The 57180-nt window shown below is 69.7% G+C and carries 54 protein-coding genes (1 of these 54 only partly in view); 21 read left to right on the forward strand and 33 right to left on the reverse strand.

Annotated elements, in window-relative coordinates; all coding sequences use genetic code 11:
* Nucleotides 1-312 precede the first annotated feature (312 nt).
* From ACYVOK_RS34505 to ACYVOK_RS34525, 5 genes are all read right to left on the reverse strand, one after another.
* A complete protein-coding gene (locus ACYVOK_RS34505; protein ID WP_460666808.1) occupies nt 313-1257 on the reverse strand; it encodes a S1C family serine protease in 945 nt (314 codons plus the stop codon).
* Between the two features lie 51 nt (nt 1258-1308).
* The gene (locus ACYVOK_RS34510) at nt 1309-2247 is read right to left on the reverse strand and encodes a VWA domain-containing protein (protein WP_460666809.1); all 939 of its coding nucleotides are present in this window, start codon (nt 2245-2247) and stop codon (nt 1309-1311) included.
* Entirely contained in the window at nt 2244-3188 is a 945-nt protein-coding gene (locus ACYVOK_RS34515) for a DUF58 domain-containing protein (protein WP_460666810.1), read from the reverse strand. The genes ACYVOK_RS34510 and ACYVOK_RS34515 overlap by 4 nt, the downstream gene beginning before the upstream one ends.
* On the reverse strand, nt 3185-4219 hold the full coding sequence (locus ACYVOK_RS34520; protein WP_460666811.1) for an AAA family ATPase: 1035 nt from the start codon (nt 4217-4219) through the stop codon (nt 3185-3187). Before ACYVOK_RS34520 ends, ACYVOK_RS34515 begins: the two co-directional genes overlap by 4 nt.
* Before the next feature lie 104 nt (nt 4220-4323).
* Nucleotides 4324-4656, reverse strand: a complete 333-nt coding sequence (locus ACYVOK_RS34525; RefSeq protein ID WP_460666812.1) for a hypothetical protein — start codon at nt 4654-4656, stop codon at nt 4324-4326.
* A gap of 126 nt (nt 4657-4782) precedes the next feature.
* Here ACYVOK_RS34525 and ACYVOK_RS34530 point away from each other — a divergent pair, with 126 nt between their 5' ends.
* Nucleotides 4783-5475, forward strand: a complete 693-nt coding sequence (locus ACYVOK_RS34530; RefSeq protein WP_460666813.1) for a response regulator transcription factor — start codon at nt 4783-4785, stop codon at nt 5473-5475.
* Nucleotides 5472-6755, forward strand: coding sequence for a sensor histidine kinase (locus ACYVOK_RS34535; protein ID WP_460666814.1), 1284 nt, complete (start codon nt 5472-5474; stop codon nt 6753-6755). The genes ACYVOK_RS34530 and ACYVOK_RS34535 overlap by 4 nt, the downstream gene beginning before the upstream one ends.
* Here ACYVOK_RS34535 and ACYVOK_RS34540 read toward each other — a convergent pair.
* From ACYVOK_RS34540 to ACYVOK_RS34575, 8 genes are all read right to left on the reverse strand, one after another.
* Nucleotides 6752-7186, reverse strand: a complete 435-nt coding sequence (locus ACYVOK_RS34540) for a hypothetical protein (RefSeq protein WP_460666815.1) — start codon at nt 7184-7186, stop codon at nt 6752-6754. The two genes, ACYVOK_RS34535 and ACYVOK_RS34540, sit on opposite strands and share 4 nt — an antisense overlap.
* A 361-nt stretch (nt 7187-7547) precedes the next feature.
* Nucleotides 7548-7949, reverse strand: coding sequence for a DUF3592 domain-containing protein (locus tag ACYVOK_RS34545; RefSeq protein WP_460666816.1), 402 nt, complete (start codon nt 7947-7949; stop codon nt 7548-7550).
* Nucleotides 7950-8114: 165 nt separating this feature from the next.
* On the reverse strand, nt 8115-9545 hold the full coding sequence (gene xylB, locus ACYVOK_RS34550) for a xylulokinase (protein WP_460666817.1): 1431 nt from the start codon (nt 9543-9545) through the stop codon (nt 8115-8117).
* 137 nt (nt 9546-9682) lie between these two features.
* Nucleotides 9683-10717 carry an NAD(P)-dependent alcohol dehydrogenase gene (locus ACYVOK_RS34555; protein ID WP_460666818.1) on the reverse strand — a complete coding sequence of 345 codons (1035 nt, stop codon included), beginning with the start codon at nt 10715-10717 and terminating at the stop codon, nt 9683-9685.
* Entirely contained in the window at nt 10717-12189 is a 1473-nt protein-coding gene (locus ACYVOK_RS34560; protein WP_460666819.1) for a mannitol dehydrogenase family protein, read from the reverse strand. Before ACYVOK_RS34560 ends, ACYVOK_RS34555 begins: the two co-directional genes overlap by 1 nt.
* On the reverse strand, nt 12186-13028 hold the full coding sequence (locus ACYVOK_RS34565) for a carbohydrate ABC transporter permease (protein ID WP_460666820.1): 843 nt from the start codon (nt 13026-13028) through the stop codon (nt 12186-12188). Before ACYVOK_RS34565 ends, ACYVOK_RS34560 begins: the two co-directional genes overlap by 4 nt.
* Nucleotides 13025-13909 (reverse strand): carbohydrate ABC transporter permease, encoded by an 885-nt coding sequence (locus ACYVOK_RS34570; protein WP_460666821.1) that lies wholly within the window; start codon nt 13907-13909, stop codon nt 13025-13027. Before ACYVOK_RS34570 ends, ACYVOK_RS34565 begins: the two co-directional genes overlap by 4 nt.
* An 83-nt stretch (nt 13910-13992) precedes the next feature.
* The gene (locus ACYVOK_RS34575) at nt 13993-15357 is read right to left on the reverse strand and encodes an ABC transporter substrate-binding protein (RefSeq protein ID WP_460666822.1); all 1365 of its coding nucleotides are present in this window, start codon (nt 15355-15357) and stop codon (nt 13993-13995) included.
* A 159-nt stretch (nt 15358-15516) separates the two neighbouring features.
* Between ACYVOK_RS34575 and ACYVOK_RS34580 the strand changes: the two genes are divergently transcribed.
* Nucleotides 15517-16485 (forward strand): sugar-binding transcriptional regulator, encoded by a 969-nt coding sequence (locus ACYVOK_RS34580; RefSeq protein ID WP_460666823.1) that lies wholly within the window; start codon nt 15517-15519, stop codon nt 16483-16485.
* Nucleotides 16478-17263 (forward strand): phosphotransferase, encoded by a 786-nt coding sequence (locus tag ACYVOK_RS34585; RefSeq protein WP_460666824.1) that lies wholly within the window; start codon nt 16478-16480, stop codon nt 17261-17263. Before ACYVOK_RS34580 ends, ACYVOK_RS34585 begins: the two co-directional genes overlap by 8 nt.
* Here the strand turns inward: ACYVOK_RS34585 and ACYVOK_RS34590 are convergent.
* Nucleotides 17223-17504, reverse strand: a complete 282-nt coding sequence (locus tag ACYVOK_RS34590) for a hypothetical protein (protein WP_460666825.1) — start codon at nt 17502-17504, stop codon at nt 17223-17225. The genes ACYVOK_RS34585 and ACYVOK_RS34590 overlap by 41 nt on opposite strands.
* A gap of 80 nt (nt 17505-17584) precedes the next feature.
* Between ACYVOK_RS34590 and ACYVOK_RS34595 the strand changes: the two genes are divergently transcribed.
* Together ACYVOK_RS34595 and ACYVOK_RS34600 are read left to right on the forward strand one after the other, a co-directional pair.
* Nucleotides 17585-18184, forward strand: a complete 600-nt coding sequence (locus tag ACYVOK_RS34595; RefSeq protein ID WP_460666826.1) for a uridine kinase family protein — start codon at nt 17585-17587, stop codon at nt 18182-18184.
* 125 nt (nt 18185-18309) lie between these two features.
* Complete coding sequence (locus ACYVOK_RS34600; protein WP_460666827.1) at nt 18310-18969, forward strand: hypothetical protein; 660 nt, start codon at nt 18310-18312, stop codon at nt 18967-18969.
* Nucleotides 18970-18971: 2 nt separating this feature from the next.
* Here the strand turns inward: ACYVOK_RS34600 and ACYVOK_RS34605 are convergent, their stop codons facing one another.
* The 6 genes from ACYVOK_RS34605 to ACYVOK_RS34630 form a co-directional block, all read right to left on the reverse strand.
* Nucleotides 18972-20246 (reverse strand): thymidine phosphorylase, encoded by a 1275-nt coding sequence (locus ACYVOK_RS34605; RefSeq protein ID WP_460666828.1) that lies wholly within the window; start codon nt 20244-20246, stop codon nt 18972-18974.
* Nucleotides 20243-20704, reverse strand: coding sequence for a cytidine deaminase (locus ACYVOK_RS34610; RefSeq protein ID WP_460666829.1), 462 nt, complete (start codon nt 20702-20704; stop codon nt 20243-20245). Before ACYVOK_RS34610 ends, ACYVOK_RS34605 begins: the two co-directional genes overlap by 4 nt.
* Nucleotides 20705-20708: 4 nt before the next feature.
* Nucleotides 20709-21971 (reverse strand): ABC transporter permease, encoded by a 1263-nt coding sequence (locus tag ACYVOK_RS34615; protein WP_460666830.1) that lies wholly within the window; start codon nt 21969-21971, stop codon nt 20709-20711.
* Nucleotides 21968-23077 (reverse strand): ABC transporter permease, encoded by a 1110-nt coding sequence (locus ACYVOK_RS34620; RefSeq protein ID WP_460666831.1) that lies wholly within the window; start codon nt 23075-23077, stop codon nt 21968-21970. The genes ACYVOK_RS34615 and ACYVOK_RS34620 overlap by 4 nt, the downstream gene beginning before the upstream one ends.
* Nucleotides 23077-24588 carry an ABC transporter ATP-binding protein gene (locus ACYVOK_RS34625; protein WP_460666832.1) on the reverse strand — a complete coding sequence of 504 codons (1512 nt, stop codon included), beginning with the start codon at nt 24586-24588 and terminating at the stop codon, nt 23077-23079. The genes ACYVOK_RS34620 and ACYVOK_RS34625 overlap by 1 nt, the downstream gene beginning before the upstream one ends.
* Nucleotides 24589-24705: 117 nt before the next feature.
* Nucleotides 24706-25761: a BMP family lipoprotein gene (locus ACYVOK_RS34630; RefSeq protein ID WP_460666833.1), complete on the reverse strand. Its 1056-nt coding sequence runs from the start codon at nt 25759-25761 to the stop codon at nt 24706-24708.
* A gap of 221 nt (nt 25762-25982) precedes the next feature.
* On the opposite strand from ACYVOK_RS34630, the gene ACYVOK_RS34635 reads away from it, so the two are divergent.
* The 3 genes from ACYVOK_RS34635 to ACYVOK_RS34645 are packed head-to-tail and all read left to right on the forward strand — an operon-like array spanning nt 25983 to nt 27858.
* A complete protein-coding gene (locus tag ACYVOK_RS34635) occupies nt 25983-27164 on the forward strand; it encodes an amidohydrolase (RefSeq protein WP_460666834.1) in 1182 nt (393 codons plus the stop codon).
* A 32-nt stretch (nt 27165-27196) separates the two neighbouring features.
* A complete protein-coding gene (locus ACYVOK_RS34640) occupies nt 27197-27481 on the forward strand; it encodes a hypothetical protein (RefSeq protein ID WP_460666835.1) in 285 nt (94 codons plus the stop codon).
* On the forward strand, nt 27478-27858 hold the full coding sequence (locus ACYVOK_RS34645) for a hypothetical protein (RefSeq protein WP_460666836.1): 381 nt from the start codon (nt 27478-27480) through the stop codon (nt 27856-27858). Before ACYVOK_RS34640 ends, ACYVOK_RS34645 begins: the two co-directional genes overlap by 4 nt.
* Here ACYVOK_RS34645 and ACYVOK_RS34650 read toward each other — a convergent pair.
* Nucleotides 27855-29435 carry an acyl-CoA mutase large subunit family protein gene (locus ACYVOK_RS34650; protein WP_460666837.1) on the reverse strand — a complete coding sequence of 527 codons (1581 nt, stop codon included), beginning with the start codon at nt 29433-29435 and terminating at the stop codon, nt 27855-27857. The genes ACYVOK_RS34645 and ACYVOK_RS34650 overlap by 4 nt on opposite strands.
* 167 nt (nt 29436-29602) lie before the next feature.
* Between ACYVOK_RS34650 and ACYVOK_RS34655 the strand changes: the two genes are divergently transcribed.
* On the forward strand, nt 29603-30970 hold the full coding sequence (locus ACYVOK_RS34655) for a hypothetical protein (RefSeq protein WP_460666838.1): 1368 nt from the start codon (nt 29603-29605) through the stop codon (nt 30968-30970).
* A gap of 25 nt (nt 30971-30995) precedes the next feature.
* On the opposite strand, the gene ACYVOK_RS34660 is transcribed toward ACYVOK_RS34655, so the two are convergent.
* Nucleotides 30996-31964, reverse strand: a complete 969-nt coding sequence (locus tag ACYVOK_RS34660; protein ID WP_460666839.1) for an NAD(P)H-dependent flavin oxidoreductase — start codon at nt 31962-31964, stop codon at nt 30996-30998.
* A gap of 213 nt (nt 31965-32177) precedes the next feature.
* Between ACYVOK_RS34660 and ACYVOK_RS34665 the strand changes: the two genes are divergently transcribed.
* The 3 genes from ACYVOK_RS34665 to ACYVOK_RS34675 all read left to right on the forward strand — a co-directional run bounded on the left by ACYVOK_RS34665 (nt 32178) and on the right by ACYVOK_RS34675 (nt 37547).
* Nucleotides 32178-33302, forward strand: coding sequence for a glycosyltransferase family 4 protein (locus ACYVOK_RS34665; RefSeq protein ID WP_460666840.1), 1125 nt, complete (start codon nt 32178-32180; stop codon nt 33300-33302).
* On the forward strand, nt 33299-34405 hold the full coding sequence (locus ACYVOK_RS34670) for a glycosyltransferase (protein ID WP_460666841.1): 1107 nt from the start codon (nt 33299-33301) through the stop codon (nt 34403-34405). Before ACYVOK_RS34665 ends, ACYVOK_RS34670 begins: the two co-directional genes overlap by 4 nt.
* Nucleotides 34406-34505: 100 nt before the next feature.
* Nucleotides 34506-37547, forward strand: a complete 3042-nt coding sequence (locus ACYVOK_RS34675) for a choice-of-anchor D domain-containing protein (protein ID WP_460666842.1) — start codon at nt 34506-34508, stop codon at nt 37545-37547.
* Between the two features lie 43 nt (nt 37548-37590).
* On the opposite strand, the gene ACYVOK_RS34680 is transcribed toward ACYVOK_RS34675, so the two are convergent.
* Complete coding sequence (locus ACYVOK_RS34680) at nt 37591-38406, reverse strand: MBL fold metallo-hydrolase (RefSeq protein ID WP_460666843.1); 816 nt, start codon at nt 38404-38406, stop codon at nt 37591-37593.
* 334 nt (nt 38407-38740) lie between these two features.
* Here ACYVOK_RS34680 and sdhC point away from each other — a divergent pair, with 334 nt between their 5' ends.
* Genes sdhC through ACYVOK_RS34700 form a run of 4 tightly spaced genes read left to right on the forward strand, consistent with a single transcriptional unit; the run spans nt 38741 to nt 42037 of the window.
* A complete protein-coding gene (gene sdhC / locus ACYVOK_RS34685) occupies nt 38741-39118 on the forward strand; it encodes a succinate dehydrogenase, cytochrome b556 subunit (protein ID WP_131352855.1) in 378 nt (125 codons plus the stop codon).
* Between the two features lies 1 nt (nt 39119).
* On the forward strand, nt 39120-39578 hold the full coding sequence (locus tag ACYVOK_RS34690) for a succinate dehydrogenase hydrophobic membrane anchor subunit (RefSeq protein WP_460666844.1): 459 nt from the start codon (nt 39120-39122) through the stop codon (nt 39576-39578).
* A 12-nt stretch (nt 39579-39590) separates the two neighbouring features.
* A complete protein-coding gene (gene sdhA / locus ACYVOK_RS34695; protein ID WP_460666845.1) occupies nt 39591-41333 on the forward strand; it encodes a succinate dehydrogenase flavoprotein subunit in 1743 nt (580 codons plus the stop codon).
* Nucleotides 41333-42037 (forward strand): succinate dehydrogenase iron-sulfur subunit, encoded by a 705-nt coding sequence (locus ACYVOK_RS34700; RefSeq protein WP_460666846.1) that lies wholly within the window; start codon nt 41333-41335, stop codon nt 42035-42037. Before sdhA ends, ACYVOK_RS34700 begins: the two co-directional genes overlap by 1 nt.
* Nucleotides 42038-42114: 77 nt before the next feature.
* Here the strand turns inward: ACYVOK_RS34700 and ACYVOK_RS34705 are convergent, their stop codons facing one another.
* From ACYVOK_RS34705 to ACYVOK_RS34715, 3 genes are all read right to left on the reverse strand, one after another.
* Nucleotides 42115-42576 (reverse strand): hypothetical protein, encoded by a 462-nt coding sequence (locus ACYVOK_RS34705; RefSeq protein ID WP_460666847.1) that lies wholly within the window; start codon nt 42574-42576, stop codon nt 42115-42117.
* Between the two features lie 33 nt (nt 42577-42609).
* On the reverse strand, nt 42610-43041 hold the full coding sequence (locus tag ACYVOK_RS34710) for a DUF2000 family protein (protein WP_460666848.1): 432 nt from the start codon (nt 43039-43041) through the stop codon (nt 42610-42612).
* 685 nt (nt 43042-43726) lie between these two features.
* On the reverse strand, nt 43727-44662 hold the full coding sequence (locus tag ACYVOK_RS34715) for a M55 family metallopeptidase (protein ID WP_460666849.1): 936 nt from the start codon (nt 44660-44662) through the stop codon (nt 43727-43729).
* 24 nt (nt 44663-44686) lie between these two features.
* On the opposite strand from ACYVOK_RS34715, the gene ACYVOK_RS34720 reads away from it, so the two are divergent.
* Nucleotides 44687-45478, forward strand: coding sequence for a helix-turn-helix transcriptional regulator (locus tag ACYVOK_RS34720; protein WP_460666850.1), 792 nt, complete (start codon nt 44687-44689; stop codon nt 45476-45478).
* Here ACYVOK_RS34720 and ACYVOK_RS34725 read toward each other — a convergent pair.
* From ACYVOK_RS34725 to ACYVOK_RS34755, 7 genes are all read right to left on the reverse strand, one after another.
* A complete protein-coding gene (locus tag ACYVOK_RS34725) occupies nt 45468-45692 on the reverse strand; it encodes an SCO4848 family membrane protein (RefSeq protein WP_460666851.1) in 225 nt (74 codons plus the stop codon). The two genes, ACYVOK_RS34720 and ACYVOK_RS34725, sit on opposite strands and share 11 nt — an antisense overlap.
* A gap of 195 nt (nt 45693-45887) precedes the next feature.
* Nucleotides 45888-48644 carry a helix-turn-helix transcriptional regulator gene (locus ACYVOK_RS34730; RefSeq protein WP_460666852.1) on the reverse strand — a complete coding sequence of 919 codons (2757 nt, stop codon included), beginning with the start codon at nt 48642-48644 and terminating at the stop codon, nt 45888-45890.
* Between the two features lie 321 nt (nt 48645-48965).
* Nucleotides 48966-49685: a FadR/GntR family transcriptional regulator gene (locus ACYVOK_RS34735; protein ID WP_460666853.1), complete on the reverse strand. Its 720-nt coding sequence runs from the start codon at nt 49683-49685 to the stop codon at nt 48966-48968.
* Nucleotides 49686-49694: 9 nt separating this feature from the next.
* The gene (locus tag ACYVOK_RS34740; RefSeq protein ID WP_460666854.1) at nt 49695-50471 is read right to left on the reverse strand and encodes a 3-oxoacyl-ACP reductase; all 777 of its coding nucleotides are present in this window, start codon (nt 50469-50471) and stop codon (nt 49695-49697) included.
* Nucleotides 50472-51824 carry an aldehyde dehydrogenase family protein gene (locus tag ACYVOK_RS34745; protein ID WP_460666855.1) on the reverse strand — a complete coding sequence of 451 codons (1353 nt, stop codon included), beginning with the start codon at nt 51822-51824 and terminating at the stop codon, nt 50472-50474.
* Nucleotides 51821-52564 carry a gamma-glutamyl-gamma-aminobutyrate hydrolase family protein gene (locus tag ACYVOK_RS34750; RefSeq protein ID WP_460666856.1) on the reverse strand — a complete coding sequence of 248 codons (744 nt, stop codon included), beginning with the start codon at nt 52562-52564 and terminating at the stop codon, nt 51821-51823. Before ACYVOK_RS34750 ends, ACYVOK_RS34745 begins: the two co-directional genes overlap by 4 nt.
* Nucleotides 52545-53909, reverse strand: a complete 1365-nt coding sequence (locus ACYVOK_RS34755) for a glutamine synthetase family protein (RefSeq protein ID WP_460666857.1) — start codon at nt 53907-53909, stop codon at nt 52545-52547. The genes ACYVOK_RS34750 and ACYVOK_RS34755 overlap by 20 nt, the downstream gene beginning before the upstream one ends.
* Nucleotides 53910-54066: 157 nt before the next feature.
* On the opposite strand from ACYVOK_RS34755, the gene eat reads away from it, so the two are divergent.
* The 3 genes from eat to ACYVOK_RS34770 all read left to right on the forward strand — a co-directional run.
* The gene (gene eat, locus ACYVOK_RS34760; protein WP_460666858.1) at nt 54067-55506 is read left to right on the forward strand and encodes an ethanolamine permease; all 1440 of its coding nucleotides are present in this window, start codon (nt 54067-54069) and stop codon (nt 55504-55506) included.
* 130 nt (nt 55507-55636) lie between these two features.
* Entirely contained in the window at nt 55637-56578 is a 942-nt protein-coding gene (locus ACYVOK_RS34765; RefSeq protein ID WP_460666859.1) for a zinc metalloprotease, read from the forward strand.
* A gap of 77 nt (nt 56579-56655) precedes the next feature.
* Nucleotides 56656-57180, forward strand: the 5' end (the start) of a protein-coding gene (locus tag ACYVOK_RS34770; RefSeq protein WP_460666860.1) for a D-alanyl-D-alanine carboxypeptidase family protein. Its footprint extends 609 nt past the window's final position; only the first 525 of its 1134 coding nucleotides appear in the window; the start codon lies at nt 56656-56658; its stop codon lies off the right edge, out of view.

Genomic DNA, 57180 nt, shown 5'->3' on the forward strand with positions numbered 1-57180 from the left:
GGTGCGGTGGGTGGGTGGTGCGGTGGGTGGGTGGTGCGGTGGGTGGGTGGTGCGGTGGGTGGGTGGTGCGGTGGGTGGGTGGTGCGGTGGGTGGGTGGGAGTTGGAGGTTGGTCGACGAGCCCCCACGACGGCCTCCACGCCGTCCACCGGCCTCCCCACCCTCCGCCGCAGGAGGCGGTCCATCGGCCTCCCCTACCCGCACCGCCGCAGGCGGTCGGTTCGCCGGTCCGCCGGCCTCCCACACTCACCGCCGCAGGCGGTCGGTTCGCCGGGGGCGACCCGCCGCCGGAGGCGGTCAGTTCGGCCGGGGGTCAGTTGATGAGGCCTTCGACGATTGTTTTCATGCGGTCTACGGGGATGGCGAAGCCGATGCCGATGTTGCCGGAGCGGGAGGTGGTGCCGAGGGTGGCGATCGCGGTGTTGACGCCGACCACCTGACCGGCGGTGTTGACGAGCGGGCCGCCCGAGTTGCCCGGGTTGATCGCGGCGTCGGTCTGGATCGCCGACTGACGGTTGCCGTTGTCACCGAACCGCGCCTGCCGGTCGACCGCGCTGACGATCCCCGCGGTCACCGTTCCTTCCAGGCCGAGCGGTGAGCCGACGGCCAGCACCGGGTCGCCGACCCGCAACTGTGCGGACCGGCCGAGCGTGAGCGCGCGCAGTCCCTCGGCGTCGGCGGCCGAGACCTGGAGTACGGCGAGGTCGTTGTCCTCGTCCGACCCGATGACCTCGGCGTCGACCCGCCGGCCGTTCGACAGGACCAGCGACACATCGCTCGCTCCTTCCACCACGTGTGCGTTGGTGACCACGTGCCCCTGCTGGTCGATCGCGAACCCGGACCCGGTCGCCCGGCCGGCCCGCACCGACACCACACCGGGCAGCACACTCGCCGCCGCCGCGGTGATGGAGCCCTGGGCGGCCGCGGGTGGTGCGGCCGCCTGGGGCAGTTCGACCGCCGCGGACTCGGGATCACGCGATCCCGTGACCGCGCCGGCCAGCCCGCCGGCCACGATCGACAGCGCGACGCTGGCGACCAGGATCCGCCCGCGACGTGCCGCCGTACTTCCGGCGGAGACGGGAGGGGGGTCCGTCACCCCGGCCTGAGGTGCCGCGGCCGGAGAGGGGGGAGCCGACCCAGCGGAAGCCGGGGTGACGGAGAACGGGCCCTGCGGCGCCGGTGCGGGCACCGGCTGCGCAGGGGGTGGACCGGGCGCGTAGTGCGGCCCGCGGAACGGGTGACCGAGATGAGGGCTCATCAAAGGCTCCTTCACGGCTCGAGGGAGGCGTTCACGGCTGGCGCTCACGACTCAGGGGAGGCGCGAGAACCAGAGCAGCGAGGCCAGCGCGGCCAGCAACGCCGCGACCAGGGCGATTCCCGCCACCAGGTTGGTGATCTCGCGTGGTTCGGTGGTCCAGCCGATCGACGACTGGAGGTCGGAGTAGACGTTTCGCAGTTCCTCGTCGCTCTCGGCGGAGTACGCGGAACCGCTGGTCGCGTCGGCGAGGCGTTCCAGCGCCTCGGTGTCGGCGGGGACCGGGATGGTCCGTCCGTCGATGTCCACGGTGCCGTCCGGTGTCCCGAAGGCAATGGTCGACACCGGTACGGCGGCCTGCGTCGCGGCCTCGACCGCTTCGTCGATCGGGCGGCCGGAGGTGTTCGCGCCATCGGACAGCAGCACGATCCGGGCCGGCGGCGGGTCCTCGGGATCGATCGAGCGAACCGCCTGCAGGCTGGTCAGGACGGCGTCGCCGATCGCCGTGCTGTCGGTCATCGAGAGGCTGTTGATCGCGTCGATCGTGGCCTGGTGATTGGTGCTCGGCGGTGCGACCACGGTCGCGGTCCGGGCGAACGAGACCAGGCCGACGTTGAACTGGTCCGGCAACTCCTGGACGAACTCGACCGCGGCGCTCTTGGCCACGTCGAACCGATTCGGCGCGACGTCGGTGGCCGCCATCGAGTTGGAGATGTCCATCGCCACCACGACGGTGGCGCGTTCACGGGGCACCCGGATGTCGGCGACCGGCCGGGCGATCGCGATCGTCAGCACGGTCAGTGCGGCCAGGAACGCGACGGCCGGCGCGTGCCGGCGCCAGCCGGGCCGGGTCGGTGCGACCTTCTCCAGCATCGGCAGGGTCGCGAACCGGACGGCGTACTTGCTGCGGCGGCGCTGGGCGACCAGGTAGGCGGCGATCAGCGCCGCCACCAGCACCAGCAGCCAGAGCCACAGGGGTTGCTCGAATCTCATCGGATACCGGTCCTTCCCATCGGGTTCCGGCGGATGCTCGCTCGCCGGCGGGCGGTGGCGAAGGCGGCCACGTCGCGGACCCAGTCGGTGTCGGTCCGCAGGACGAGGTGCGCCGCGCCGGCGGCCCGGAGGTCGCGAGCGGTCTGTTCACGTTTGGCTGTCATCGCGTCGGCGTACCGCCGGCGCAGTCTCTTGCTGCTGGTCTGCACCTCGCGCCGCCGGCCCGTCTCCGGGTCGACCAGCGTGAGCAGGCCGACCTCGGGGAGTTCGAGTTCGCGCGGGTCCAGCACCTCGACGGCGATCACCTCGTGCCGGGCGGCCAGCCGGCGCAACGGGTCCGCCCAGGTGTCGTCGTGGAAGTCGGAGACGACCACGCGCAGCCCGGGGCGCGGGTGCTCGCGGTTGAACCGGGTGACGGCCGCGCCGAGCGGGACGGCCGGGTGCTCGCCGGGAGTTGCCCTAGGCAACGACAACAGCGTTCTGAGGGTACGGCGGAGTGCCGCGGCCCCACCGACGTCGGGGACCCGGGACAGGTGGTCCCCGACGGCGATGCGGACGCCGAGCCGGTTGCCGGGCCGGTCGGCGAGCAGGCCGACCGCCCCGACCACGGCGATCGCGAGGTCCCGCTTCTCACTGAGCGCGGTGCCGAAGTCCATGCTGGCCGATGCGTCGAGCAACGCCCAGGTCTCCAGCTCCCGCTCGGCCAGCGGGGCACGGACGTGCGGCTCGAGCGAACGGGCGGTGACGTTCCAGTCCATCCGGCGGACGTCGTCCTGGCCGGCCTGGTACGGACGCGCCTCGTTCGGCTCGCTGCCCGGACCGCTCCGCAGCCCGGTGATCTCACCGTGCAGGAACCCTTCCAGCTTCCGCTTCACCGAAAGCTCCAGCGTCCGCAAAGCGCGCTCCCGCCCCTTGATCAGGTCGGGACCCGTGTCGGTCATGCCGCCGACCCCTGGGCATCGTCCGCCGGGACGACGTGTGGCTGCTCGACGGTGTGCAGGATGCGGGAGACGACGGAACGAGGGTCGACTCCGTCGGCGAGGGCGTCGAAGGTGAGGACCAGACGATGCGCCATGACGTCGAGTGCGACGTCGTACACGTCGGCCGGCAGGACGTAGTCCCGCCCGCGCAGCAACGCCAGCGCCCGTCCGGCGGCGACCAGACCCAGCGTCGCCCGGGGACTGACACCGAACTCCAGCACGCCTTGCAGATCGTCGATGCCGTACTGCTGCGGAACCCGGGTCGCATGCACCAGGCGTACGACGTACTCCGCGACCGCGTTGTGGACGAACACGTCATCCGTTGCCGCCTGCAACTGAGCGACCTGCTCCGGCGTGAGCACGCCGTTCGCGTGCGGCCGGTGCGAGCTCATCCGCTGCAGGATGGTGAGCTCCTCGAGCGGGCTGGGGTAGTCCACGGTGATCTTCAGCAGGAACCGGTCCCGCTGCGCCTCGGGCAGTGCGTACACGCCGTCGGACTCGATCGGGTTCTGGGTCGCGAGGACCAGGAACGGGTCCGGCAGCCGGTAGCTGGTGCCGCCGATGCTCACCTGGTGCTCGGCCATTGCCTCGAGCAACGCCGACTGCACCTTCGCCGGTGCCCGGTTGATCTCGTCGGCGAGGACCAGGTTCGCGAACACCGGGCCGAGTTCGGTGTCGAACCCCTCCGCCGACGGCCGCCAGATCCGGGTGCCCATGATGTCGCCGGGGACCAGGTCCGGGGTGAACTGCAGCCGCGCGAACCGACCGCCGATCACCTCGGCCAGCGTCCGCACCGCGAGCGTCTTCGCGACGCCGGGCACACCCTCCAGCAGGCAGTGACCGCGGGCCAGCAGGCCGACCAGCATCCGCTCCACCAGATGGTCCTGGCCGACGACGACCCGCTTCACCTCGAACAACGCATGCTCGAGCAAGGCCGACGAAACCCCGACCTCACCCCGCCGAGCCTCTTGCCTTTCCACACCTACCTCCATGTGATCTCTCCGCTCGAACTCCGAAAGCCGGGGCCTCGCCCCCGGATCCGGGCGTCTCAGGACACCCGGATCCGGGGAGCCCAGGGCGGTTGGGTCCGCGTCTGTCATGCGTTCTCGGCCGCGTCCGGCTGGGTCTGCTCGGGCTGGGTCTGCGGCTGCGACGGCTGGGCCTGACCCTGCTGGCCCTCGCCCTGGCCCTGTCCGTTCTTCTCCGGGCAGTCGTAGCCGTCGCGGCCGGCGCTGCCGTCGTTCGGCGTACCCGGGGTGGCGTTCTCCGAGCCGGTGCCCGGCGACGGGGAGGTGGCGCCCTCCTCGATGGTCACGTAGCCCTGCTCGGGTGCCGGGTCGTCGGTCGCCGCGTACGCGATCCCGCCGACGCCGAGTGCCGCCATCGCGACGGCGGCACCGAGTACGAGCCGTTTACCTGGGACGTTCATCAAGAACTCCTTCTCGTCGATTGGCCCCAAGACCATCAAAGGAGTGCGAAAACGACCGGAAAGCAGAACGAAAGTCCGGCGAAAGAGCAGGCTGGACGACACCGCGCCGACGGCTACCTTGGTGTCGTGCGACTACTGGTGGTGGAGGACGAGGAAGGCCTGGTCAGCGCGCTGCGCTCCGGACTCGGCCGGGCCGGCTATGCCGTGGACACGGCGACGACCGGTGCCGAGGCGATGGAGAAGCTCGCGACCACGGCGTACGACCTGGCGATCCTGGACATCACCCTGCCGGACACCAGCGGCCTCGACCTGTGCCGCGCCGTACGCCGGGGTGAGATCGAGGTGGCGTCCGGCCGGGAACTGCGGGTGCTGATGCTGACCGCGCGGGCCTCGCTGGCGGACCGGGTCCGCGGGCTCGACGAGGGCGCGGACGACTACCTGACCAAGCCGTTCGCGCTGGTCGAGCTGCTCGCCCGGATCCGCGCCCTGCTGCGCCGCGACGTCACGAACGGAACGACGCAGCTGCACGTCGGCGACCTGGTGCTCGACTCGTCCCGCCACCTCGCGACCCGGGCCGGGCGAGAACTTCCGTTGACGCTCAAGGAGTTCGGCGTACTGCGGTACCTGATGTCGCGACCCGGTCACGTGGTCTCGGCCGAGGAACTCCTCGAGCACGTCTGGGACGAGAACGCGGACCCCTTCACGCAGAGCGTCCGGGTGACGGTCGGAACGCTGCGCCGCAAACTCACCCAGGAAGGCGAAGAACCCGTCCTGGAAACCGTCATCGGCCGCGGCTACCGCCTCAGAGGTGACTCATGAAATCGCTGCGTGCCAAGATCCCGCCCTGGGCTCAGACGATCCGGTTCCGGCTGACGTTGACGTATTCCGCCGTACTGATCGCGTTGTCGGCGTTGCTGCTCGGTGGCGTGTACGTCGCGCTGTCGGCCTACCTGGACCCGAAGCCGCTGAACCCGATCACCGTCAACAAGGTCTACAAGGACTCGAACGGGAACCTGAAGGTCAAGGAAGGCCACGTCATCGAGGCCGCGGAGCTGTCCAGCATCGAGTCCGCGGTCAACTACCAGACCCTGCAGTCGCTGCGGAACTATTCGGCGGCGGGGATGGGCGCGCTGTTCCTGGTCAGTCTCGGCACCGGCTGGTGGTTGTCGGGCCGGGCGCTGCGTCCGGTACGGCGGATCACCGCGACCGCCCAGGAGATCTCGGCCACCGACCTGTCCCGGCGGATCGCGCTGGACGGACCGCGGGACGAGTTGCGGAACCTGGCCGACACCGTCGACGACATGCTCAACCGGCTCGAGTCGGCGTTCGTGGCGCAACGGCAGTTGGTGGACGACGCGTCGCACGAGCTGCGCAATCCCTTGGCGGTGATCCAGGCGAACGTCGACGCGGTCCTCGCACACGACGACACCACGCACGAGGACCGGGCCCAGGCGATCGCGATCGTGAGCCGGGCGATCCAGCGGATGACCCGGCTCGTCGAGGACCTGCTCGCGTCGGCCCGCCGTTCGTCACCGGCGTTCGTCGACGCCGACGTGGACCTGGCCGCGATCGCCGGCGAGGCGGCGGAGGAGTACGAACTGCTGGCGGCCGATCGCGAACTACACGTCGTACGGCGTCTGTCGCCGGGGCCGATCGCTGCCGGGGACGCGTCCGCGCTGCGGCGGGCGGTCGACAACCTGCTCTCCAACGCGGTCCGGCTGGCCCGCGGTGGAAGCGAGTTGGTGCTGGCTGTCGGCAGCCGCAACGGCTGGGCCTGGATCGCCGTACGCGACGAAGGTCCCGGGATCGCCGCCGAGGACGCCGACCGCGTCTTCGACCGCTTCTACCGTTCCGGCCAGCGCCAGCCGCCCGCGACCGTGCCGTCGACCGGTCAGCGCCGCGCCGGACTCGGTCTCGCGATCGTCCGCCAGATCGCCGAATCCCACGGCGGGACCGTCGCCCTCCACTCGGAGGTGGGTGTCGGCAGCACCTTCGTCATCTGGCTCCCCGAACGCTCCCTCACCAACGCCACCCGACGCACCCCGACGCCACCCACAGAAGACCCCCTCGGCCCCCGCCACGTGGCAGACCCGCTCTAAAGCTTCAACAGTTGCCGGGTCCGTGAATCGATCTCCGCACCGGCGGAGGCCGAGTGCCGGATGCCGTTGTAGACGAGGTCCCACAGCTGTTGGTTCGACTCCAGTAAGCCGAGTGGGAGGGTGAGCCGCTGGTTGTTCGGCCCGACGATCCGCAGCGCTCGGCCCCGGATCGAGTCGGTGACGCTGATCGAGCGCAGTTCGTAGAGCGGCAGGTCGAGGCCGTCCCCGTCCGCGTCGACTTCGGCGACGGAGCGAGCGCCCGCACGCAGGATGACGGTCGGGTCTGAAGCGGCGCGCCAGAAGAACAGCAGCATCGCGCCGGCCACAATTCCCGCCAAGATCAGGTAATGAAGCGGCCGATCCCCCGCGGCGAACCACATGATGACGGCTTGTACGACGCTCACCGGCAGCACGGCCACGAGCGCAGCCAACACGGCCCACCGCCACCGTCCGCTCGGGCGCCGAGCCGCAACGCTCTCGAGCAGGGGATCACCTTGCCCGGTGGACGGAACGAACAACCGGTCGGCGACCTGATGGTGAGCCGCCGTCACCCGGAACCGTTCGGCATCCCAGGCCCCCACCACCCGCGGCGCGGCAGGCGGCCTCGGCTCCCCGAACTGGTCAGGCACAGGAGGCAACACCCCGCCCGCCATCCACCCCACCTCCACATCGCCGCACCCCGAGTGTCACCTAGCCGGGGGAACAATCCGGGCCGTGACACCTTGCTGCCGCTTGACGGCTGCGTGTCCTCAGGGTGTTGTCCCCTGCCGCCAAAGTGAGATCGCGCCCCACTCACGGCTTCGCCTGCGGACACGCAGCGGCTCGGCGTCGTCCGCCGCGGAACCGGAAAGTGCCGATAGTGAGCATCACGAGTGACGAACCGCCGAAGAACACGCCTGGCAGCCAGTAATCGAAACCGTAGTCGGCGGCCTGGAGGCGAGTCGGCTCGGCCGGGTCGTAGACCACCTGAATGGTCTTACCGGTCTCGGCCTCCAGGTAATTCGAGGTGCTGGTCTCGACAGTCAGGCCGTCCCGGGTCACGAACCGCACGTCGATCCGCTCGGCCGACCTCCCAGCCTGGTACTCGTCGACAACCTTCGCCTCGACAACCACGCCCCGTCGCTGGAGCAGATAGAGGTCCTCGATCTCGGAGTACCCGACCCCCGCCAAGACGACGGCAGCGACGACACACATCAAGCCCACGCGGTCGAAGTGCCACCGCCCTCGGGTGCGACGTCGCCAGCGCCGCTTTCCGTGCCGGTTCTTCGTCGAAGGCTCTGCCACTGTTCCCACCACCCCGTTTCAGGCGTACGACGTAGCGCGCACCCGATCGGCTCCGGGTGTACGGCGTACGGGTTGTCAGCGGTTGTAGGGGGTGGAGAGGACGGGGCGGGTGTTGGTGAGGACGTGGGAGTAGAGGGCGCGGACGGTGGCGGCCTCGGCGTCGGTCATGGTGGAGGGTTCGGGTTTGCCGGTGGGGATCTGCCAGGTGGGTGGGGTGTCGGCGCCGGAGAGTGCCCAGGCGGCTTGGCGGGCGGCGCCCAGGGCGACGTACTCGGCCGGCTCGGGGAGAATGACCTCGGCGCCGAGGAGGGCCGGGGCCAGGGCTTGGACGGCCCGGGACCGGGCCGCACCGCCCAGCAACAGGACGCGCTGGACGGGAAGACCCTGAGCGCGGAGGGCGTCGACAGCGTCGGCCAGGCCGCACAGCAGACCCTCGACGGCGGCCCGGGCCATCGTCTGGGGTTGCATCGTCGCCCGGGTCAGTCCGTAGATCAGACCGGTCGAATGCGGCAGGTCCGGCGTACGTTCCCCATCCAGGTACGGCAGCAGCACGAGGCCGTTCGAGCCGGACGAGGTCAGCGCGGCCTCGTTGAACGTCTCGAGGTCCATGCCGAGCAGTTCAGCCGTGGCGGACAGGACCCGGGCTGCGTTCAGCGTGCAGACCAGCGGCAGGTATCCGCCGGTGGCGTCGGCGAAGCCGGCGACGAGCCCGCTGGCGTCCGAGGTCGGGGTCGCCGACCGGGCGAACGCCGTACCACTCGTGCCGAGGGAAACCGCGACGTCACCCGGCTGCAAGTTCAGCCCGAGAGCGGCCGCCATGTTGTCACCGGTGCCGGCGGCAAGCGCGGCACCGGAGGCGGTCTGCCCGACGATCTCCGCGGGCCCGGCAACGCGCGGCAACTGCAGCGACCGCCCGAAGGCAAGCTCGACCAGGTCCGGCCGGTAGTCGTTCGTGAACGGCGACCACCAGCCCGTCCCGGACGCGTCGCCGCGGTCGGTGCTGATCCCGTCGATCCCGCGACGGTCGGCAGCCAGCCGGTGCGTGAGCCAGTCATGCGGCAGTACGACGGCCGACGCACGAGCCGCCGCATCGGCCGCGGCCCGGCGGACCCACCGCAGTTTGGTCACCGTGAAACTCGGCACCGGCACCGAACCGATCGCCGCAACCCATTCCGACGGACCACCGAGCTCCGAGACGAGCTCGACCGTGGCGTCGGCGGACGAGGTGTCGTTCCACAGCACGGCCGGGTGGACGACCTCACCGGTGTCGTCCAGCAGGACCATGCCGTGCTGCTGACCGCCGATCGAGATCGTCTCGACGCCGTCGAGCAACCCGTCGGACGCGATCTCCCACGCCTTCCACCACTCGGCCGGATCCACCTGGGTCCCGTCCGGATGCGGTGCGCGACCTTCCCGCAATACCTCGCCTGAGTCGGCGTCGCACACGACCACCTTCGTCGCCTGCGTGGAACAGTCCACACCGGCGACAAGCCTTGGTTGACTCATGTTTCGGCCTCCTCGTGAGCGCGGGCGGAACCAACCCTAACCGCCCGCGCCACACCGCGTACGGCGCTGTCCACAAGCGGCCCGGCACCCGCAGCCGGACCGGGTGTGGCCGCAGGTGCCGGGGGTCCAGGGACCGCTCACCCTCCGGGACGGACCATGGCCTTGATCGCCGCAGGGTCCCGGCGCGACGCGGCCAGCGCCTCCGGCGCCTGCTCCAGTCCGTGCCGGCTCGTCACCAGCCGGTCCAGATCGACGCGGCCGCTCGCCACCAGGTCGATCGCCGTCGGCCAGGTGTTCGCGTAGCGGAAGGTCCCGGTCACCTCGATCTCATGCTCCTGCACGTACGACAGCGGCAACGGCAGTTCGTCGCCACCCATCCCCACGAGGACGGCACGGCCGGCCGCGGCGAGAGCGCGGATGCCCTCGGCGACGACGGGTGGATGACCCGAGCACTCGAGCAACACCGTCGGCGACCAGTCCAGCTCGGCCAACCTCGCCGTACGGGCGTCGATCACGTCGGTGGCACCAAGCTCCGACGCCACCGCGAGGCGTGCGGGATTCACGTCGGAGACCGCGATCCGGGTCGCGCCGAGCGCCCGCGCGACCTGGACACACAGCAGTCCGATCGCTCCGGCGCCGGCGACCAGCACCCGGGAACCGGCACCCACCCTGCCCTTGCCGCAGGCCCAGACAGCCACCGACAACGGCTCCAACAGGGCCGCCGCCTCGTCGCTCACGCTGTCCGGTACGACGTGCGCCATCGCCTGATGTACGACGACCAGCTCGGCGAAGGCGCCGTCGATCGGTGGGGTCGCGAAGAACCGCATGTCCGGACACAGGTTGTACCGGCCGGCGAGGCACTGCTCGCAGGTGAAGTCCGGCCGGCCGGGCTCGATCGACACCCGGTCGCCGATCGTCCGGCCGGTCACTCCCGGGCCGAGCTCGACGATGACCCCCGACGCCTCGTGCCCGAGGACGAGGGGCTGATCGACGACGAACCTGCCGATCCGGCCGTGGTCGAAGTAGTGCGTGTCGGACCCGCACACCCCGACGGCGGCCACCTTCACCAGGACCTCGCCGGGCCCCGGGCGCGGCGCTGCTCGCCGCTCCGTGACCACGTCGCCGACGCCACGCAGTACGGCCACCCGCATGGTGGCATCGTCGACAGCCATCAACCCGCCAGGTCTTCGAGGGCCGCCCGGGCGCCGCGTTCGTGCAGCGACCGCAGAGCCGAGGTGTACTCCGCGACGAAGCGCGGATCCGAGGCCAGGTCACCGAAAAGGTCCGGATCCGAGATGAACACCAGCGGGTTCTCCCGGTTGTGCCGCGCCCGCTCCATGACCTTGTCCTTCAACCGATCCACCACCACGATCGGCTCGCCCTGCTCGTCGACGCCCTCGGCGTACCGCGCCCAGGCTGCGACCACCAGCGCCGATCGCTTGATCTCCCGCCCGGCCGCCAACTGCTCACGGACGACCGGCAGCAACCACTTCGGGATCCGGTCCGAGCTCTCCGCGCACAACCGGGCGAGCGTGTCCCGCACCTCCGGGTTCGCGAACCGCTCGATCAGCTGATGCTTGTAGCGATCGAGGTCGACCCCGGGCACCGGCGGCAAGGTCGGCGTACCTTCGACGTCCATGTAGCCCAGCAGGAAGTCGACGAACAGCTTGTCCTGGCAGACCTCGTGCGCGTAGCGGTAGCCGGCCAGGTAGCCCAGGTAGCAGAGCGCCTGGTGACTCGCGTTCAGCAGCCGTAGCTTCATCAGCTCGTACGGCTCCACGTCGTCGACGAGCTGAACGCCGACGTCCTCATACGGCGGCCGATCGCCACCGAAGTCGTCCTCCAGCACCCACTGCGTGAACGGCTCGCACACCACCGGCCAGCCGTCCTCGACCGCGAACCGCTCCGCCAGCGCCGCCCGGTCCGAGTCCGAGGTCACCGGGGTGATCCGGTCCACCATGCAGTTCGGGAACCGCACCTCGGTCTCCAGGAACTCCGCGAGGTCCGGGTCCTTGAGTCGCGCGAAGGACGCCAGCATCTTCCGTGCGACGTGCCCGTTGCCGGGGATGTTGTCGCACGACATCACCGTGAACGGCGCCACCCCGGCCGCCTGCCGCCGCGCCAGCGCCTCGACGATGAACCCGAAGACGCTGACCGGCGTGGCACCCGGCTCCAGGTCCGCCGTCAGCCCCGGGTCCGAGGTGTCGAGCTCCCCGGTCACCTGGTTGACGTGGTACCCGCCCTCGGTGATCGTCAGGGACACGATCCGGGTCGCCGGGTCGACGAGACGGTCCAGCACCGCCGACGGGTCGTCGGGCGCGAACAGGTAGTCCACGATCGACCCGATCACCCGCGGCTCGAGCGTCCCGTCCGGGTACTTCACCACCAGCGTGTACAGGTGGTCCTGCGCGGTCAGTACGTCGTACATCCGCCGGTCCTGCGGCAGTACGCCGACCCCGACGATGCCCCAGTCGAGCGCCTTGCCGTCGTTCATCAACCGGTCCAGGTACATCGCCTGGTGGGCCCGGTGGAAACCGCCGACCCCGAAGTGCACGATCCCCGGGCGTACCGCCGTCCGGTCGTACGACGGCACACCGACCTCGTTGCCCAGGGCATCCAGAACCTTCGACGAGAGCACAGTCACTTGACCGCCCCCAGCGACAGCCCCTGGACGAGTTTGTCCTGGGCGGCGAACCCGGCGATCAGCACCGGCAGCGACACCACGATCGACGCGGCACAGACTTTGGCGAGGAACAGTCCTTGGCTGGTCACGAACCCAGTCAAGAACACCGGGGCCGTCTGCGCCACCGTGCCGGTCAGCACCCGGGCGAACAGCAACTCGTTCCAGCTGAAGATGAAGCAGATCAGCGCCGCGGACGCGATGCCCGGTGTCACCACCGGCGCGACCACCGATCGCAGCGTGCGGGACAGGTTGGCGCCGTCGACCGAGGCGGCCTCGAGGATCTCCACCGGCACCTCGGACAGGAAGCTGCGCAGCATCCAGACCGCGATCGGCAGGTTCATCGAGGTGTAGAGGATGATCAGCAGCCAGATGTTGTCCAGGAACCGGACCGACTGCGCGAACAGGTAGATCGGCAGCAGGCCGGCCACCACCGGCAGCATCTTGGTGGACAGGAAGAAGAACAGGACGTCGGTCCACTTGCGCACCGGCCGGATCGACAGCGCGTACGCCGCCGGGAACGCGAGCAGGATCACCAGCGCGGTGGACAGGATGCTCGCGGTCAGCGAGTTCGCGATCGACGGCCACGGCCCGGTGTCGAAGAACGACCGGTAGCCGTCCAGCGTCAGCGGCGCGGCCAGGTCGGGCGGGTTCTTCGCCGCGTCCTCCTCGGAGTGGAACGACGTCAGCAGCATCCACAGCACCGGCAGCACGAACAGGATCCCGACGATCCAGGCCAGCCCGGTCAACGCGAATCCGCCGCGGCTCTTCCGCCCCTTCACCATGGTCACCTGGCCGGTCATCGCCCGGTCTCCTCTCGGAACAGCGTGGACACCGACCGCAGCGCCAGTGTCGCGATCACGATGGTGCCGATCACCACGATCACGCCGGCCGCGGAGGCCCGACCGTAGTCGTGGGCGGTGTAGAAGGTCTGGTAGATCGTGTACGGCAGGTTCGCCGTACCGAGGCCGCCGGACGTGATCGTGAAGACGGCGTCGAAGTTCTGCACGACGTAGATCGAGCCGAGCAGCGCGGACAGTTCCAGGTACTGCCGCAGGTGCGGCAGCGTCATGTAGCGGAAGATCTCCCACTGGTTCGCCCCGTCGATCCCGGCCGCCTCGATCACGTCCAGCGGACGGCTCTGCAGCCCCGCCAGCAGGATCAGCATCATGAACGGCGTCCACTGCCAGACCAGCGCGAAGATGATCGCCCACAACGGCTGGTTGCTGATCCAGTCCGGCTGCGGCGCGTTGTCACCGAAGATCCACCTCAGCACGCCGTTGAACAGCCCGTACGTCGGGTTGTAGAGCGCGTGCTTCCACAGCAGGGCCGCGGCCACCGGTACGACGAGGAACGGCGTGATCATCATCGTCCGGACCACGCCGCGACCGCGGAACTTCCGGTCCAGCAGCAACGCGATCAGCAGCCCGAGGACCAGGCTAATCAGGACGACGCCGGCGGTCAGCAGGATCGTCACCCAGATCGCGTTCCGCGTGTTCGCGTCGGTCAGCACGCGGCGGAAGTTGTCGACGCCGGCGAACCCGCGCTCCTCGGGGTAGTAGGCGTTCCAGTCCATGAAGGACACGATGATGGTGACCACGAACGGCAGCTGGGTCACGATGATCATGAACACCAGCGCCGGCATCAGCGGCGCCCGCCGGGCCCAGTCCCCGGTCTTGCGCATCACGGAGCCCTCCGGAGGCGGCGGAGGGGCATGGCGACGCCCCGGCCGTGTTTCAGTGTCGACGGACATGTGAACCGCTCCCCTCACTTCGCTTCGCGCGAGCGATAGCGCTCGGCGACGTCGTCGGCGAGCTCCTGCCCGCGTTTCAGCGCATCCTCGACGCTCATCCGACCGGCGATCGCCGAGCTGACGTCCTGACTGACCTGGGTGCCGAGATCCGGGAACTCCGGGATGTCGACGAACTGGATCCCGAGCGCCGGCCGCGGCTGGGTGCCCGGGTTGCGCGGGTCGGCGGTCTCGATCGCCTGCCGGGTCGGTTCCGCGAACGCGGCCGCTTCCTTCAGGTACTGCGGGTTCTCGTACGTCGAGGCGCGCTTGCCGGCCGGGACGCGGGACCAGCCGAGCTGTTCACCGACGAGTTGCTCGTACTCCTTGCCGGACGCCCAGGAGATGAACTTCCAGGCGTTGTCCTTCTTCTTGCTGGCCTCCTGGATGCCCCAGGCCCAGGCGTACAGCCAGCCGGAGCTGTCGGTCTTCACGACCGGCGCCGGCGCGTACCCCATCTTGCCCTTCACCGGAGAGTTCGGCGCCTCCAGCGATCCGGCCGCGGAGGTGGCGTCGTACCACATCGCCACGTTGCCCTGGATGGTGTTGTTCAGGCACTCGGTGAAGCCGGCCTGCGGTGCGCCGAGCTCGCCGTGCGCGCGGACCAGGTCGACGTAGAACTTGGTCGCCTCGGTGAACTCCGGTGCGTCCACCTTCGCCTGCCAGTCCTCGGTGAACCAGGTCCCGCCGAAGGTGTTCACCACCGTGGTGAGCGGCGCGAACAACTGGCCCCAGCCGGGCTGGCCGCGCAGGCAGATCCCGCGCATCCCGGGCTGGGCGTTGTCCACCTGGGCCGCGATCTCGGCGACCTGGTGCCAGGTCGGTTTGGCCGGCATCGTGATGCCCTTCGCGGCCAGCACGTCCTTGCGGTACATCAGGAACGACGACTCGCCGTAGAACGGTTCGCCGTAGATCTTGCCGTCCTCACCGGTCAGCGAATCGGTCATCGGTTTCAGTACGTCGTCCTGGTCGAAGGACGGGTCGTTGGCGATGTAGTCCGAGAGCGGCGCGATCCACTTGCTGGTCGCGTAGATCGGGATCTCGAAGTTGCTCAGCGACGCCACGTCGTACTGACCGGCCTGGCTGGAGAACTCCTGACTGATCTTGTCCCGGACGTCGTTCTCCGGCAGCACGGTGAAGTTGACCTTGATCCCGGTCTCCTTCGTGAAGTGCTCGGCGGTCAGTTGCTGCAGGTCGACCATCTGCGGGTTGTTCACCATCAGCACGTTGATGCTGTCGGCCCCGCCGCCGCCCGCACCGCCGCCCCACCCGGCACAGCCGCTGACCGCAGTCACCAGGAATGCGATCGCGACCGCCCAGAGGCGTTTTCGCTGTCCCGACACGAGCCGCTCCTTCACCGTCCGAGGGGTTGCTCATTTGAGCAGGGCTCTGCTCACGTAGACGAGTGAACCGGGGAAGCCATTGACCTGTCAAGAGTCTGTGCAACACTAGGGCGCAGGCCTGCTCATATGAGCGGGGGCTAGCGACGGCGGGGAGGATCCATGGAGTCGAGCACCTTCGGCCCGGCACAGCTGGTGCTGACCGCGTCGATCGCGCGCCGGTACTACGTCGACGGGCGATCGAAGGTCGAGATCGCCGACGAGTTCCGGTTGAGCCGGTTCAAGGTGGCCCGGCTGCTGGACCAGGCACGCAGCAGCGGGCTGGTGCGGATCGAGATCAGCCACCCCGGTTCGATCGACCTGGACCTGTCGGCCCGGCTGCAGGAGGCCCTCGGACTCCGGCGGGCGATCGTGGTGGACACGCCCGAGGAGGATCCGGCCGCGCTCCGGCTCCAGCTCGGCAAGGCGGCCGCGGACCTGTTGTCCGAGATCGTCACGGCGGACGACGTACTCGGGCTCGCGTGGGCCCGGGCCGTCACGGCGATGACCGAGCAGTTGACCTCGCTGGCCCCGGTTCCGGTCGTCCAGCTCACCGGTGCACTGACCCGGCCGGACGTCGAGGCGAACTCGGTCGAGCTCGTGCGCCACACGGCTCGCCTGTCGGGCGGGCCGGCGTACCTCTTCTACGCACCGCTCGTCGTGCCCGACGCCGCCACCGCGCGGGCGCTGCGGCAGCAACCGGAAGTGGCCGAGGCGATCAGTCACTTCGAGTCCGTCACCAAGGCGGTCGTCGGGCTCGGTTCGTGGACGGCCGGCCAGTCGACGCTGTACGACGCGATGGACGAGAAGGCCCGTGAGCAGTTGCGCCGGCGCGGCGTCGCCGCCGACATCTCGGGGGTGTTCGTCAGCGCGGACGGCGAGCCGGTGCAGAGCCGCGTCACCGACCGGGTGATCGCGATCAGCGCCGCACAGATGGCGGCGATCGACGAGGTGATCGCGATCCCCTACGGAATGGCGAAGGTCGAGGCCGTCCGGGCCGCTGTCCGCAGCGGTCTGGTCAACGGAGTCGTCACCCACAGCCCGCTCGCCAAGGCGCTGCTGGACGAGACATCCTTGGCAAGTGATGGGTGAGGCAGAAATCGCGCTCCTCGGCGGCACCGCCAACCGTGGTCTGGTCGTCCGCGTCGGCGATACCGTACGTCGTCCGCTGCGTCCGAGCAGTCCGGCGACACACGCACTGCTTCAGCACCTCGAGCGGGTCGGCTTTTCCGGCGCACCGCGGTTCCTCGGCGTCGACCAGGAGGGCCGCGAGGTGCTGTCGTACCTACCAGGCCAGACGGTGACGGCGCCGTACCCGCCCTGGTCGATGACGGATGCCGCGCTCGAGAGCGTGGCCCACCTGCTGAGTCGCTACCACTCCGCGGTTGCGGACTTCTCCCCCGACGGTCACGAGTGGGCCGAGCCGGTGCCGGCGCAGTACGTGGACGGTCTGGTCAGCCACAACGACCCGAACCTGGACAACATCGTGTTCCGGGACGGGGTGGCGGTCGCGCTGATCGACTTCGACCTGGCCGGACCGGGCTCGGCGCTGTGGGACGTGGCGGCCGCGATCCGGCTCTGGGCGCCGCTGCGCCCGGACGCCGATATCGCCGACGTACGCCGCGGCCGTACGTTCACCCGCCTGCGGCGCTTCGCGGACGCCTACGGGCTCAGTGAGGCCGACCGTCTTCGGCTGGTCGACGCGGCGGCCGACAACCACAGCTGGTGCATGGACTACGTACGGCGCGGCGCGGAGACCGGCCACCCGTGGTTCCGCCAACGCTGGACCACCGGCGAGGCCGACCTCACCGACCGGACCAACACCTGGTTCACCGCCCAGGCGGAAGCTCTTCGCCGCGCGCTGCTCTGATCTCCACCTCGGCCTCGGCGACCCCGTCGCAGTACGACTCCTGCATCCTGCGACCTCGGCGAGTCACCGCGCCGATCGCGAACAACACAGCCGCGAGCGCATCCAGTACAGCGGTCGCGACGATCGGCCAACCGTGCACGTCCGCATACGAACCCCACCCCCGAAGTACGCCCACGACCGATACAGCCAGGAAGACCGCGATGACGGCATAGCACGCCGCACCCAGTTTCAGCTTCGGCACGGCGGCTCCTCAGGTTGTCTACCCGCATATCGCGGGATGCTGGTTGGTTGTTACCGCAGGCAGTGGCAGAGAATGGGCCGGTGAGTTCGCGTGTGGTGTTGCTAGCGGGTCCTTCGGGGACGGGGAAGTCACACCTGGCCGAGCTCGTCGGACTGCCCGTCGTACGACTGGACGACTTCTACCGCGACGGCGACGACGCGGCGATGCCGCGCTCCCCGCTCGGCATCGTGGACTGGGACGACCCGCGGTCGTGGGACGCCGACCGGGCCGTCGCGGCGCTGGAGACGCTGTGTACGACGGGTACGGCGGACCTGCCGATCTACGACATCGCCGCGGACGGCACGGTCGGGCACCGGCCGGTGTCCACCCAGGGATCGCCGCTGATCATTGCCGAGGGCATCTTCGCAGACCAGATCGTCCGCGCACTGCGCGACCGCGGCCTGCTGGCTGCCGCGATCTGCGTCCGGCACCACCGGCTCGTCACCTTCGTCCGGCGGTTCCACCGGGACCTGCGGGAGCACCGCAAACCGCCGTTCACCCTGCTCCGCCGCGGTCTGCTCCTGCTCCGCGACGACCCGATCGTCGTCCGCCGCTGCCTCGACGCCGGCTGTGAACCCCTGCATCCCAAACCCGCCCGCCACCGCATCGAAGCCCTCCTCGCCGAAGCCCGCTCCCACTAGCTTCCCGAACCGCCCGGCTCGGGCCGACGGGTGAGATGGTTGGCCGGGTGTTCGTGCGGAGTTCACCTGGATCTGATCCGATCGGCGTGATGCTCTCGGGGTGAGAAGTCGGACGGAGAAGAACCGTGAAGCGGACTGCGCCAGGCTTCGCCGCCGTGGTGACCGCGCTGATGCTCGGCGTGACAGGATGCGGGAGCGACGCCGGCGCCTCGACCGGCATTCTGCAGACACCGTCGGCGACCAAGGCGCCCACGGCGACGCGGGACAAGGCGCCGAAGGGCACGCTGGCCGGGCTCGTCGTACTGCCGCGCGGGTACGTCGCCGGTCCGCAGGGTGACGGTGGGGCGTTCGACGCCGCCACGTTCCTCGACAACTGGTCCGCCGACCCGGCCGTGGACCGGGCGCTGCTGCTGAACGCCGGGTTCGTCGAGGGGTACCGCGCCAGCCGGTTGAGCCCGGACAGGAAGAAGCGGTTCACCGTGCAACTCTTCAAGGCGGCGACACCGGCCAAGGCGAAGGTGCTGCAGCAGGGGTTCTGGAGCCAGGACACCCACGAGGCCGGGTTCGGGGTGCGGAACGCGCTGAGCGACGCACGAGTCGAGTACGACGGCGGGACCGGTCAGTCCGAGGCCGTCGCGGAGGTCAGCTTCGTCGTCGGCTCCCTCGTCGCCGAACTCACCGTCCGCCAGACCGGTGCCCTCGGCACCGACCTCCGCCCCGACACCGCCCTCCTCGAAACCCTTACCCGGCAACAGCGAGCCCGCCTGACCACCGGCTCCAGCTGACGTCAGCCGATGCGGTCGATCACCAGCGGGCCGGGCTCGTAGGACGTCGAGACCTCGACCGCGTCGGTCAGGGACTCGAGGGCGCGGTCGAAGCGGGCCGGGTCGTCGGTGTGCAGGGTCAGCAACGGCTGCCCTTCGGCCACCTGGTCACCGGGCTTGGCGTGCCACTCGATCCCCGCGACCGGGGAGACCGGGTCCTCCTTGCGGGCGCGGCCGGCACCGAGGCGCCAGGCGGCCACACCCACGGCCAGGGCATCCAGCTTCGACAGGATTCCCGAGGAGGGCGCGGGGACGACGTGCTGCTCCCGCGCGACCGGCAGGTCGGCGGAGGTGTCGCCACCCTGGGCCGCGATCATGGTGCGCCAGACGTCCATCGCCGTACCGTCGCGGAGCTTGTCGGCGGGGTCGACGTCCGTGACGCCCGCGGCCGCCAGCATCTCCCGGGCGAGGGCGACGGTGAGCTCGACGACGTCGGCCGGTCCGCCACCGGCCAGAACCTCGACGGACTCGCGGACCTCCAGGGCGTTGCCCGCGGTCAGGCCGAGTGGGACGGACATGTCGGTGAGCAGGGCAACGGTTTTCACCCCGGCATCGGTGCCGAGCGCAACCATTGTCTCGGCCAGCTCGCGCGCGTCGGGCAGGTCCTTCATGAAGGCGCCCGAGCCGACCTTCACGTCCAGCACCAGCGCGCCGGTGCCCTCGGCGATCTTCTTGCTCATGATCGAGCTGGCGATCAGCGGGATCGCCTCGACCGTCCCGGTCACGTCCCGTAGCGCGTAGAGCTTCTTGTCGGCCGGCGCCAGCCCGTCACCGGCGGCGCAGATCACCGCGCCGACCTCCTCCAGTTGCCGCATCACCTCGTCGTTGGACAAAGTGGCCCGCCAGCCCGGGATCGACTCGAGCTTGTCGAGCGTGCCGCCGGTGTGGCCGAGCCCCCGCCCGGACAGTTGCGGTACGGCGACGCCGCACGCCGCCACCAGCGGGGCCAACGGCAGCGTGATCTTGTCGCCGACACCGCCCGTGGAGTGCTTGTCCGCGGTTGGCCGGGACAGCGTGCTGAAGTCCATCCGCTCCCCGGAGGCGATCATCGCGGCGGTCCAGCGGGCGATCTCGCGCCGGTTCATCCCGTTCAGCAGGATCGCCATCGCGAGCGCGGACATCTGCTCGTCCGCCACGTCGCCGCGGGTGTAGGCGTCGATCACCCAGTCGATCTGAGCGTCGCTCAGCTCGCCCCGGTCCCGCTTGGTGCGGATGACGTCGACGGCGTCGAAGCTCATGACCCCTCCAGGTCCTCGGGCCCGAACGCGTCGGGCAACAGCTCACGCAGCGGCCGGCTGCCACCGGCCGACTCGACCAGGAGGTCCGGCCCGCCGTGTTCGTACAGCAACTGGCGGCACCGTCCGCACGGCGCCAGCAGGTCACCGTGCCCGTCGACACAGGTGAACGCGATCAGCCGCCCGCCGCCGGTGTTCATCAACTCCGAGACCAACCCGCACTCGGCGCACAGGCCCAGGCCGTACGACGCGTTCTCCACGTTGCAGCCGGTCACGACCCGCCCGTCGTCGACGAGCGCCGCGGCGCCGACCGGGAAGCGCGAGTACGGCGCGTAGGCCCGGCTCATCGCGTCGACCGCGGCCGACCGGAGCACCGGCCAGTCGACGGTCGCCGACCGGTCGACGGTCGAACGCTCGTCGACGGTCGAACGCTCGTCGACGGTCGAAGGCTCGTCCGGCACGGCGCTAACCCGCCTGACCGCGTCGATATCTGAGTCCGTCGGCGGCAGGCATCCGGAGCCGTTGGGCGGCCAGCCCGAGGACCAGGATGGTCGTCACGTACGGCGTCATCCGGGTGAAGTCGGCCGGGACCTCGTCGGTGGTGAAGAACCAGATCGCGAAGCCGATCGCGATCACCAGCGACGTGATCGCGGCGATCCTCTGTCCGCGGCGGTACTGCAGCACGGCGACGCCCAGCAGGATGATCGCGACGATGATCAGCAGCGCGTGGACCGCCTCGCCGCCGGCCCGCAACTGGAGCGCGTCGGTGTAGCCGAACAGGGCCGAGCCCATCACCAGACCGGCCGGACGCCAGTTGCCGAAGATCATCGCGGCCAGGCCGATGTAACCACGGCCGCCGGTCTGCCCGTTCTGGTAGATGCCGGACGAGACCAGCGCGATGAACGCGCCGCCGGCCCCGGCGATGGCGCCGGAGGTCAGTACGGCGATGAACTTGTAGCGGTAGACGTTGACGCCCAGCGTCTCGGCCGCCACCGGGCTCTCACCGCAGGACCGCAGCCGCAGGCCGAACGCCGTACGCCACAGCAGCAGGGCGCTGCCGACGATCAGCACGATCGCCAGGATCGTCATCGTCGACAGCCCGGTGGTCACCGCGGCGACCACGGAGGCGAGGTCGGAGACGACGAACCAGTGCTTGTCCTGCAGGGTGATCATCGCGTCCGAGATCCCCGGGATCGTGATCGACAACGGGGCGTCGAGCGGCGGCGACTGGGTCGGGCCACCACCTTGCAGGCCGGAGAACCAGGTGTCCGCCAGGAAGGCGGCGGTGCCGAGCGCGATGATGTTGATGGCGACACCGGAGACGATGTGGTCGACGCCGAACGTCACCGTCGCCAGCGCGTGCAGCGCGGCGCCGATCATGCCGAAGATCATCGCGCCGACGATGCCGGTCCAGGGCCCGTACCAGTAGCCGAAGTAACCGGCGCCGATGGTGCCGAGGATCATCATGCCCTCCAGGCCGATGTTGACCACACCGGCTCGCTCCGACCACAGACCGGCCAGCGCCGCCAGGGCGATCGGGACCGAGGCGTTGACCGCCTCGCGCATGGTGCCGGCCGAGTCGACCTCGTGCGCGCCGGTCAGCACCCGGACCGCGGAGATGAGCAGCAGGCCGATGAGCAGCCAGAGCCAGATGCTGATCCGCCGCCGGGGCACGAGCGCCTCGGACGGGGCTCCGGCGGGCCGGAGCTCTTCGGGAGCCATCGTCATCGGGTCGCCTCCGGGGTCGCCTCGGCCGGGACCGAGCTACTGAGTTCCGCTGCCACCTGCCGCTGCTCCAGCGCGGTCCGGTACCGGCGTACCACCTCGTAGGCGATGACGACGGCGAGCACGATCACGCCCTGGCTGATCGCCACGATGTCCGGCGAGACCCGCGCCTTGATCTCGAGCAGGTTGCTCTGCTCGGTCAGGTAGGAGAACAGCAGCGCGCCGAACGCGATGCCGATCGGGTTGTTGCGGCCGAGCAGCGCGACCGCGATCCCGGCGAAGCCGATGCCGCCCTGGAACGTGGTGCCGTAGCTGTGCGAGCTGCCGAACAGCAGCGGCAGGCCGATCAGGCCGGCCACCGCACCCGAGATCATCAGTGAGACGACCACCATCCGGCGTACGTCGATGCCGCTGGCGACGGCCGCGCTGGCCGACGTACCGGTGGCCCGCAGGTTGAACCCGAACTTCGACCGGTTCAGCAGGACGGCGTACGCGATCCCGCCCAGGACGGCCAGCAGGGACAGGCCGAGCAGCTCGTTCGGGGCCCCCGGCAACAACGGGATCCCGGGCACCCAGCTGTCCCGCGGGATCTCCTCGGTGGCCAGGTTGCTGCCCGTGGACACGCCGACCTTGCGCAACAGGTACGCCGTGAGCGAACCGGCGATCGCGTTCAACATGATCGTCGAGATCACTTCGCTGACCCCACGGGTCACCTTCAGGACACCGGCCAGGGAGGCCCAGATCGCGCCGACCACCATCGCCAGGGCGATGGAGACGACCACGTTGATCGGACCGGGCAACCAGCCCTGGGCGGCGAAGACCGCGGCGGTGAACACCGCCATCTGGTACTGCCCCTCGACGCCGATGTTGAACAGGTTCATCCGGAACCCGATCGCGGCCGCCAGGCCGGACAGGTACAGGATCGAGGCGTTGTTCAGGATGTTGATGACGTTGCGTTCGGCCGGCGCCGAGAAGATCGTGCTGAGAAAGCCGGAGACCGAACTGCCCGCGATCAGCAGGATCACGCAGGTGATCAGCAGGGCGGCGACGATGGCGAGCACCGGCGCCGCCAGGGCCAGGCCGATTCGCCGGACGTCGAGCTTGCCCATCACTCCTCTTCTCCGGCACCTGTCATCGCGGAGCCGAGCTGCTCCGGGGTGACCGTGTCAGGATCGAATTCGCCGACCAGCCGGCCGCGCAGGATCACCTGGATCTGGTCCGACAGGCCGATCAGCTCGTCCAGGTCGGCGGAGATCAGCAGCACCGCCAGTCCCTGGCGCCGGGCCTCCCGGATGTGGTCCCAGATCGCGGCCTGGGCGCCGACGTCCACGCCCCGGGTGGGATGGGACGCGATCAGCAGCACCGGATCGCCGCTCATCTCCCGGCCGACGATGAACTTCTGCTGGTTACCGCCGGACAGTGCCCGGGCGGTCGTCTCGATCGACGGCGTCCGAACGTCGTACTGCTCGACGATGCGCTCGCTGTCGTTGCGGGCGCCGGCCTTGTTGATCCACGGTCCGCGCACGCTCGGCGACCGGTCCTGGTGACCGAGGATCCGGTTCTCCCAGAGCGGGAAGTCCAGCAGCAGGCCGTGCCGGTGGCGGTCCTCGGGGATGTAGCCGACACCGGCGTTGCGGCGGGCGGCGGTGGACCAGTCGGTGATGTCCTCCGCGCCGAGCAGAACCCGCCCGGAGGTCGCGGGCCGGATTCCCATCACCACCTCGACCAGCTCGGTCTGACCGTTGCCCTCGACACCGGCGATGCCCAGCACCTCGCCGCGGTGGATGCGCAGCGAGACGTCGTCCAGCAGGTTCCGGTCCCCCGCTCCGGCCAGGGTCACCTTCTCGAGCGTGAGCTGGACGTCCTCGGTGACGGTTGATTCTTCCGTGCTGGGCGACGGCAGCTCCGAGCCCACCATCAGCTCGGCCAGCTGGCGCGCGGTGACGTCTTCCGGCCGCACCGAGGCGACGGTCGTGCCGCGCCGCATCACCGTGACGTCGTCGGCCACCGCGAGTACCTCGTCGAGCTTGTGCGAGATGAACAGCAGGGTGTAGCCCTCGGCCTTGAGCTCGCGCAGGTTGCCGAACAGCGCGTCGACCTCCTGCGGCACCAGGACGGCGGTCGGCTCGTCCAGGATGATGATCTTCGCGCCGCGGTAGAGGACCTTGAGGATTTCGATTCGTTGCCGCTGGCCCACACCGAGGTCCTCGACGAGGTCGTCCGGTGAGAGGCCGAAGCCGTAGGCGCCGGAGAGTTCCTTGATCTTGGCGCGCGCCCGGTCGCCGATGCCGTACAGCTTCTCGGCGCCGAGGACGACGTTCTCCAGCACGGTGAGGTTGTCGGCCAGCATGAAGTGCTGGAACACCATGCCGACACCGTGCTTGATCGCGTCGGCCGGCGAGTGCAGCACGACCTGGTCGCCGTTGATCTCGATCGAGCCCTCGTCCGGCTTCTGCACGCCGTACAGGATCTTCATCAACGTCGACTTGCCGGCGCCGTTCTCCCCCACCAGGGCGTGCACGGTGCCGGTCCGGACGTCGATGTCGACGTCGTGGTTGGCCACCACACCGGGAAAGCTCTTGCCGATTCCCCTCAGCCGGACGGCCATCGTCTGAGTCATGGTGTCGATGTCGCACGCTCCCAGATGCCTGCGGCGACCTCGGTGTCGCCGCGACGAGCCGCGGGCTCGGGCCAGAACGCTACCGCGTCACCGGCCCGAGCCCGAGGGTTTCAGTCGTCAGAGTTTCGACGGCGCCTTGAGCTCACCGGAGACCAGCTTGGTCTTGTACTCCTCGAGCTTGGCCGTGACATCGTCCAGGTGACCACCGCTGGTGGAGTACCCGACACCGTCACGCTTGATGTCGTACAGGTCGAAGCCGGCCTTGGTGGTGCCGTCCTTGAACGCCTTCGCGTAGTCGAAGACGGCCACGTCGACCTTCTTCAGCGACGACGTCAGGATGTGCTTCTGCTGCTCCGGGGTCGCGGTCTGGTACTGGTCGGCGTCGACCCCGATCGCCCAGATGCCGTCCGGCTTCGTGGCGACGACGTCGAAGAGCCCGCCGCCGGACAGACCGGAGGCATGGAAGACGACGTCCGCGCCGGCGTCGTACAGCGCGGTCGCGGCGGTCTTGCCGCCGGCCGGGTTCGCGAACGCCTTCGCGTCACCCTTGTCGGACAGCCACTTCATGTCCACCGTGATGCTCGGGTCGACGGCGGTCACCCCGGCCTTGTACCCGGCCGCGAACGGGTCGATGATCGGCCCCCGGACACCGCCGATGAAGCCGACCTTCTTGGTCTTGGTCTTCAGGCCCGCGGCGACACCGGCCAGGAACGAGCCCTGCTCGACCGCGAACACCAGGTTGGTGACGTTCGGGGCCTCGCCGAAACCGTCGACGATGGCGAACTTGACGTCCGGGTACTCCTTGGCGACCTTCACGACCTCTTCGGTGTAGACGAAACCCACGCCGATGATCGGGTTGAAGCCGGCCTCGGCCAGCGTGCGCAGCCGCTCCTCCTTCACGGAGTCGGGCTCCTCCTGGGCGGCCTCGGCCTCCTCACAGGTGGCGTCCAGCTCGTCGATGGCCTTCTTCACACCTGCCGCGGCGAGGTCGTTGAAGGACTTGTCGCCGCGACCGCCGATGTCGTAGGCCAGGCCGATCTTGGGTCCCGCCCCCGACTTGTCGGCGCACAGCTCGTCACTGGCGGCGGCGCCAGGCTCTTCCTTCTTCGCGCAACCCGCCACCACCAGCGCCACGGTGGCGGCGAGCGCCGCCAGCTTCGTCGTGTGCCGCAAGATGCCTCCTCGATCCTGATCGCCCCGTACAGGCGTTCGCAGCGACACGATAGACCCGGCACGACCCCCCAGCCACTGACGATGCGTCACTGAAATGCTCGTTACTCAATCGTAGTTTCCGCTGTGACGCTCAGCCAGACGGCCGACGCGGGGGGTGAACTCGCGCTGACCGGATCCGTCCGGCTCCGTCGGGTGACGAAGCGGGATGCGAGAATCGCGGGATGACTCACCAGCTGCTGGTCGCCGACGTCCTCTCCCGGGTGGAGGACGTTCGCGACGAGGCGATCGAGGTACGCCGCGACCTGCATGCCCACCCGGAACTCGGCTGGCACGAGGTCCGTACGACGGAGATCCTCGAGCGACGGCTGGTCGAGGCCGGACTGTCACCGCGCGTGTTGCCGACCGGGACCGGCCTGATCTGCGACATCGGCTCCGGCGACACGTGTGTCGCGCTGCGGGCCGACATCGACGCGTTGCCGGTGCCGGACGCCGTGGAGTCGCCGTGGCGGTCGACGATCGACGGAGTCGCGCACGCGTGCGGTCACGACGTACACACCTCCGCGCTGCTCGGCGCCGGGCTGGTGCTGGCCGGGATGGCGCGTGACGGGCAGCTGAACCGGCGGGTGCGGCTCATCTTCCAGCCGGCCGAGGAAGTGATGCCGGGCGGTGCACTCGGCGTCATCGCGGCCGGCGGACTCGACGGGGTCCGCCGTATTTATGGGCTGCACTGCGATCCGCGCCTGCAGGTCGGCCAGGTGGGTCTGCGCGTCGGCTCGCTGACCGCGGCCGCCGATCGCATCCTGGTCCGGTTGACCGGACCCGGCGGTCACACGTCGCGGCCGCATCTGACCGCCGATCTCGTCTATGCCCTGGCGACCGTCGTGACCGAACTCCCCGCGGCGCTCTCCCGCCGGGTCGACCCGCGCGCCGGCATGTCACTGATCTGGGGCCGGATCACCTCCGGTTCCGCGGCGAACGCGATCCCGGCCCGCGGCGAGGCCGAGGGCACCCTGCGTTGTCTGGACGCTAGCGCGTGGCGCCTCGCCGACGAGATCCTGCCCGAACTGGCCGCCCACCTCGGCGCGCCGTACGGCGTCGAGGTCGACACCGAGATCACCCACGGCGTCCCGCCGGTGATCAACGACGACGGGGCCATCGGCGTCCTCACCGACGCCACCCGCCAGACCCTCGGCGCAGGTGCGGTCGCCCCGACCGACCAGAGCCTCGGCGGCGAGGACTTCGCCTGGTACCTCGAACACGTCCCCGGCGCCATGGCCCGCCTCGGCGTCCGCGCACCGTCGGCCGACACCGCCGCCGACCTCCACACCCCCGGCTTCGACCCCTCCGAGGAAGCCATCCCCCTGGGCATCACCCTGCTGACCGCCACCGCGCTGCTCGACTGACGCGATTGGTAGGATTGAAGTAGGATTATGGTGTGACCGAGAAGAACAAGCTCTCCGTGACCGTCGACCCGGACGTGGTCGAGGCTGCTCGTGATGCGGTGGCGTCAGGGCGTGTCGGCAGCGTCAGCGCCTGGGTGAACGAGGCCCTGCATCGGCAGATGGATCACGAACGCCGGCTTGGCGGGCTCGACCGGTTCCTGGCCGCGTACGAGGCCGAGCATGGTGAGATCAGCGAAGCCGAGATGGCGGAGGCGGTGCGGTCGACGCGGGCCGGCGCGACTGTTGTCCGCGGCAAGCGATCCCACGGTGCCGCGTGACGCTGATCCTGGACGCCGGTGCGTTCGTCGCGATCGAGCGTGGAGACCGCACGGTAATGGCCCTGCTCAAGGCTGAGTTGCTCGCCGGCAAAACCCCGGTGACTCACGGCGGAGTGGTCGGACAGGTGTGGCGTGGAGGTTCTGGCCGTCAGGCTCCCATTGCTCAGGTGCTCTCAGGCGTCGACGTCGAGCCACTCGACGAGGCACTCGGCCGGAAGGCTGGCGTACTCCTGAAGCAGACCGGCGGACATGACGTGATCGATGCCGCCGTCGTACTGCTGGCCCGGGACGGAGACACCGTGCTGACCTCGGACCCTGGCGATCTCGTACCACTAGCGGCCGAGGCTGACATCCACCTCGATCTCGCGATGGTTTAGAAGGTGTCGGCGGGGACGTAGGCGCCCCAGACGGCCCTGAGGGTGTCGCAGACCTCGCCGACGGTGGCGCGGGCCTTGAGCGCCTGCTTCATCGGGTAGAGGCAGTTGTCGTTGCCTTGGGCAGCGGTCTTGAGCGCGGCCAGCGCCTCGTCGACGGCCGCCTGGTCCCGGTCGGCCCGCAGCTTGGCCAGCCGTTCCCGCTGCTCGACCTCGATGGCCGGGTCGACCCGCAGCGGCTCGTAGGGCTCCTCCTCGGCGATCCTGAACTTGTTCATGCCGACGACGACCCGCTCGGTCGAGTCGATCTCCTGCGCGATCCGGTACGCCGACCGCTCGATCTCCTGCTTCTGGAAACCCTTCTCGATCGCCGCGACGGCACCGCCGTACTCCTCGACCTGCTCCATCAGTTCGACCGCGGCCGCCTCCACCTCGTCGGTGAGCGACTCGACGACGTACGAACCGGCGAACGGGTCGACGGTCGCGGTCACGTCGGTCTCGTAAGCGAGCACCTGCTGGGTGCGCAGCGCCAGCCGGGCTGCCTTCTCGGTGGGCAGCGCGATCGCCTCGTCGTACGAGTTGGTGTGCAGGGACTGCGTTCCGCCGAGCACGGCGGCCAGGCCCTGGACCGCGACCCGGACAAGGTTCACCTCGGGCTGCTGCGCGGTCAGCTGCACCCCGGCGGTCTGGGTGTGGAACCGCAGCATCATCGACTTCGGGTTCCGCGCGCCGAACTCGTCGCGCATCACCCGGGCCCAGATCCGCCGCGCGGCGCGGAACTTCGCCACCTCCTCCAGCAGCGTGGTCCGGGCGACGAAGAAGAACGACAGCCGCGGCGCGAACTCGTCAACGTCCAGCCCGGACGCCACCGCGGCCCGGACGTACTCGATCCCGTTCGCCAGCGTGAACGCGATCTCCTGCGCGGGCGTCGCCCCCGCCTCGGCCATGTGGTAGCCGGAGATCGAGATGGTGTTCCAGCGCGGCAGCTCCGCCTTGCAATAGGCGAAGATGTCGCTGATCAGCCGCAGCGACTCCTTCGGCGGATAGATGTAGGTGCCGCGGGCGATGTACTCCTTCAGTACGTCGTTCTGGATCGTGCCGGTCAGCCTGTCGCCGGTCACCCCCTGCTCCTCGGCCACCAGTTGGTACAGCAGCAGGAGCACCGATCCGGGCGCGTTGATCGTCATCGACGTGGACACCTGGTCCAGCGGGATCTTGTCGAACAGCACCCGCATGTCGTCGATCGAGTCGATCGCCACCCCGACCTTGCCGACCTCGCCGTGCGCGATCGGGGCGTCGGAGTCGTACCCCATCTGGGTGGGCAGGTCGAAGGCGACCGACAGGCCCATGGTGCCGTGGTCGATCAGCTGGTGATACCGCTGGTTCGACTCGGCCGCCGTACCGAAACCGGCGTACTGGCGCATGGTCCACGGTCGCTCGGTGTACATCGTCGGGTAGACCCCGCGGGTGAACGGGTACCGCCCCGGCTCCCCCAGCTTCGCCTCCGGCTCGAACCCGTCCAGCGCATCCGGCCCGTACACCGGCGCAACCTCGAACCCCGACTCACTCCGACGACTCATCCCCCCACCGTAGGCCGAACCACCCCACCACTGGTATGCACCAGGGCACGCTGCCGGTGTGGGCTCCAGCACAGCGACGGAACGGGTTTGCCGCGTGGTGGGATTCCAACCTAGGCTGATCCGGCTTCGGGGGAAGATTTTCTGCCCTCGACCCTTGGAGTCATCGAATGCGCGCGCGTGGACTGGCCCTCGGCGGCCTGGCCCTGATCACCCTGGTGTCCGTCGGCGTCGTCGTCGCCGGACCGAGCTCGGCCGACGAACCCGTGCCGGCGAAGAGCGTCGGCACCCAGCTTCCGGTGCAGGATCTCCGCGCGATGGAGGTTGACGAAGCCCGCGGCCGGCTTTACCTCGCCCAGGGCGCCGGCAGTGACCTCCCGCTCGTGGTCACCGACCTGGACGGCGTACTGCGGTCCAAGCTGTCCACGGTGACCGGCGCGTCCGACGTGGCTCTCACCACCGATCGTCAGCAGGTGCTCGTCACTCAGCACTACAACCGAGTGACCGCGCTGGACGCCGACACCTTGGTGCCCTCGGCAACGTACGCCGCTCCGGACGGCGCCTGCGTGTTCAACGCCGAACCGGCCGGGACCAAGGTCGTCGCCGCGTTCCTCGACTGCGGGCTCGGGACGTCGGGCCTGCTGGTCTGGTCCGCACCCGGGACCACACCGATCGTCTACACCGACGGCCCCGACCACCACCCGATCATCTCCAGCGCCGCCAACGGCATCGTCGTCGCCGGCGACACCGGGATCTCGCCGGTCACGACGTACGCCATCGACGTCTCGGGCGCCGCCCCGGCGATCGTCGGCAAGCGCGAGAACACCGGCTCCAACCTCATCGACTATGCCGTCAGCCCCGACGGCTCCGAGGTCGTCGAGACGGTCGGCCACCCGTACGAGCACCGGTCGTACCGCCTCCCCGATCTGGCCGACGGCACCGTCTACCCGAGCGGTGTCTACCCGGCCGACGCGGCCTGGTCGTCCGACAACTCCACTGTCGCCGTGGCTCGTTCCAGCACCGGGTCCAACGACGCCGACGTGCTGTTCTACGCCAAGGGCAGCACCACCCCGACGTACGCCGTCGACTTCCGGCGCAGCGACGAGCTGTGGAAGGGCACTCTGCGGCTGAACTCCACCGGCACCCGCGCCTGGGCCGTCACGTACGACGACACGTACCAGAACGTCCAGCTGCTGCACTCCTTCGGCCCGTCCCACCCGCCGAAGGCACCGGTCACCGACATCCAGGTGACCGCCCGCACGGGCTCGGGCAAGGAGAAGTCCACCGCGTACGTCACCGTCACCTGGACCTCACCGCTGTCCCGCCCGGGCAGTTCCACCAACCAGCAGTTCCTGCAGCTCTACGCGACCCCGGCCGGCTCGACCGCCCGCCTGATCGGCAACCCCGAGCTGACCTCGGCGGGCACGTTCACCGCCACCTACGCCCTCCCCCGAGGCACCACCACGTTCACCGCCCGCTACAAGGACTTCGAGAACTGGTACCCCGAGGCCACCGTCACCACCACCCTCACCCGGTAGTCCTCCCGGCGATCCCGGGGCGCGGTCAGGTACGCCGGCGTACAGCCGTGGCAAGGGCGGTCTCGGCTTCCTCGATCAGGCGGGACACCAGGTCCCGGGCCGGCACGATGTCGTGGACCAGGCCGGCGGACTGACCGGTGAAGGGGATGTATTCGTCACCGCCACCGTTGCGTACCGCGGCCAGCACCTGCGGGCCGATCACCGACGGATCGACCGAGTCCGGGTCGCGCTCCAGCTGGTCGACGAGCGGCGTCCGCAGGCACCGGGGCGCGAACGGGGCACCGAGCTGGGGCAGGTTGAACGGCGGCAACAGCCGTTCGCCGTTCATGACCTTGACCGCGTCGGCAGGACCGGCGGCGACGATGCGGTCCTTCCACGCCGGGCTGATGCGCATCTCGGGGGTCGCAAGGAACCGAGTCCCGAGACTGACGCCCTGCGCCCCGAGCGCCAGCGCCGCGGCGATCCCGCGGCCGTCACCGATCCCGCCGGCCGCGACCACCGGGACCTCGCCGGCCAGGTCCACCACCGCGGGCACCAGGGCCATGGTGCTGATCCAGCCCGCGTTCCCGCCGGCTTCGTTGCCCTGGGCGACCAAGACGTCGACGCCGGCTTCCAGGGCGAGCTCCGCGGCCGGCAGGTCTCCCACCGTCTGCAGCCACCGGATCCCGCGGTCGTGTGCGCGCTGGATCAGGTCGACCGGCAGACCCATGTGGAACGAGATCGCGGCCGGACCGAAGTCGAGGGTCGCCTCGAACGCCTCCAGATCCAGCGGCCGGCCGGTGTGGTTGATCGCGAACGGCCGATCGGTCAGGTCGCGCAGCCGGGCCCACTGATTCTTCAGTTCGCTCGCACTCCGGATGGCCGTGCCGAGGCTCCCCAGCGCCCCCGCCGCACAGACCTCCGCCGCGAGCTCGACCTGCTCCCACGGCCCGAACGGCGCCAGCACGATCGGGACCTCGATGTCCAGGGCGTCACACAGACCGGTGTGCAGCATGGCTCCTCCCCGTTTCCTTGACCATCCACGATCCGACGAGCGGTGGTGGGCGTCAACGGCGGCCGGTCCCCCGGAGTTCGCGCGCTGACAACGACGGGGCGCCTTCCAGTCATTTTCCGGCCATCCACCGGCCCTGGATGCGTCGACAGGGGATCGACGGGCTGTCACGAGAGTGTCGCCGAGGGTTCATACGCGGTGGGGAACGTTCGGAGCGTGCGCATCGTGATGGTCGCTGAGTCCTTCCTGCCGCAGATCAATGGCGTGGCGAACACCGTTCGACACGTCGCCGACCGGCTGCTCGCCCGCGGGCACGAGCTGCTGATCATCGCTGCCGGTCCCGGCCCCGACACCTACCGCGACATCCCCGTCCTGCGGGCGCGCAGCTTCGGGATCCCGGGCTACAAGGAGTTCCCGGTCGGCCTGCCCGACCCGTCGATCGAGCGGGCGATGGCCGAGTTCCGGCCCCACCTGGTCCATCTCGCGTCGCCGTTCATCATCGGCGCGTACGGACTGCGCAGCGCCCGCAGGCTGGGCCTGCCGACGGTCGCGATCTTCCAGACCGACATCGCCGGGTTCGCCCGCCAGTACCCCTGGTTCGCCGCGGCCGACCGAGGCGTCTGGCGATGGGTACGGCGGGTGCACTCGCGCGCCGACCGGACCCTCGCGCCCTCGACCGCGTCGGTGCAGCAACTCATGCAGGGCGGCGTACCGCGGGTTCATCTGTGGGGCCGCGGGGTCAACCTCGACCTGTTCGATCCGGCACACCGCGACGAGAGCTGGCGCCGGGAGATCTCGCCGGACGGCAAGCCGATCGTGGGGTACGTCGGTCGGCTGGCCGCGGAGAAGAAGGTCCGGCGACTCGCCGAACTGGCCGACCTCGATTGCCGGATCGTCGTGGTCGGCGACGGACCCGATCGCGCCGCGCTGGGAGGTGCGTTGCCGACGGCAACCTTCCTCGGCATGCGCCGGGGCGCCGACCTGGCCGCGATCTTCGCCGGGCTGGACGTGTTCGTGCACACCGGTGAGCACGAGACGTTCTGCCAGACCATCCAGGAGGCGCAGGCCTCCGGGGTGGCCACCGTCGGACCGGCCGCCGGTGGTCCGCTCGACCTGATCCGCCCGGGCCTCAACGGTCTGCTGTTCCAGCCCGGGCAGCCCGGGTCTCTGCGGGATGCGGTCAAGACACTCCTGGATCACCCGGAGGCCCGCGGCCGGATGGCGGCCAACGGGCTGGAGAGGGTGCAGTCGCGGACCTGGCCGGCGGTGGTCGACGACCTGGTCGACCGGCACTACGCCGAAGTACTCCGTGAGGCCGCGGCCGTCCGGCGGGCCGCATGAGAGGCCTCCGGATCGCCCAGCTGGCCAACTTCGTCGGGCCGACGTCGGGCGGGATGCGGACCGCGATCGAGCACCTCGGCCGGGGGTACGCCGACGCCGGCGCCGACCGCATCCTGATCACCCCCGGCGAACGCGACTCGGTGACCGAGACCGCCTCCGGCACCGTGATCCGGCTGAAGGCCCCGAAGGTCGGCGGCGGCTACCGGCTGATCACCGACCCGTGGAAAGTCATCGAGCTGCTCGAGCGCTTCCGCCCCACCACGGTGGAGATCTCGGACAAGTCGACGCTGTTGCCGGTGGCCCGTTGGGCCCGCCGTACCGGCATCGGTTCGATCCTGTTCAGTCACGAACGCCTGGACGCGATGCTGTCGCTGCGCACCGGCCGCCAGCTCGGTGTCGCCGCGGGTGTCGGCGCGCTCTACAAGCTGTTGGGCCGGACGTACGACGCTGTCGTCGTGACGTCTCGTTATGCCGCCGCGGAGTTCGACGCGGCGACCACGCCGCTGGTCCGGATCCCGCTCGGCGTCGACCTCGACACGTTCCATCCGTCGCTGGCCGAGCCGGTGGACGACGGCGTACTCAAACTCGTGCACGCCGGCCGCCTCTCCCGCGAGAAGAGCCCCGACCTCGCCGTCGCCACCGCCGCCGAACTCCATCGCCGCGGCGTCCCGATCCGAATGGACGTCTACGGCTCCGGCCCGCACCTCGACGAACTGATCGCCATCGCCGGCTCCGCGCCGGTCATCTTCCACGGCTACGTCGACGGCCGCCAGACGCTGGCAAGACACCTCGCCGAAGCCGACATCGCCCTCTCCGTCTGCCCCGGCGAAACCTTCGGCTTAGCCGTCCTCGAGGCCCTCGCCTCAGGCACCCCCGTCGTCACCGCCAACACCGGCGGCGCCCGCGAACTCGTCGACGAATCCTGCGCCCGCTGGGCCCCCGCCACCCCCGCTGCCCTAGCCGACGCCGTACTGGAACTCGCCCAACTCCCAGGCCGCCGCCCGGCAGCTCGCGCCCGAGCCGAACTCTACGACTGGCACACCTGCATCCACCGCATGCTCTCCTTACACAACCGCCTGGCGCAGTCCCGCCTCGCCGCATAAACCTGCAACCAAGTTGCGGCGCGGACCGTAACCGCGATACTTCTTACCTTCCTCGCCGGTGTGTTCGGGGCGCACCGGATTTCCCCTGCCAGGAGATTCAATGCGCCGCGTCCGCCCGCCCGTCCTGCTCCGCTATGCCCTGGCCGCCGCCCTCGCGGCCATCACCATCCCCTTCATCGCCCACGCCGCCTTCGGCGAAGAGTCCGCCGCGACCCCGGTCGCCCAGGTCTTCCCAACCCGCCAGGGCATCGGCGTCACCTGGACCGACGTGGACGCCTCCGGTTACCGCGTAGAACGCAAACAAGCCACCGCCGACTGGCAGGACGTCAGCGGCCCGTTGACCGACTCGACGACCACTTGGATCGACGAGACCATCCCAGCCGGCGCCACCGCCGACTACCGCGTCGTCGCAACCTCCGACACCGACCCGGCCACCAGCCCTGAGGTCAAAGCCACCCGCGTCGCAGAAGCACCGGCCATCGGCGACATCGAGGTACTTGCCTTGAACGCCAACCACGGCGCTGGCGAGACCTGGTTGCAGGACGAGACCGCCGGACCGGTCACGGCCTCCGCGCCGGACAGCGGGTCGCGAACCCTGTCCGCCGGCTCGCTCAAGGTGCGAATCCCGGCCTTTCTGTCCGGACCTGGCTACGTCTTCCTGCCGGCCACACAGGTCGAGCTGACGCAAGGCGACCGCAGTTGCACGACCTGGGGGGACCTCTGGGTCACCGCCGTCGCCTACACACCAGACCTCGCGCTCGAGACCCTGACGGGCACTCTGCGGATCCCCTCCTGCAGTGGCACCACCGTTCGCACCGACCTCGACATCCGTTTCCGGAGCACGTCCGGCTACCAGGCCCTGTCTGTCACACCGGACCGGCCGGACTTCGGGCGGGTGATGACGGGCAAGAGCTCCGCTGATGTCCCGATCACCGTGAAGAACACCGGCACCGAGCCGGTTGAGATCGTCAAGGTATGGCTCAACACCGGCGCCGAGAGCGACTGGGCGCTGACCTCGAACAACTGCCCGGCCATACTGCCTGTGACTGCCTCGTGCACGCTGACCATGCAGTTCCGGCCGCGGCTGGACGGCAGCTACTCGGCTCGGCTGACGATCGAGGACTCCACCTCGTCCGGCATGCACACCGTCCTTGCGACGGGCACGGGCGTCAAGCTGCCCAGCTCCATGGGTGTGAGCGTGGCCGGCACCTTCACTGGTCACACCGTTATCTGGGCGAGTCTGCCGACCGCCGGGGGCACTCCGGTGCGTGGCTATTACCTCCATCGGTACCTGAACGGTGCGGAAACCACGCAGTGGGTCGCTGCAATCCCGTCGGCGAAAATCATGAGCGTCTCCGACGCCGACCCGCCGGCCGGAGTCGAGTACGCCGTCTCCGTCGTCAACGAGGTGGGCGAGGGCCCGACCGGACCACGGACGGCGGCAGGCCGGGTACCGGCTCAGCTCGCTGTCATCCAGGGTGAACCGGCGTCCCGTGACCTGATGGCCGCCAGCCTGTCAGGATGGGCCGTACCGCTCCCGGACGACAGCACCACCGTCCGGCCGAAGGAGGCAGTCGCCAGCGCGCCCGACGGGCGTTCGCTCGCCTACGTGACGAACACCGGCGGGCGGGTCCTGTGGACACGCCGCGTGGATCCGGCCGGGCTCGGTGCTCCGGTGCAGCTGTGGACGTCACTAGCGGCTATCACCCACCTGTCGTGGTCACCGGACGGCGCCCGCATCGCCTTCCAGGCGCCCGAGAACAACACCCCTTGCGTCTACGTCATCCCGGCCGCCGGTGGTACGCCGGCGAAGGTGGCCTGTGATGTCACCAGCCCGAGTTGGATGCCGGATGCCGCGAGCCTGATCGTGGTCGACCGCCGTCTGACGGACGACCGGATCGCGCGGATCGAAGCCAAGCCGGGTGGCATCAGGATCAAGACGCTGCCCGCTCCGGTCGCACCGGCGGACGGAACGCCGGTCCGGGTGTCGCCGGACGGGACCTGGGTCGCGTTCGGGTCGGGGACCGCTGTGCAGGTCATCGATTCCGCCACCCTGACGGGGAGCACGGGCCCGTCGCTCGGCGCGACGGTGCGTTCGATCAGCTGGGATCCCGACGGTGGTCAGCTGGTCGCCCTCACCGACGCCGGGCGGATCTTCCGGCTCGGAGTCGCGCTCGGAAAGGTAGACCAGACCGCGGTCAGGCTCGGACCCGACAAGGACGAGCACCGGCTGGACCTCGCCTGGCAGCGGCTAGGGGTGACGATCGCGCCGACGCCGGCTGTCGTCGGCGCGCAGACCTCCGTCGCGTTCGACGCCTCGGCACTGCTCCCGGGCACGACGTTCACCTGCACGATCCTCGCGGGCCCAGCCACAGCCTGCACCTCGCCGTACGTGGCGACGATCGTGAGCTCGGGCGAGAACACCGTGGCGATCACCGCCACGGAGCCGGACGGGCGGGTGACCCAGGCGTTCCGGACGTTGAATGCCGATGTCAGCGGGCCGGTGGCGCGGATGGTGGCGCCGGCGTATCAGTCGTCGGTGGCTGGGACGGCGACGTTGACGGTGTCGGCCGCTGATTCCGCCGGGGTCGCGTCGTACGACGTGCGCTACCGCCGGGCCACGTCGGCCGGGCCGTACGGCGCTTATGTGCAGCCGTGGACGAATACGACCGCGACGTCGATGAACCTTGCGGTCGCGGCCGGGTACGAGTACTGCGTCTCGGTGCGGGCGAAGGACAAGCTGGGGAACGTCGGCCAGTGGAGTGCGGAACGGTGCTTCTCGCGGCCGCTCGACGACCGATCGTTGACGCTGGCCTCGACCGGTTGGACCCGGGCGACCGGATCGACGTTCTACTACGGCACGACGACGCAGACCACGGCGTACGGCAAGTCGCTGACGCGGACCGTGCAGGGCAAGCGGTTCTTCCTGGTCGCCACCCGCTGCCCAACCTGTGGCTCGGTCGCGGTGTACGCCGGGAACAGGTACCTGACCACGGTCAACCTGGCCTACCCGACCACGCACCGCGAGGTCCTGCTCGGCCTCCCGGTCCAGAGCACGCTCTTCAGTGGCACGCTGAAGCTCGTCTCAGCCTCCACCGGCAAGCTGGTCCAGATCGACGGTCTGGCGGTCGGCCGCACCTGACCCCAGTCCCGGGCGCCCCTGACGCGGGGGCGCCCGGCACCACTCACGTCAGGTGGTCGTAGTCGCCTCGGGTCCAGGCGGCGTGGCGGTCGGCGGAGTGGCGGACTACTGCTTTGGCGTCGACGGGGATGGCGGCGCCGAAGTTGTTGTAGAGGCGGTCGTAGTCGAACGGGTCGAGGGAGCGGGCGACGCGGTCGACGACCGCGCCGGACAGGGGGATGCGGTTCGGGTAGCTGCGCATGAAGCTGACCGAGGTGCGGTCGGGGTTGGCGAAGATGGTGTCGCCGGACAGGATCACACCCTTGCCGTCGGCACCTTCCGCCCAGTGGGTGACTGCGCTGCCCGGAAAGTGCCCGCCAGGCTGGATCACGGTGATCCCGGGCAGCGGGGTGAGCTCGCCCGACCAGGTCTTGATCACCGGGTCCTGCCGGGCCACCCATTCGGCGTCCGCCTCGGAGACATAGACGGGTACGTCGCCGAGCCGGTGGCTCCACTCGACCTGGACGCCGTACATGTGCGGGTGGCTGGCGATGATCGCCGCGACCCCGCCGAGCTCACGGACCCGGCGTACGGCGTCGTCGTCGACGTACCCGATCGGGTCCCACAGCAGGTTGCCCTCGTCCGTCTGCACCAGCATCGACTGCTGGCCGATCCCCGTCGGGGGTTTCGACGTGATGCCGTACAGCCGGGGCTCCACCTCGTCGATCGCCACCGTGGTCCCGGCGGCGGCCAGTTCCTCGAGCGTGGTCCAGTGCTGCCCGTCGGCGGGCACCCACTGGCGTTCGTCGGCGCAGATCGCGCAGACCTCGACCCGCTCGGAGTGCTCCACCGCACAGGTCGCGCAGATCCAGAAACTCACCGTGTTTCTCCCCTCACTGTGACCCGGGCGACATCCCGGGCCGATGCGGCAGTCTCGAACGTCAAGCCGGGTTGAAGTCAACAACGCACGCCCGGGCGCGTCGAGGGCCACTCGGAGATCTCCCCGCTGGGCCACTTGGAGAGCGATGTCACACCTGTCAGGACAAAATGGGCCGACCGGCAGGACTAGCATCGAAGCGGCCCGGTTTTCGCCGGGCCGAGCCGATCGCGGCAGCGCCCCGAGGCTTGACCGGGCTGAGCGAGTCCTCCAGGCGTCACCCCAGGGCCGCCGCGTGCACCGGCTCCCGGTATGTGAGTCCGATCGGAGGATCGGTTTGCCCAGCAAACCAGCCGGCACGCTGTACCGCGGCCGGGAGGGCATGTGGTCATGGGTCGCGCACCGGATCACCGGGGTCGGGATCTTCTTCTTCCTCCTGGTGCACGTGCTGGACACCGCGCTGGTCCGGGTCTCCCCGGAGGCCTACAACGAGGTCATCGGCACCTACAAGAACCCGATCGTCGGCCTGCTCGAGGTCGGCCTGGTGGCGGCGATCCTGTTCCACGCGTTCAACGGCATCCGGCTCATCCTGGTGGACTTCTGGGCCAAGGGCCCGCGATACCAGCGGCAGCTGATGATCGGCGTCGGTGTGATCTGGGTCGTCCTGTTCGTGCCGTTCGTGATCCGTCACCTCACACATGTCTTCGGAGGCTGAGATGTCGGACATCGCAGCTCCCCGGTCCAGCTCCCGTTCCCGCTCGGTCAAGGGCGGCGGCCGGAACCGGTCCGGGCAGACCAACTTCGAGCTGTACAGCTGGTTGTTCATGCGGCTGTCCGGGCTCGCCCTCGTCGTCCTGGTGCTCGGCCACCTGTTCGTGAACCTGATGCTCGGCGACGGGATCAACGCGCTGGACTTCGGGTTCGTGGCCGGCAAGTGGGCCAACCCGCTGTGGCAGGTCTGGGACCTGCTGATGCTGTGGCTGGCGATGCTGCACGGCACCAACGGCCTGCGCACGATCATCAACGACTACGCCGAGAAGGACCAGACCCGGTTCTGGCTGAAGTCCCTGCTGATCACCGCGTCGATCGTGATCGTCGTACTCGGCACCCTGGTGATCTTCACCTTCGACCCCTGCCTCGACCCGCACAGCACGCTGCCGGTCTGCAGCAAGTAAGGATCTCTGAACATGCAGCGCCATCAGTACGACGTCGTCATCGTCGGCGCGGGCGGAGCGGGTATGCGCGCCGCCCTCGAGTCCAGCAAGCGGACCCGGACCGCGGTGCTGACCAAGCTCTACCCGACCCGGTCGCACACCGGCGCGGCTCAGGGCGGCATGTGTGCCGCGCTGGCCAACGTCGAGGAGGACAACTGGGAGTGGCACACCTTCGACACGGTCAAGGGCGGTGACTTCCTGGTCGACCAGGACGCGGCCGAGGTGATGTGCCGCGAGGCCGTCGACGCGGTCCTCGACCTGGAGAAGATGGGCCTGCCGTTCAACCGGACCGCCGAGGGCAAGATCGACCAGCGGTTCTTCGGCGGCCACACCCGCAACCACGGTGAGGCCGTCGTACGGCGTTCCTGCTTCGCGGCCGACCGGACCGGCCACATGATCCTGCAGACGCTGTACCAGCAGTGCATCAAGCAGAACGTGGAGTTCTTCAACGAGTTCTACGTGCTCGACCTGCTGATGACCGACGGCAAGGCGAGCGGCGTGGTCGCCTACGAGCTGGCGACCGGCGAGCTGCACGTGTTCTCGGCCAAGTCGGTGATCTTCGCCTCCGGCGGGTTCGGCAAGGTCTTCCGTACGACGTCCAACGCGCACACGCTGACCGGCGACGGGATGGGCATCGTCTGGCGCAAGGGGCTGCCGCTGGAGGACATGGAGTTCTTCCAGTTCCACCCGACCGGCCTGGCGGGTCTCGGCGTACTGCTGTCCGAGGCCGCCCGGGGTGAGGGCGGGATCCTGCGGAACAAGGACAACGAGCGGTTCATGGAGCGGTACGCGCCGACCGTCAAGGACCTGGCCCCGCGCGACATGGTCGCCCGGGCGATGGCGAACGAGGTCCGCGAGGGGCGCGGCTGCGGCCCGGACGGCGCCTACGTGATGCTCGACCTGACCCACCTCGATCCGGCCCACATCGACGCGAAGCTGCCGGACATCACCGAGTTCGCCCGGACGTATCTCGGCGTGGAGCCGTACACCGAGCAGATCCCGGTGTTCCCGACCGCGCACTACGCGATGGGCGGCATCCCGACCAACATCAAGGGCGAGGCGCTGGCCAACAACGACGACGTGATCCCCGGCCTGTACGCCGCGGGCGAGGTCGCCTGCGTGTCGGTGCACGGCGCGAACCGGCTGGGCACGAACTCGCTGCTCGACATCAACGTGTTCGGCCGGCGGGCCGGGATCGCGGCCGCGGAGTACGCGGCGACCGCGGACTTCGAGGAGCTGCCGTCCGAGCCGGAGGCGTTCGTGGTCGAACTGGTCGAGGGACTGCGGAACTCGACCGGCGACGAGCGGGTCGCCGCGATCCGGTCGGACCTGCAGGCCACGATGGACCTGAACGCGCAGGTGTACCGGACCGAGGGCTCGCTGAAGCAGGCGCTGGTCGACATCGAGGCGCTGAAGGAGCGGTTCGCCCGGGTCGCCGTCCAGGACAAGGGCAAGCGGTTCAACACCGACCTGCTCGAGGCGGTCGAGCTCGGCTTCCTGATCGACCTGGCCGAGGTGCTGGTGGTGTCCGCGCTGGCCCGCAAGGAGTCCCGCGGCGGCCACTTCCGGGAGGACTACGACAAGCGCGACGACGTCAACTTCATGCGGCACACGATGGCGTACCGCGAAGTCGATGCCGAAGGCAACGTGAACATCCGGCTGGACTACAAGCCGGTCGTGCAGACCCGCTACAAGCCGATGGAGCGCAAGTACTGATGGACGTCAAGGTCAAGATCCTGCGGTACAACCCGGAGGTCGTCGACGAGTCCGAGTGGAAGACCTACTCGGTCACCCTGCAGCCGACCGACCGGGTGCTGGACGCGCTGCACAAGATCAAGTGGGAGCAGGACGGCACGCTGACGTTCCGGCGGTCCTGTGCGCACGGTGTCTGCGGCTCCGACGCGATGCGGATCAACGGCCGCAACCGGCTGGCCTGCAAGACGCTGATCAAGGACCTGAACCCGGAGAAGGAGATCACCGTCGAGCCGATCAAGGGCCTGCCGGTGCTCAAGGACCTGGTCGTCGACATGGAGCCGTTCTTCGACGCGTACCGCTCGGTGATGCCGTTCCTGGTCACCAGCGGTCACGAGCCGACCCGGGAGCGGATCCAGTCGCAGGCCGACCGGGACCGCTTCGACGACACCACCAAGTGCATCCTGTGCGCGGCCTGTACGACGTCCTGCCCGGTGTTCTGGTCCGACGGCCAGTACTTCGGCCCGCAGGCGATCGTCGGCGCGCACCGGTTCATCTTCGACAGCCGCGACGAGGGCACCGAGCAGCGCCTGGAGATCCTGAACGACAAGGAAGGCGTCTGGCGCTGCCGCACCACCTTCAACTGCACCGACGCCTGCCCCCGCGGCATCGAGGTCACCAAGGCCATCCAGGAAGTCAAGAGAGCCCTCATCTTCCGCCGCGTCTGATTCGGCTGAGCGCAGAGGCCGGGGGTTGCGCTCGCCGGACAGCGCAGCCGCGGCTCTGTGCCTCTCCGGTTTCAGTGTCACTCGACGGGACTCCACCGCACCCAGTAGCGGACGCCGTCCATCCGGTACTGCTCCCCGCCGTCGAAACGCCACTCGGCGACGAGGCGCGCCGCATCGGCGGGCACCTGCCGCGCCTCCGTCAGCAACCCGGTCAGCTCGTCGTACCGGGGATCGATCCCTCCGTGCCCTGGGTGGGTCTCGGTCCCGGCGTCCCCGGCTTCGTATCGCTGGTTCCAGCGGACGAAGATCTCCCACTGCTCGCGCTCCAGCGCAACCAGCTCCGCGCTGACCGGCCACACGACGTACTGGTCCGGTGCGTCCTCGACGTCGTAGCGCAGGAAGTCGTAGCGCTGGAAGTAGTGCGCCACGCCGTCGATGTCGACGATCCCGGCCACCGGGCCGTCATACCAGTCCAACTCGACGTAGACGTGCTCGAATCCTTCGGCGGTCAGCCGGCGTTCGTCCCAGGGTTCGGCCACGCAGGCAGGCTAGTGCCGGCCGGAGCCGGAGTACTAGGGGTGCATCCGGGCGCCCTTGAGGATCTTGTCGACCGCGTTCTTCGGGCCGTACAGCGCGATGCCGACCAGGTCGAGCTGTTCCGTCGACACTGCCTTGACGGCGGCTCGGTTGTCCCGGTCGTTGCCGGTGGAGAACAGGTCCTGGGTGAACACCGCGTGCTCGATCTCCCGCTTGAGCGCCCGCTCGTGCGCCGTACTCATGAACTCCTTGGACCCCTCGAACACCAGCACCGGCTGCCGGAACATCGGCAGATACCGCTGCCCGTCCGCGTCCTCATAGGCCTCCCCGACCACCTCCGGCCGGGTCCCGGCAATCCCACTCACCAAGAACGCGGTCACATTGAGCCGCTGCCAGACCGCCAGATCATCCCGCAACAACACCGCAATCTTGGTATCGAACTTGATCGTCTCGTTGGCGTCATCCACACCCCCATCGTCACGACCTGCCAGACACGGAGTCTTGTACGTTCTTGACCTCTGGCGCACAGGACCTTGCGGCACTCCTGTACGCCGACCTGGTCCGCGGCGCCCGGACGATCCGGCTGACGCCCGGCCAGGCGATCGCCCGATGCACACCCACCGTCCAGTCGCCGATCACCTCGCCCCGCAACCACGCCGGGCGACTCCCGCCGAAGGCGGCAATAGAACAGCCGCCGCCGGAGGCGGTGTCCGATCGCCGCAGCCACAGTCGCTCGCACCGGCCCGGCGCCCACGCTCCACCGTCCACTCGCCGATCACCCGAGGCCCGCAACCACGCCGAGCGACTCCCGCCGAAGGCGGCAAAACAACAGCCGCCGCCGAAGGCGGTATCCGATCGCCGCAGCCACAGTCCCTCGCACCGGCCCGCCGTCCGCGCTCCACCGTCCACTCGCCGATCACCTGAGGCCGGAACCACGCCGGGCGACTCCCGCCGAAGGCGGCAAGACAACAGCCGCCGCCGAAGGCGGTGCCCGATCGCCGCAGCCATAGTCGCTCGCACCGGCCCGGCGCCCGCGCTCCACCGTCCACTCGCCGATCACCTGAGGCCGGAACCACGCCGGGCGCTCCCGCCGAAGGCGGCAATTGAACAGTCGCCGCCGGAGGCGGTGTCCGATTGCGGCGGAGGGTGGGGTCAGCAGTACGGCGGGTTGGTGGTGACGGCGGTGGCTACTCGGAGGAAGAGGTTGAAGAGGCGGTAGAGGTCGGGCATGGGGGCGTGGGTGGTGACGGTGCGGTCGTCGCGGCGTTCTACGCCGGGGATGGCGGTGAGGTGGGAGACCACCGAGGCGTTTTGCCAGCGGACGGTGAGGCGGCGGGCGGCGGCAGGGTCGGCGGGGGAGGCGGTGACGGCGGGGTCGGTGGTGACGGCGGGGTCAGTGGTGCCGGGGTCGGTGGTGACGGCGGGGTCAGTGGTGCCGGGGTCGGTGGTGATGGCGGGGGTGGGGGTCGGGAGGTTTTGGAGGGCTGTGCGGGCGGTGGCTTCGATGGTGGCTCGGGCTTCGGTGACGGGGACGAGCCGGGCGGCGAAGCGGTCTCGTGCCTGCTTGACGGGGACGGTGTGGACGGCCGGGTCCCAGGCGGTCATTTCGGCGCAGGCGGTGTCGTCGCCGGTGAGGAGGACGACCGGTACGCCGTACGCGGCAGCGGCAGCGTGGAAGAGGCCGATCTCGCCGGTGACCTGGTCGTCGAGCCAGATGTCCTCGATCTCGTGGCCCATGAAGCTGTGGCTGAGTACGCCGAGCACGCCGGCGCGGGCGTGGTAGCCGACGCAGAAGGCCGCGTCGAACGAGCTGGTCAGGCCCTCCATCATGCCCATCGGCTTCGGCCGGCCCTTGATCAGGGTGGCGCGCGGGTCGAGCAGGTCGGGCAGCAGGTTGCGCATCGGGCCGTGGGCGTCGTTCACGAGTACGGCGGTCGCGCCCGCGTCGTACGCGCCCCGGATGGCCGCGTTGGCGTCCTCCGTCATCAGCACCCGGCCGCGCTCGTAGTCCCGGCCCGGCGGCTGGACGTCCTCCGCGTCGACCAGTCCGGTGATGCCCTCCATGTCCACGCTCACGTAAACCTTCACGGCAGGCAGCGTATGTTCTGAGGTATGAGCGGCGGCGCCGAGGTCAGGGCGTGGCGGCCCGGGGTGAGCGGGGTCGTCGAGGTCCTGCACGCCCACTTCCCGTCCCACGCGTACCCGAGCCACACCCACGACGCCTGGACGGTGCTGATCGTGGACGAGGGCGTCGTACGGTACGACCTCGACCACCGGGAGCACGGCCTGGCCCAGGCGCAGGTGTCGCTGCTACCGCCGCACGTGCCGCACGACGGGCGGTCGGTGCGGCCGGAGGGGTTCCGGAAGCGGGTGCTCTACCTGGAGCCCGATCGACTGGGTGAGAACGTGATCGGGGCGGCTGTCGACCAGCCGGAGTACGTCGACCCCGTGCTGCGACACCGGATTCACCAGTTGCACGGCGTACTGCTCGACGGGAAGGAAGACCTCGAGGCGCAGAGCCGGCTCACGCTGATCGAGGAGCGGTTGCGGCAGCACCTGCGGCGGAACGTGACCGATCCGCCGGATCGCCGCGATCCCGGGGTCGCGTCGCGGTTGCGCGACGTATTGGACGAGTCCGTGCCGGCCGGGATCACGCTGGACGAAGCGGCGAAGCTGGTGCACGCGCATCCGGCGCATCTGGTCCGGGCGTTCACCCGGGAGTACGGGATGCCGCCGCATCGGTATCTCACCGGGCGGCGAGTGGATCTGGCGCGGCGGTACCTGCTCGACGGGAGCCCGCCCGCCGAGGTGGCGACGCTGGCCGGGTTCTACGACCAGTCGCATCTGAACCGGCACTTCCGGAAGATGCTCGGGGTGACGCCGGCCAGGTTCGTCAGGCGCTGACCTTGGCCCGCGAGGCCTTGTAGGCGCGGACGCCCCAGGTGCCGAGGACGGCGGCGATCAGCAGGTTCACCACGATGAGGATGGTGTGGGCGACGTAGTACCCGGTCGGGCGGCCCTCGGTGTCGGCGAGCGCCTTGATGAACCGCAGGTACGTGACGACGTTCCAGACCGCGATCCCGAGCAGGACCAGCGCGTGCTTGCGTTCGAGTTTCACCTGCTCATTGTCCCCCGGGAGTGAAATCGGGGCGGCCGCGCCTCACTCGGCCGCCCCGGAGCGAGGGGCGAGCTCACCCGAACGACATTCGTCCATCAGCCTTCGGACAGCAAGACATACGAACCTACCCACGGGTCACCTCAAGGGTTTCCCTGCACACCCCGTACGACGTTCAACCGGAAGGCCGGCGTGCGGTCAGGGGTTGGGCCGGTCGACCATGCGGAGGAGCTGGGTCCGGTTGGCCACGCCGAAGCGCCGGTAGAGGCGGGTGAGCTGGGACTCGACGGCCTTGACACTGAGGTAGAGGGCGGCGGCGATCTCGCGGTTGGTGGAGCCGTCGCGGACCATCGCGACGATCTGCTGCTCGTTGTCCGTCAGCTCGGACGGCTGCCGGCTGCGGCTCGGGACGTCCAGCCGGGCCAACTCTGTCTCGGCCACCTCGCGCCAGGCGGGAGCGCCGTACGCCTCGAACTGCTCGATCGCGTCCAGGAAGGCCGTCCGGGCGACCGACCGGCGACGGGCCTGCCGCGCCACCCGACCGCGGGTGAGCTCGCACCGCGCCAGGTCCAACGGGTAGACGTAGTCCCCGGCCGTACTGATCGTCTTCTCCAGCAGGTCCAGCGCGGCGGCCGGATCACCCTGCTTCGCGATCAGCAGCGCCTCCGACCGTGCCAGGCCGACCTTGACGACCGCACGGTCGAGCGTCTCGGCCCGGGCCCGGATCTCCGCGATCAGTGCGGCCGCGTCGTCCAGCCGGCCGGCCGCGACCAGCGCCTCCGCGTAGTCCGCGTGCCAGGGGATGACGGCCGGGTCGAACGGCATCGCGGCCTCACCCGACTCCGCGATCGCGTCGAACGCCTCCACCGCGCGCTGCGGGTCCCCGGTGAGTACGCCGATCAATCCGAGGCTGGCCAGCGCCGGCCCGGTCCATTCGTCGTTGCCGACCAGGCGGACACCTTCGAGCGCGGCCTCGGCGAGTTGCCGCCCGACCGCCGCCGAGCCGCCGGCCCACTCCGCACGGCTGGCGATGATCATGCCGACCTCGGCCTCCTCGCCGATGTCCTGCATCAACTGGTAGCACTCGTGGCCCGCGGCCAGCGCGTCGGCGCCACGGCCGCTGCGTTCGTAGATCGCGGTCGCCGAGATGAGCACGGACGCCAGCCAGCGCATCGCGCCGCCCTCGCGCACCTCGTCGACCAGCGCGCTGATCGCCGCGATTGCCTCGGCGGTGCGACCGCGGAACAACTCACGCATCGCCGCCATCTGCCGCGCGTTGACCACGGTCTTGGTGAGCGGCAGGTCGCGGGCCAGTTCGGCCGCTTCCGCCAGCAGCGCGTCCGCGGTCTGCTCGGCGTCCCGGGCAATCTGTACCGAACTGGCCGCGCTCAGCGCGTCCACGATCGCCTCGGTGTCGCCGCACTCGCGAGCCAGCGCCTCCGCGACCCGGGCGTCCTCCTGCGCCTCGTCCAGCCGGCGGTCGAAGTACTCGCTGTGGCTGCGCATGATCCGCACCCGCGCCTCGAGCCGCCTGTCCCCCACCGCGGCGTCGAACGCCTCGGCCAGCAATTCCACCCGGCGATCGTGATCGGGCCAGGCGGCGTCCACGAGCAGCAACAGCGCGGGAACCTTGGTCTCCGGCTTCGTCGCGGCGTGTACGGCGAGACGCGCCATCTCGGCCGATTCCGCCAGATGGCCGGCGGCCGCCGCGTCGTCGGCGGCCCGGGTCAGGCGTCGAGCCCGGTCGTCCGGCAGGCTGATCGGCGTACGCTCGGCGGCCAACCGCCACAGCGTCGCGGCGGCTCCGGGTGCGCCACGGCCGCCTGCGACGGCGGCAGCCTCCTCGATGGTCGCGGCGAGCTCCGCGTTCGCCTCCTGGGTGGCGAGTGCGCGGTGGGTCGCGTTCTCGACCGGCTCGTCCACGACGGCAGCCAGCTGGGCGTGGGCCTGGCGGCGGGCCGCCGAGGTCGCCTCGGCGTACACGAACTCCCGCAGCAGCGGGTGCGTGAACCGCAGCCGCTCCGACGACACGTCGATCAGCCCCAGCGACTCCGCCTCCGCGAGCTCGGCCTCGATCGGCCGCTGGAGGGACTGGGCGAGCTGGGTCGTGGTCGGACGGGGTGACGACGCCGCGTGGAGCAGGAGCTCGTGCGCACCGGCGGACAGATCGGACAGGCGGTCGCCAAGCAGCGTCTTGAGCCGGCTGGACACCGGGAGCGGGTCGTTGGGCGAAACCCCCTGCGGGTGTCGCAGGACCGCTCGACCGAGCTCCAGCGCCATGAACGGGTTGCCGGCGCTCGCCGTGAAGATGCGGCGTGCTGTGCGTACCGGGAGCGGGCTGGAGAGGCGCTGACGCAGCAGACCGAGTACGTCGGGCTCCGTGAGAGGCGGGACCTCAAGCTGCAGCACCGGCTCCGGGCACGCCTCGGCCATCATCGGGAGGTCGCCGTCGGCCACCTGTTCGGTGGCGAGCATGTGTACGCCGTCGGACAGCCGGCGGGCGCAGAACGTCAGTACTTCGAGGCTGGACGGGTCCACCCACTGGATGTCATCTACAACGAGTAACACCGGGCCACTGGCTGCCAGGCGGCGCAGTACGTGCAATACGGCGAGACGGACGGCCAGCTCATCACGGACAGTGTCGGGCGCACTGGCCTTCAGGAGGGCGACCTCCAAGGGCTGGCGCAGGTGGTCGGGCAGGACCTGCCAGGCGAGCTCGAGCTGGTGGGACAGGAGGTCGAGGAGCGTGACGTACGGCAGGCCGGCTTCGGACTGGGACGGGGCGGCACTGAGGACACGGCAGCCGGCCCGGGTGCGGTCCGCGACGAGCGCCCGGCCGAGCGCGGACTTGCCGATCCCGGTCGGGCCGTAGAGCAGCACGCTGCCGCTGGTCTCGAGCTGCTTGCGCGCACGCTCGACCAGCCCGGCCCGCCCGACCAGCTCGTCGTCAGTCATCGATTCACAAACTCCTCGAAGGATTACCTTCGCCGATTATCACGGTCAACGACCATCCGACACGGCGAGTGTCACATGAGGAAACCATCCAGTCACCATCCTGTCACCGGTTGCTGCCCAGATATGAGCCGTCGGAACGGCACTGTTGTGCCGGGGCACGGATTGCCCACCCTCGCCGCCGTCGCTCCCATCGAGGGGCCAACCCCTGAGCTTGCGGGTTGGCCCCTCGGATTTTCAGGGGCCAACCACCCGCCTGAGGGGTCAACCCCTCCGATGGGGGCGAGGTGGCACCGGACCTCGGCCCGTCAGCGGGGACGGTGATCAGCTGAGGAAGGCGCGCAGCAGGGCCGCGGTGCCGGAGAGGTGTTCCTGCATGGCCCGACGGGCCGCCTCGGGGTCGCCGGCCAGGATGGCCTCGACGATCGCCTCGTGCTGTTCGTTCGAGTGGAGGATGTTGCGTTCGAGCAGCGGAATCGCATCCAGCAGCTCGTTCAGCCGCATCCGGGCGTCGGCCGTCGCCGACGTCAACGACGGCGACCCGGTGACCTCGGCGATGGCGAGGTGCAGGCGGGAGTCGAACCGACGGTAGTCGGACAGCTTCGCCGTCGACGTCTCCGCCAGGCAGCGACGCAGATGCTCCTGCTCGGCCTCGCTCAACGACCGTGCAGCGGCCGCTTCCGCGGCGCCGGTCTCCAGGGCGGCACGCAGTACCAGGGCATCGTCCAGCCCGTCGCTCAGCTCCCGGACCAACCGCTTGGCCGGCGTACGGCGTGGCTTCGGCAGCTGCTCGTTGACGAACGTGCCGCCGTACCGTCCGCGCCTGGACTCGACGTAGCCGGCCTCGGTCAGGGCGTGGATCGCCTCCCGGAGGGTGACCCGGCTGACGTTCAGCCGGGCGGCCAGGTCGCGTTCGCTGGGCAGCCGGTCACCCGGCGCGACGACGCCCAACTTGATTGCCTGCAGCAACCGTTCGACGGTCTCCTCGAACGGGTTGCCGGTCCGGACCGGCCGGAACACCGCGTCGTCTGCCTGGGCAACCATGAGGACAGACTAGAGCGGCGTCACATAGGCGCCCGAGATTCCGCCGTCCACCAGGAACGTGTTGGCGGTGATGAAGGAGGCGTCGTCGCTGGCCAGGAAGGCGACCGCGGCCGCGATCTCCTCCGGCTCGCCGAACCGGCCCATCGGGACGTGCACCAGTCGCCGCTGGGCGCGCTCGGGGTCCTTCGCGAACAGCTCGGTCAGCAGCGGCGTGTTCACCGGCCCGGGGCAGAGCGCGTTGACCCGGATCCCCTGCCGGGCGAACTCGACCCCGAGCTCGCGGCTCATCGCCAGCACGCCGCCCTTGGACGCGGAGTACGAGATCTGCGAGGTGGCCGCGCCCATCACCGCGACGAACGACGCGGTGTTGATGATGGAACCCCTGCCCTGCCGCTGCATGTAAGGGATCGCGGCCTTGCAGCACAGGTACACCGACGTCAGGTTGACCTCCTGCACCTTGCGCCAGGCGTCCAGCCCGGTGTCCAGGATCGACGCGTCGTCGGGCGGCGAGATCCCCGCGTTGTTGAACGCGATGTCGACGCTGCCGTAGGTGTCGAAGGCCTGCTGGAACAGGTTGTCCACCGCCGCCGGATCGGTGACATCGGTGGCGACGAACAGCCCGCCCGCCTCGTCCGCGGCGGCCTTGCCGGCCGCCGGGTCGAGGTCGCCGATGACGACCTTGGCTCCCTCGGCCGCGAACCGCCGTACCGTGGCCAGGCCGATCCCGCTCGCGCCGCCGGTCACGACCGCGACACGGCCCTCGAGCCGGCTTGCCTTCACGTCCATTCAGTCCTCCGTGCTGATGAAGATGTTCTTGGTCTCGGTGAACGCGTCCAGCGCGTCCGGGCCGAGCTCACGGCCGAGCCCGGACTGCTTGTAGCCGCCGAACGGTGTGGAGTACCGGACGGACGAGTTCGAGTTGACCGACAGGTTGCCCGCCTCGACGCCGCGGCCGACCCGCAGCGCGCGGCCGACGTCACGGGTCCAGATCGACCCGGACAGCCCGTACTCGCTGTCGTTGGCGATCCGCACCGCGTCGGCCTCGTCCTCGAACGGGACGACGGCCACGACCGGCCCGAAGATCTCCTCGCGGACCGCTCGATCGTCGGCCGCGACCGGCGCGAGCACGGTCGGCGGGAACCAGAACCCCGGTCCGCTCGGCGCCGTACCTTGGAACGCGGGCCTCTCGACGTACGACGCCACCCGCTCCAGCTGACCCGCCGAGATCAGCGGACCCATCTCTGTCGCCGGATCGCCGGGATCACCGACCTTGAACGACTTCACCGCCGGCTCGAGCAGCTCCATGAACCGGTCGTACGCCGACCGCTCGACCAGGATCCGCGACCGCGCGCAGCAGTCCTGACCGGCGTTGTCGAACACGCCGTACGGCGCCTGGGCCGCGGCCTTCTCCAGATCCGCGTCGGCGAACACGATGTTGGCAGACTTCCCGCCGAGCTCGAGTGTCACCCGCTTCACCTGCTCGGCGCACCCGGCCATGATCTGCTTGCCGACCGCCGTCGACCCGGTGAACACCACCTTGCGGACGCCCGGATGCGTGACGAACCGCTGCCCCACGACCGAGCCCTTGCCCGGGACGACCTCCAGCACCCCCGGCGGCAGCCCGGCCTCCAGCGCCAGCTCACCGAGGCGCAGCGCCGTCAGTGGCGTGAGCTCGGCCGGCTTCAGGACAACGGTGTTGCCCGCGGCCAGGGCGGGAGCGAAACCCCAGCCGGCGATCGGCATCGGGAAGTTCCACGGCACGATCACGCCGACCACGCCGAGCGGCTCCTGGAACGTCACATCGATGCCGCCGGCCACCGGAATCTGCTTGCCGAACAGGCGTTCCGGCGCGGCCGAGTAGTAGGTCAGGACGTCGCGGACGTTGCCCGCCTCCCAGCGGGCGTTGCCGATGGTGTGGCCGGCGTTCTCGACCTCGAGCCGGGCGAGGTTCTCGAGATCGGCGTCGACCGCGTCGGCGAAACGACGCAGCAACCGGCCGCGATCCGCCGGGGTGACGTTCCGCCAGTCCTCGAAGGCCTTCGCGGCCCGCGCGATCGCCTCGTCCGCCTCCTGCTCGGTGGCCAGCGAGATCGTCCGGACGACCTTCTCGGTGGCCGGGTTGATCACGTCGTGGGTCATGGGGTGCTCCTGGATGATGGGCTCCTGGTTGCTGGGCTCCTGGTTGCTGCGATCAGAGCGGTGAACAACCGCAGGTCGTCGACGTTCTCCTCCGGATGCCACTGCACGCCGAGGGCGAAGTCGTGGCCGTCCACCTCGGCGGCCTCCACGGTCCCGTCCCCGGCCCGGGCCGTGACTCTGAGCGCCGGCGCGACCAGGTCGAGGGCCTGATGGTGGTAGCACCGCACGCTGCTCCGGTCACCGATCAGCCGCGCGGTGAGCGTGCCCGGCTCGACCTTGACCTCGGTGGTCCCGAAGATCGCCGGCGACGGCCGGTGCTCGTCGTGGCCGACCACGTCGGGCAGATGTTGGTGCAGCGTCCCGCCGAGCGTCACGTTGAGCATCTGCAGCCCGCGGCAGATCGCCAGCAGCGGCAGATCGCGGTCGAGCGCTGCCCGGATCAGGATCATCTCGTGCTCGTCCCGTCCGGGTCTGGTGTCGACCGTCTCCGGGTGCGGCACGGCGTCGTACGACGACGGATCCACGTCGCAACCGCCGGCGACGATCAGTCCGTCCAGTACGTCGAGCACCGTCGGATCCGTGCCCACCGGCGGCAGGAGCAGCGGCGTGCCTCCGGCTGCGACCACCGAGTCGAGATAGACGCGTGGGAGCAGGGAGGCGTCGCGCTCCCAGACGCCCCAGATCGTGGGCTCGAGATAGGTCGTGATGCCGATCCGTGGCTTAGAGGCGTTCGAAACCACGGACCCGCTCCCAGTCGGTGACGGCTGCGTCGTACGCGTCGAGCTCGACCCGCGCGGCGTTGGCGTAGTGGTCGACCATCTCGTCGCCGAATGCCTGCCGGGCGATCTTCGAGCCGGTGAACAGCGCTGCCGCCTCGCGCAACGTCGTCGGCACGTGCTGCTTGTCGGACTCGTACGCGTTGCCCTCGAGCAGCGGCTCGAGCTCCAGCTCGTTCTCGATGCCGTGGAGGCCGGAGGCGATGATCGCGGCGACGCCGAGGTACGGATTCACGTCGCCGCCGGGGAGGCGGTTCTCCACCCGGAGCGACTCGCCGTGACCGACCACCCGGAGCGAGCAGGTGCGGTTGTCCAGGCCCCACGCGACCGCGGTCGGCGCGAAGCTGCCCTTGCTGAATCGCTTGTAGGAGTTGATGTTCGGCGCCAGCAGGTAGGTGAACTCGGGCAGGCAGGCGAGCTGACCGGCGATGAAGTACTCCATCAGCTGGGAGAACCCGTGATCGCGGTCACCGGCGAGGACGGCCGCGCCGTCGGTGGACCGGAAACTCAGATGGATGTGACACGAGTTGCCTTCGCGCTCGTCGTACTTCGCCATGAAGGTCAGGCTCTTGCCGTGCTTGGCGGCGATTTCCTTCGCGCCGGTCTTGTAGATCGAGTGGTTGTCACAGGTGACCAGGGCCTCGTCGTACCGGAACGCGATCTCGTGCTGGCCGAGGTTGCATTCGCCCTTGGCCGACTCGACGTACAGGCCGGCGCCGGCCATCCCGTTGCGGATGTCGCGCAGCAGCGGCTCGATCCGCGCGGTGCCGAGCAGCGAGTAGTCGACGTTGTACTGGTTGGCCGGGGTGAGGTCGCGATAGCGCTTGTCCCAGGCCGCCTCGTAGGTGTCGTCGAAGACGATGAACTCGAGCTCGGTGCCGACGTACGCCTTCAGACCGCGCTCGGCCAGCCGCTCCAGCTGCGCCCGCAGGATCTGCCGCGGCGACGCGGGCATCGGGGTGCCGTCGAGCCACTGCACGTCGCAGAGCACCAGCGCGGTCCCCTCGAGCCACGGAACCAGCCGCAGGGTGTCGAGATCCGGCGCCATCAGCAGATCGCCGTAGCCCCGGGCCCAGGACGACATCTCGTAGCCGTCGACGGTGTTCATGTCGACGTCCACCGCGAGCAGGTAGTTGCAGCCCTCGGTGCCGTGCGCGAGCACCTCCTCCAGGAAGTACCTGGCACCACAGCGCTTTCCTTGGAGCCGGCCCTGCATGTCGGTGATCGCGACCAGCACGGTGTCGATCTGCCCGGCCGCGACCAGATCTCGGAGTGCCTGCTCGGTCAGCTTGCCGGTGTTCGGGTCCACGGTCGCACTCCCGGAGGTCTATTGGTCTGCAATCAGTCCATTGACGCAAGCCCGGGCCAGGATGTCAATCTGAGGTTTCCCTTGACACCGGGTCCCGGTGCGAGGAACCTCTTGCCCATTCCTAGTGGTATGTCGGTAGACCATTGGAGGGCCCGCGATGAGCCGGAAGAACGCCCACGTCGACTACCACCAGGTCGGCAAGGAGTACCTGGAGCACCGGCAACTCAAACGAGGTGCGGCCGGCTGGGTTCTGCTCGCCGGACTGGGCGTCGCCTACGTCAACTCCGGCGACTTCGCCGGCTGGAACTTCGGCCTCGCCGAGGGCGGCTGGGGCGGCCTGCTGATCGCGACCGTGCTGATGGCGACGATGTACACCTGCATGGTGTTCGGCCTGGCCGAGCTCGCCTCGGCGATCCCGGTCGCCGGCGCCGGGTACGGGTTCGCCCGCCGCGCGCTCGGACCGCTCGGCGGCTTCGCCACCGGGACGGCGATCCTGATCGAGTACGCCATCGCCCCGGCCGCGATCGCCACCTTCATCGGCGGCTACGTCGAGGCCCTCGGGCTGTTCGGGCTGACGTCCAGCTGGCCGGTCTACCTGGCCTGCTACGTGATCTTCGTCGGCATCCACCTGTACGGCGTGGGCGAGGCGCTCAGGCTGACCCTGGCCATCACCGCGGTCGCCGTGGTCGCGCTGGTGGTGTTCGTGATCGCGATGGTGCCGAAGTTCGACGCCGGCAAGCTGTTCGACATCGTGCCGTCCACCGCGGCCGGCGCGAACGACTTCATCCCGTTCGGGTACGCCGGGGTGCTGGCGGCGCTCGTCTACGGAATCTGGTTCTTCCTGGCCATCGAGGGCGTGCCGCTGGCCGCCGAGGAGGCCCGGGACCCCCGCAAGGACATGCCCCGCGGCATCATCACCGGGATGATCGTGCTGCTGGTCTTCGCGGCCCTGATCCTCGTCTTCAGCGCCGGCGGTGCCGGCTCGTCGGTGATCGCCGAGTCCGACAACCCGCTCCCGCTCGCCCTGCGGACCGCCTTCGGCGGTGACACCTGGGTCGCCGACTTCGTCAACTACGTCGGCCTCGCCGGGCTGATCGCGAGCTTCTTCTCGATCGTGTACGCGTACTCGCGGCAACTGTTCGCGCTGTCCCGGGCCGGTTACCTGCCCCGCTTCCTGTCGGTGACCGGCAAGCGCAAGACGCCGTACCTGGCCCTGACCGTTCCCGGACTGATCGGTTTCCTGCTCGCCGCGATCACCCAGGACGGCGCGCTGCTGATCAACATCGCCGTCTTCGGAGCGACCGTCTCCTACGTGCTGATGATGCTCGCCCACATCGTCCTGCGGGTCCGCGAGCCCAACCTGGACCGGCCGTACAAGACGCCCGGCGGACGGGTGACCACCGGTATCGCCCTCGTCCTGGCCGTGACGGCCGTGGTGGCGACGTTCTTCGTGGACGAGAAGGCCGCGGCCATCACCGCCGCGATCTTCGTGGTGGCCATCGGGTACTTCTGGTTCTACAGCCGCCACCACCTGGTCGCCGCCGCCCCCGAGGAGGAGTTCGCCGCCATCCAGCGAGCCGAGGAGGAACTGGCCTGAGGGTTGCGTCGGCGCGGTGGTGCCGTGGCACTGGACGGTCAGTGAACGGCTTTGCACTCTGCGGCATCGTGCGGAAAATCGGGGAACTCGGCCGCACCGCCCAAGCGGCCCCGTCCCGGAGGACGCACTCATGCGATCTTTCATCACCCGCCCCCGCGCCTTGGCCGTTCTGCTGGCCGGTACGGCGCTCACCTTCAGCCCGCTCGGTGGTCAGGCGACCGCGAAGTTGCCGGCCGACCAGGCGGCCAACCCGTGTCTGACCCCCGCCGAGGGTCCCGCCGCCCGTGGTGGATTCGGCGCGGACCACCGCGAGTTGTCCGCCGCCGAGCAGAAGGCGATCGACGCCCGGACCGCTCAGATCCTGAAGGCGAAGGCCGCCCGCGGGCTGACGCCCGCGGCCGGCACCCTGGCGTCGGCGAGTGTGCCGGTGTACGTCCACGTGATGCGCAGCAGTTCCGGCGCCGGTGACGTGACCGACACCCAGATCTCGCAGCAGATCGCCGAGCTGAACCAGGACTTCGCCGGCGGCGAGTCGTCCCAGGCCGCGAACACCGGCTTCAGCTTCTACCTGGCCGGCACGTACCGCTACAACAACAGCACCTGGCACCGCGACGGCCAGAGCACGACGTACCGGGCGCAGACCCGCAAGGGTGGCAAGAACGCGCTGAACATCTGGCTGGTCAACTTCTCCTACCTCGGCATCGCCACGTTCCCGTGGGACTACGCCAGCAACCCGTCGATCGACGGCATCCGGGTGCAGTACAGCTCGCTGCCCGGCGGTTCGTCGACGAACTTCAACCTCGGCAAGACCGCCACGCACGAGGCCGGTCACTGGTTCGGCCTCTACCACACGTTCCAGGGCGGCTGCACGAGCACGAACGACTCCGTGTCCGACACCCCGGCTCAGGGCAGTGCCAGCAGCGGCTGCCCGACCGGTCGCGACTCCTGCTCGCTGCCTGGTCTGGACCCGATCCACAACTACATGGATTACTCGTACGACGCCTGCTACAACCAGTTCACTCCCGGCCAGAGCACCCGCATCAGCAACATGTGGACGGCGTACCGTGCCTGACTGGGGCCTGACTCTGCCATGACCTCGGCCTGACCTGGGCGTGACGTCTGCACCGGAGGCCGTCTAGAGTGCCGCCGATGCGTGTGCTTCTGACGGCCGCCGCTACCGCCGCACTGGTGGTCAGCGGTCCGCTGACAGCAACCGCCGCCGGCCAGGGTCCACAAGGCCCGGTCGGCGGCGACCTGCTGACCGCGAAGCCGACGGTGGTCGCCGAGGGGGCGACACCGCCGGCGGTCCAGGCATCGGCGTACGTCGTCGCCGACATCGACACCGGCGAAGTACTGGCCGCCAAGGCACCGCACGCCAAGCTGCGGCCCGCCAGCACGCTGAAGACCCTCACGGCGCTCGTCCTGCTGCCACGACTCAAGAAAACCGACGTGGTGGTCGGCACCGACGCGGACGCCCGGATCGAGGGCAGCAAGGTCGGTGTGTATCCGGGTCTGCGCTACAGCGTCGACCTGCTCTTCGAGGGCATGTTCCTGGGCTCCGGCAACGACGCCGTGCACGCACTGTGCATGCATGACCAGGGCGGCGTCGCGGCCACGGTCCAGCGGATGAACCAGAAGGCCAAGGAACTCGGTGCGCTCGACACCACCGTGACG

It is taken from the genome of Kribbella swartbergensis, from assembly GCF_054784135.1.

Coding starts and splice junctions, on each gene's coding strand:
- ACYVOK_RS34505 (WP_460666808.1), bottom strand. CDS start 1,257: ATGAGCCCTCATCTCGGTCACCCGTTCCGCGGGCCGCACTACGCGCCC.
- ACYVOK_RS34510 (WP_460666809.1), bottom strand. CDS start 2,247: ATGAGATTCGAGCAACCCCTGTGGCTCTGGCTGCTGGTGCTGGTGGCG.
- ACYVOK_RS34515 (WP_460666810.1), bottom strand. CDS start 3,188: ATGACCGACACGGGTCCCGACCTGATCAAGGGGCGGGAGCGCGCTTTG.
- ACYVOK_RS34520 (WP_460666811.1), bottom strand. CDS start 4,219: ATGGAGGTAGGTGTGGAAAGGCAAGAGGCTCGGCGGGGTGAGGTCGGG.
- ACYVOK_RS34525 (WP_460666812.1), bottom strand. CDS start 4,656: ATGAACGTCCCAGGTAAACGGCTCGTACTCGGTGCCGCCGTCGCGATG.
- ACYVOK_RS34535 (WP_460666814.1), top strand. CDS start 5,472: ATGAAATCGCTGCGTGCCAAGATCCCGCCCTGGGCTCAGACGATCCGG.
- ACYVOK_RS34545 (WP_460666816.1), bottom strand. CDS start 7,949: ATGTGTGTCGTCGCTGCCGTCGTCTTGGCGGGGGTCGGGTACTCCGAG.
- xylB (WP_460666817.1), bottom strand. CDS start 9,545: ATGAGTCAACCAAGGCTTGTCGCCGGTGTGGACTGTTCCACGCAGGCG.
- ACYVOK_RS34555 (WP_460666818.1), bottom strand. CDS start 10,717: ATGGCTGTCGACGATGCCACCATGCGGGTGGCCGTACTGCGTGGCGTC.
- ACYVOK_RS34565 (WP_460666820.1), bottom strand. CDS start 13,028: ATGACCGGCCAGGTGACCATGGTGAAGGGGCGGAAGAGCCGCGGCGGA.
- ACYVOK_RS34570 (WP_460666821.1), bottom strand. CDS start 13,909: ATGCGCAAGACCGGGGACTGGGCCCGGCGGGCGCCGCTGATGCCGGCG.
- ACYVOK_RS34580 (WP_460666823.1), top strand. CDS start 15,517: ATGGAGTCGAGCACCTTCGGCCCGGCACAGCTGGTGCTGACCGCGTCG.
- ACYVOK_RS34585 (WP_460666824.1), top strand. CDS start 16,478: ATGGGTGAGGCAGAAATCGCGCTCCTCGGCGGCACCGCCAACCGTGGT.
- ACYVOK_RS34605 (WP_460666828.1), bottom strand. CDS start 20,246: ATGAGCTTCGACGCCGTCGACGTCATCCGCACCAAGCGGGACCGGGGC.
- ACYVOK_RS34615 (WP_460666830.1), bottom strand. CDS start 21,971: ATGACGATGGCTCCCGAAGAGCTCCGGCCCGCCGGAGCCCCGTCCGAG.
- ACYVOK_RS34620 (WP_460666831.1), bottom strand. CDS start 23,077: ATGGGCAAGCTCGACGTCCGGCGAATCGGCCTGGCCCTGGCGGCGCCG.
- ACYVOK_RS34625 (WP_460666832.1), bottom strand. CDS start 24,588: ATGACTCAGACGATGGCCGTCCGGCTGAGGGGAATCGGCAAGAGCTTT.
- ACYVOK_RS34635 (WP_460666834.1), top strand. CDS start 25,983: ATGACTCACCAGCTGCTGGTCGCCGACGTCCTCTCCCGGGTGGAGGAC.
- ACYVOK_RS34650 (WP_460666837.1), bottom strand. CDS start 29,435: ATGAGTCGTCGGAGTGAGTCGGGGTTCGAGGTTGCGCCGGTGTACGGG.
- ACYVOK_RS34655 (WP_460666838.1), top strand. CDS start 29,603: ATGCGCGCGCGTGGACTGGCCCTCGGCGGCCTGGCCCTGATCACCCTG.
- ACYVOK_RS34660 (WP_460666839.1), bottom strand. CDS start 31,964: ATGCTGCACACCGGTCTGTGTGACGCCCTGGACATCGAGGTCCCGATC.
- ACYVOK_RS34670 (WP_460666841.1), top strand. CDS start 33,299: ATGAGAGGCCTCCGGATCGCCCAGCTGGCCAACTTCGTCGGGCCGACG.
- ACYVOK_RS34675 (WP_460666842.1), top strand. CDS start 34,506: ATGCGCCGCGTCCGCCCGCCCGTCCTGCTCCGCTATGCCCTGGCCGCC.
- ACYVOK_RS34690 (WP_460666844.1), top strand. CDS start 39,120: ATGTCGGACATCGCAGCTCCCCGGTCCAGCTCCCGTTCCCGCTCGGTC.
- sdhA (WP_460666845.1), top strand. CDS start 39,591: ATGCAGCGCCATCAGTACGACGTCGTCATCGTCGGCGCGGGCGGAGCG.
- ACYVOK_RS34700 (WP_460666846.1), top strand. CDS start 41,333: ATGGACGTCAAGGTCAAGATCCTGCGGTACAACCCGGAGGTCGTCGAC.
- ACYVOK_RS34720 (WP_460666850.1), top strand. CDS start 44,687: ATGAGCGGCGGCGCCGAGGTCAGGGCGTGGCGGCCCGGGGTGAGCGGG.
- ACYVOK_RS34730 (WP_460666852.1), bottom strand. CDS start 48,644: ATGACTGACGACGAGCTGGTCGGGCGGGCCGGGCTGGTCGAGCGTGCG.
- ACYVOK_RS34735 (WP_460666853.1), bottom strand. CDS start 49,685: ATGGTTGCCCAGGCAGACGACGCGGTGTTCCGGCCGGTCCGGACCGGC.
- ACYVOK_RS34740 (WP_460666854.1), bottom strand. CDS start 50,471: ATGGACGTGAAGGCAAGCCGGCTCGAGGGCCGTGTCGCGGTCGTGACC.
- ACYVOK_RS34745 (WP_460666855.1), bottom strand. CDS start 51,824: ATGACCCACGACGTGATCAACCCGGCCACCGAGAAGGTCGTCCGGACG.
- eat (WP_460666858.1), top strand. CDS start 54,067: ATGAGCCGGAAGAACGCCCACGTCGACTACCACCAGGTCGGCAAGGAG.
- ACYVOK_RS34765 (WP_460666859.1), top strand. CDS start 55,637: ATGCGATCTTTCATCACCCGCCCCCGCGCCTTGGCCGTTCTGCTGGCC.